This is a genomic window from Bacteroides sp. OF03-11BH, from assembly GCF_003604005.1.
Lineage (GTDB): Bacteria > Bacteroidota > Bacteroidia > Bacteroidales > Bacteroidaceae > Bacteroides > Bacteroides ovatus.
Map to the genome: position 1 here is coordinate 96,995 of NZ_QTMW01000008.1, position 57,671 is coordinate 154,665.

Sequence of the window (57,671 nt, forward strand, 5' to 3'; positions counted from 1 at the left end):
AGGTAACGGACATTCACACGGTAGATAACCTACGTTTGTACGTTAGGTAAATTCTATATTATTTCACGGGCTACCGTTTCAATACTTGTTTGCTAAAGTATCATTTGCTTCAAAACCGTACCGGAAGGAATGAAACGGATTGATAATTGTTTTTAGTAAGATTGTAGGCGTATCATTATTAGATATGGGATTAAAGTTGTAACTTTGTTGCTTCAAATATTAAATGAAGATATGATCGAAGTTTTAGAGTCTGCTTTACAGAAGGCTGCGGGTGAAGGAATGGATGAATTTATCCAAGCGTTTACAGATAAATATAAAGAGATTGTCGGTGGCGAACTAACTGCCGAAACAATGCCTCTGCTGACAGGAGAACAACATTCTTTGCTGGCATATCAGATTTTTCGTGATGAAATAATGGTTGGTGGATTTTGCCAATTAATTCAGAATGGCTATGGTGGCTATATCTTTGATAATCCGTTTGCGAAAGTGATGCGTTTGTGGGGAGCGGAAGAATTCTCTAAATTAGTTTATAAGGCTAAGAAAATCTTTGATTCCAACCGGAAAGACTTGGAAAAGGAACGGACGGATGATGAATTTATGGCTATGTATGAGCAATATGAAGCTTTTGATGAATTGGAAGAGACTTATTTGGAGACAGAAGAGCAAGTAACAGCATTGATTGCGAGTTACGTAGATGAACATTTGGAACTTTTTGCAAAAATAATAAAGTAAAGGATGCAGTATTTTTTAAGTACTTGCATTTATTAATTATGAATTAGAATTTATATCTTTGCAAAATCTAAAAAATATGTTTATGAAACAGATGAAATTTTTCTTGGTGGCTTTGATGGCTGTGGTTATGGGTGTGTCGGTTACTTCTTGTATGAAAGGAGAAAATAATACAGTAGTACCTGTATATGGTGTGATTACTTTAGTAAATACATTCCCATACCAGTTTCAAGTAGAAGGTAGTAACGTAATATTTGAGGCTAGTTCAATGTCAATCCCTGGTTTATCTAGTGATGCATATAGTGGGGATATTGTTCTGCTGAATGCACAATATGATACGGAAACGCAACCTGTTGATCAGAACACAAAAAAGATCATTGTGGAAGCTGCTGGAGCTGAAAAGTTGAATGTTAACTCATACGTTTCTTCAGATGATGTAACGTATAATCGTTCTATAATTTCTCTGAGTAGATATGGCTCTAGTGTTTCACCTTATCTTTACAGTGCAAAATGGATAATATTTCCTATGCCTTTCTGTGTCGAAAAAGAAGAGAATGTGTCTAGTCATACTTTTTATTTAGTGTATGATAAGGAGAATACTGCAAATGATGATAATACTATGGTATTACGTTTACGCCATACTTCTACTGAAGATGCCGATAAAGAAAAGACTGTAGTGACTCGTTATAGGGCTTTTAATATAGCTAATGTTGTAAGTCGTTTTGAAGGTACTAAACTCAAAACTATTAAAATTATAGTACCAGAACAAACGGGTGATTCACCTAAAATTGAAGAAGGTTCAAATAATGGGTATAAGGATGCAACTTATACTATTAATGATTATGATAAATACGTAACTAACAATTGAACTACAAAGAACTATTTAACATAGCAATGAAATTGATTTCCTCTCCGGCCAAGGCTTGGGAGGAAATTTCTATGGAAGAGGATAGGCGAAAAGTATTTATGGCTTTTGTCTATCCTATGATTGGTTTATGCGGTCTGTCCGTATTCATCGGTTCGTTATTGACGAATGGGTGGGGAGGTCCGCAAAGTTTCCAGATAGCTATGACCAATTGTTGCGCCGTAGCTGTAGCCCTGTTCGGTGGCTATTTTCTGGCAGCTTATGCCATCAATGAAATGGGAACAAGGATGTTTGGTCTGCATAGCAATATGCCGTTGACACAACAGTTTGCAGGATATGCATTGGTTGTGTCTTTCCTGCTTCAGATAGTAACCGGACTATTACCTGATTTTAGAATTATTGCTTGGTTGCTGCAGTTCTACATCGTCTATGTGGTATGGGAGGGAGTTCCTATACTGATGGGAGTAGAAGAAAAACAACGATTAAAATACACCCTTTTGTCGTCTGTATTGTTAATACTATGTCCGGCGGTGATACAGATCGTGTTTAATAGACTGACGGCTATACTTAATTAATGAGTAAAGATGAAACAACCTCCTGTAAATATAAAGAATAAACGGGCTACGTTTGATTACGAGCTGATAGATACCTACACAGCAGGTATTGTATTGACCGGTACGGAAATAAAATCCATTCGTTTGGGAAAAGCCAGTCTGGTAGATACGTTTTGCTATTTTACGAAAGGCGAATTGTGGGTGAAGAATATGCACATCGCCGAATATTTCTATGGATCGTACAATAACCATACGGCACGTAGAGAGAGGAAGTTGTTGCTTAACAAAAAAGAATTGGAAAAACTTCAGCGGGAGATGAAAAATCCCGGCTTTACGATTGTTCCTGTACGCTTGTTTATCAATGAAAAAGGTTTGGCGAAACTGGTAGTCGCTTTGGCGAAAGGTAAGAAAGAATATGATAAACGGGAATCTATAAAGGAGAAAGACGACCGTAGAGATATGGCAAGAATGTTCAAGCGGTAACTAAAAACCGCTATAAGATAAACGCCGGACTGCGAAGAGTCTGGCAGATGATGGCAGAGTAGGTAATTAGGAATTAATGTGATAGGGTAATGAAAAAGACAATTTCTCAAGTCGTATCCGAGCGCATCCTTATTCTGGATGGGGCAATGGGTACAATGATTCAACAATATAACCTCAAGGAAGAAGATTTTCGTGGTGAACGATTTGCGCATATCCCCGGACAGTTGAAAGGGAATAACGACTTATTGTGTCTCACACGTCCCGACGTGATTCAAGATATTCATCGTAAATACCTGGAAGCAGGTGCGGATATCATCGAGACCAATACATTCAGTTCAACCACAGTTTCTATGGCTGATTATCACGTAGAAGAATACGTGCGTGAGATGAATCTTGCAGCCGTAAAACTGGCTCGTGACCTTGCTGACGAGTATACAGCCAAGAATCCCGATAAACCACGTTTTGTGGCCGGCTCCGTAGGACCTACCAATAAAACCTGTTCTATGAGCCCGGACGTGAACAACCCGGCTTATCGTGCTTTGAGTTACGACGAACTGGCTGCATCCTATCAGCAACAAATGGAAGCAATGCTCGAAGGTGGGGTAGACGCCATTCTGATTGAGACAATCTTTGATACCCTAAATGCCAAAGCTGCAATTTTTGCTGCCGAACAAGCCATGAAAATGACAGGCATAGAAGTGCCGATCATGTTATCTGTAACAGTGTCTGATATTGGCGGACGAACATTGTCCGGACAAACATTGGATGCATTTCTGGCTTCTGTGCAACATGCCAATATATTTTCAGTCGGTTTGAATTGCTCATTCGGTGCCCGTCAGTTGAAGCCGTTCCTGGAACAGCTGGCATCCCGTGCACCTTATTATATTAGTGCCTATCCGAATGCCGGGTTACCGAATAGTCTGGGTAAGTATGACCAGACACCTGCGGATATGGCTCATGAAGTGAGAGAATATATTGAAGAAGGATTAATCAATATTATTGGTGGCTGTTGTGGTACGACAGATGCTTATATTGCTGAATATCCCGCCCTTGTAGAAGGAGCTAAACCACACGTTCCTGCCTCTGCGCCGGATTGTATGTGGCTCTCCGGACTTGAACTGTTGGAGGTGAAGCCGGAAATAAACTTTGTGAATGTCGGCGAACGTTGCAACGTAGCCGGTTCGCGCAAGTTCCTTCGTCTCATCAATGAAAAGAAATATGATGAAGCCCTTTCTATCGCCCGCCAACAAGTGGAGGACGGTGCTTTAGTGATTGACGTCAATATGGACGATGGATTGTTGGAGGCAAAGACAGAGATGACTATTTTCCTGAATCTTATCATGTCCGAACCGGAAATAGCCCGTGTTCCGATTATGATCGATTCTTCCAAATGGGAAGTTATTGAAGCCGGACTGAAGTGTCTTCAGGGCAAATCAATCGTCAATTCTATTTCTTTGAAAGAGGGAGAGGAAGTTTTCCTTGAACATGCCCGAATCATCCGGCAATATGGAGCCGCTGCTGTGGTCATGGCGTTCGACGAGAAAGGACAGGCAGATACAGCCGCCCGTAAAATCGAAGTTTGCCAACGGGCTTACCTTCTTTTGGTTGACAAAATTGGTTTTAATCCTCACGATATTATTTTTGACCCCAATGTGCTTGCTGTAGCTACGGGGATTGAAGAACATAATAACTATGCTGTAGATTTTATTGAAGCTACCGCTTGGATAAAGAAAAATCTCCCTGGTGCACACATCAGCGGAGGAGTCAGCAACCTCTCTTTCTCTTTCCGTGGCAACAATTATATCCGTGAGGCCATGCATGCAGTGTTCCTTTATCACGCCATCCAACAAGGAATGGACATGGGGATTGTGAATCCGGGAACTTCCGTATTGTACACTGATATTCCGGCTGATGTCTTGGAAAAGATAGAAGATGTTGTCTTAAACCGTCGTCTGGATGCGGCGGAACGGCTTATCGAATTAGCGGAATCTCTGAAAGCAAACATGAGCGAAACTGCCGGACAACCGGCTGTCAAGCAAGATGCCTGGAGAGAAGGAACTGTTCAGGAACGTTTGAAGTATGCCTTGATGAAAGGAATTGGAGATTTTCTGGAACAGGACTTGGCAGAGGCATTGCCTCTTTATGATAAAGCTGTCGATGTAATTGAAGGACCGCTGATGGATGGAATGAACCATGTTGGTGAACTGTTTGGTGCCGGTAAGATGTTTCTTCCCCAGGTTGTGAAGACTGCCCGCACCATGAAGAAAGCCGTAGCTATCTTGCAACCGATCATTGAATCGGAAAAAGTGGAAGGAAGTGCTTCGGCAGGTAAAGTGCTACTGGCAACTGTAAAGGGGGATGTGCACGACATCGGAAAAAACATTGTAGCTGTAGTGATGGCCTGCAATGGTTATGATATTGTAGATTTAGGAGTAATGGTTCCTGCAGAAACCATCGTTCAGCGTGCTATTGAAGAAAAGGTAGATATGATCGGGTTGAGTGGACTGATTACTCCATCTTTGGAAGAAATGGCTCACGTGGCTGTTGAACTTGAAAAAGCAGGTTTGGATATTCCTCTTTTGATTGGTGGAGCCACTACATCGAAGATGCATACGGCATTAAAGATTGCTCCTGTTTATCATGCTCCGGTAGTACACCTGAAAGATGCTTCCCAAAATGCAAGTGTCGCTTCCAAATTGCTCAACCCGCAGGCAAAAGCCGAGCTGGTGAATGAATTGGAAACAGAATATGAAGCACTCCGTGAAAAGAGTGGGCTGATGAAGCGTGAAACTGTTTCGTTGGAAGAAGCACAGAAAAATAAGTTGAACCTGTTTTAAACATTGTCACAATGAAAAAGATTTTCTCTTTCTTATGTCTGATTGTAGCAGTCACTGCTATGACCTCCTGTTCTTCTGCAAAAGAAGAAAAAGGAACATCCGGAACCGGAAATGCTGTGTTGGATAATATTTTCGAGCGCAAAAGTGTGCGTGCTTATCTGAATAAAGGAGTAGAGAAAGAGAAAATCGACTTTATGCTTCGTGCCGGAATGGCTGCTCCTACGGGTAGGGATATCCGTCCATGGGAATTTGTGGTAGTATCTGATCGTGCCAAACTAGATTCAATGGCAGCAGCACTTCCTTATGCCAAAATGCTGACGCAGGCCCGTAACGCCATCATCGTCTGTGGAGATTCAGTACGCTCGTCATATTGGTATTTAGATTGTTCTGCAGCAGCACAGAATATTTTGTTGGCTGCTGAAAGTCTGGGATTGGGTGCTGTATGGACAGCGGCCTATCCTTATGAAGACCGTATGCAAGTAGTGCGTAAATATACTAACCTGCCCGATAATATTCTTCCGCTTTGTGTCATTCCTTTTGGCTATCCGGCTACAAAAGAGAACCCGAAACAGAAATTTGACGAGAAAAAGATACATTATAATCAGTATTAGTAAACAAAAGTTTTGTCTTTTCAATAATTTCCTTACATTTGCGTCCAAATTGATTAAAATCTGATACGCAAATGTTTGGAATAGACGACCCTTTTATTATTCTGCCTTACCTGCTTTCGGTGGTATGTGTGATTTTTGCTGCCTGGTTTGGGCTGAAATATTGGAATAAGGACGACGAAAAAGACGAAACCCGATGAATACATTTACTCTTGGACTAATTGTGGTAGCTTATCTGCTGTCACTGGCCTACCTCGGCTTTTTGGGATATAAGAAAACAACGAATACCAGTGATTATTTAGTAGGCGGACGTCAGATGAATCCTATCGTAATGGCACTTTCTTATGGTGCTACGTTTATTTCTGCATCTGCTATTGTAGGTTTTGGAGGAGTGGCGGCTGCTTTTGGAATGGGTATTCAGTGGCTCTGTTTCCTCAATATGTTTGTTGGGGTGGTTATAGCTTTTATCTTTTTCGGTTTGCGTACCCGGCGTATGGGGGCGAAGTTGAATGTGAGTACTTTCCCTCAATTATTAGGCCGTCATTTCCGTTCCCGTAATATACAGGTATTTATTGCTGCTGTTATTTTCATCGGAATGCCGCTTTATGCAGCGGTTGTAATGAAAGGTGGAGCCGTATTCATCGAACAAATCTTTCAGATTGATTTCAATGTTTCCTTATTGATATTTACCTTGGTTATTGCTGCTTATGTCATAGCAGGGGGAATGAAAGGAGTAATGTATACAGATGCTTTGCAAGGAGTTATCATGTTTGGCTGTATGTTATTTCTGTTGTTTTCTTTGTATCAGGTGCTTGATATGAACTTTATCGAAGCTAATAAAGAATTGACTGCCATTGCTCCGCTAGTTCCGGAAAAGTTTAAAGCGCTAGGACATCAAGGATGGACTGCAATGCCCATCACAGGTTCTCCACAATGGTATTCGCTGGTAACTTCTCTCATTTTAGGAGTAGGAATCGGCTGTCTTGCACAGCCGCAGTTAGTGGTTCGCTTTATGACCGTGGAGAGTAGCAAGCAGTTGAACCGCGGTGTATTTATCGGTTGTTTCTTTCTGATTATAACAGTAGGGGCTATCTATCATGCTGGAGCCTTGAGTAATCTTTTCTTCCTGAAAACAGAAGGAGCGGTTGCTACCGAAGTTGTGCAGGATATTGATAAGATAATTCCATATTTTATTAATAAAGCGATGCCCGACTGGTTTGCCGCACTCTTTATGTTGTGCATCCTTTCAGCCAGTATGTCTACGTTAAGTTCGCAGTTCCATACGATGGGTGCTTCGGTAGGCTCTGATATTTACGGAACTTATAAACCCCGTTCACGGAATAAACTTACCAATGTGATCCGTCTGGGCGTATTATTCTCTATCCTGGTCAGCTATATTATTTGTTATATGTTGCCTCATGATATTATAGCCCGCGGAACTTCTATCTTTATGGGAATTTGTGCAGCCGCTTTTCTTCCGGCCTATTTCTGTGCTTTATATTGGAAGAAAGCTACTAAACAAGGTGTCATGGCAAGTCTTTGGGTGGGAACAATCGGCAGTCTGTTTGCTCTTGTGTTTCTTCATCAGAAAGAATCTGAAGCATTAGGTATCTGTAAAGCGTTATTCGGACGGGATGTGTTGATTACCACTTATCCTTTCCCTGTGATTGACCCGATATTATTTGCCTTACCATTATCTGTATTGGCTATTGTCGTAATCAGTCTGATGACCTATAGGAAATAAGTATTAGGTATTACACCTAATACTTAATACTTTATCTCATGCTTTTATTTTCTTTTTGTAGGATTCGTAGCGCGACATAATATCTCGAACGAAATTGTAAGTCTCGATGCCACGGAAATATCCGTTTTTGCAGACAGGATCGTTGAAGTATTCTTGATTGCTTTTAAGCAAGATGAAGTTTTCTACATTATCTTTCCATACTAATTTGTTTTTCCCGTATTTTTCGGCTAGTGCCATTGCGTCATATATATGTCCCAAACCGGCATTGTAAGATGCCAGGATAAAATTGAGCCGTTCCTGCTTATCGGGAATCATGCTGAAACTCCGGTCGGTGGCAGTAATATATTTGATAGCCGCTTTCACACTTTCCTCCGGATTCTGCTCTTTGCCGGGAGGTACTCCCATTGCACGTGCTGTGGCAGGCATTAACTGCATGAGTCCTTTGGCACCTGCCCAAGATACAGCGGTAGTGTCAAAATTGGATTCTGTATACGCTAATGATGCAAGCATGCGCCAGTCCCAGCCGATGTCTTTGGAATACTTCTTGAATAAATGGTCATAATGAGATATCTTTCCTTCTTTTAAGGAGAGGATAGGAGAGTGCGGCATCATTTTACTATTCTCAAAATAACGTTTCATACTCGCTGTGTAAGCAGGAGAAGTCATGTTTTCCTGATGCCATTGGGTAGCAGCGGCTGCGAGCTCGGGGCTGTCTTTTCGTACCGCCCACGAAGAACGTTGATCGAAACTGATGGACAGGCCGATATTTAAATTGGGATAATAGGTCTTATTAAGTCTGGCTAAATCATTGTCGGCCACCGTATACAGAATTTTTCCTTGCGCTACTTGCGTAATCAAGTCCTCAATAGTGATACTGTCATTGGTGACTTCATGAATCCGGATACCTCCTCCTAATTCACTATTCAGATTGACGAGGCGGTCATAATATTTCCCTGGTTTTACGTATATATCTTTTCCGACCAGTTCGGTTACATCTTTCAACGGCTTCTGTTTTCCTCTTCCTTGCTGAACAATTACCTGGTGAGTAATTACATCTTCGCCACAATAAAGAAGACTGTCTTTCCACTCTTTGGTGATTGGCAGATTATAGGCAATCATGTCTCCTTCACCTGCCAATAATTTTTGGATCATTTCGTCGACGCTGTTGGCTACTTCAATCCTAAGTTTTAGTCCCAGGCTTTTGGCAAACTGTTCACTAAGTTCATATTGGAACCCCATTTCTTGTCCCCGGTAAATGAAATAGGAAGTAGAGCTATATAATGTCAATACAACGAGTTCGCCACTATCTTTTATTTGTGGAAGATCACGCGCTGTCTCATCCATCTTGTTATGATGCTTATTCCGGCATCCGAGCATACAACAAAATAGAATAAGAAATAAAGGAATACTCAGTGTCTTGACATTCATTTCTTAATTTTTAATTTTTAATTCTTAAGGTGCTTCTTGATGTACATAGTCAGTATATCAATAGCTACCCTATTACTGCCTCCTTCCGGTACAATAAGGTCGGCATATCGTTTGCAAGGTTCGATAAATTGCAGGTGCATAGGTTTTAAAACCCGTGTATAGCGTTCCATTACAGCTTCGGCAGTACGTCCGCGCTCAATGACATCTCTCTGAATGACACGAATCAGGCGTTCGTCGGGATCGGCATCAACAAATATTTTGAGGTCCATCATATTGCGCAGCTTTTTATCACATAAGGCAAGGATTCCTTCAATGATAACCACCTCACGAGGTTCGATATGAATGGTTTCGGGCTGGCGCGTGCATGTGAGATAAGAATAGGTGGGCTGTTCGATACTCTTCCCTTCTTTCAGCGTCATGACATGCTTGGATAGCAGACTCCATTCAAAAGCATCCGGATGGTCAAAATTGATATTCTGGCGTTCTTCAACCGGGACATGACTACTGTCTTTGTAGTATGAATCCTGTGGTAAGAGTACTACTTCTCCTGCGGGGAGGCTTTCTATAATTTTCCGTACGACGGTGGTCTTTCCGGAGCCCGTTCCGCCTGCTATTCCTATAATTAACATCTCTTTAAATGTATATTTGAACCAAATAGAGTATTTTTGCATTACTATTAATGTGGTAAACGCATTAACAAGACAAATATAGAAACAATTCATTAAAATAACAACGTAATGGTAAAACACATTGTATTATTTAAGTTAAAAGACGAAGTTCCTGCTGAAGGGAAACTGGAAGTCATGACTAAATTCAAGGAAGCGATAGAAGCTCTTCCTGCTAAAATTTCTGTAATTCGCAAAGTGGAGGTCGGATTGAATATGAATCCTGGTGAAACATGGAATATTGCGCTTTACAGTGAGTTTGATACACTAGAAGATGTTAGATTCTACGCAACACATCCCGATCACGTAGCTGCCGGAAAGATTCTGGCTGAAACGAAGGAGAGCCGTGCGTGCGTAGACTATGAATTATAAACCTCAAAAATAAAGATGAGAAAAATAATTTCTTTCCTGCTTTTAAGCTTTGTTGTATATGCATTGCAAGCGCAGATCAAAGATCCGGTAAAGTTTAAAACAGAGCTGACAGCTCTCTCCGATACGGAGGCAGAGGTGGTGTTTACAGCTACCATGGATAAAGGTTGGCATGTTTATTCTACCGATCTGGGAGATGGCGGCCCTATTTCCGCAACATTCAATGTTGATAATAAATCGGGTGTCGAGCTTGTAGGCAAACTGAAGCCTGTAGGCAAAGAAGTATCTACTTTCGATAAATTGTTCGAAATGAAGGTACGCTATTTCGAGAATACAGCAAAGTTTGTGCAGAAAGTAAAATTCACGGGTGGAGCTTACGCAATCGAAGGTTATCTGGAATATGGAGCTTGTGATGACGAGAGTTGTCTGCCTCCTACTCAGGTGCCGTTTAAGTATTCCGGAGTAGCAAAAGCCGGAAATGCCGCTGCAACAAAAACAGAGCAACCGGAGCAAAAGGTAGCGGATAAGCAAAAAGAAGAACCCGTTCCTGCTGCTACGAAAGATTCTTCTGCGATGATGGAACTGGTGCCTGCAACTACAACCGAAGCTGCTACGGATATTCAGCCTGCTGTTGCATCGGGTGATCTTTGGAAACCGGTAATCAGTGATTTACAAGCCTTAGGAGAAGAACATGGTCAGGAAGACATGTCCTGGATATATATATTCATAACAGGTTTTCTGGGTGGATTATTGGCATTGTTTACCCCTTGTGTATGGCCGATTATTCCGATGACAGTCAGTTTCTTCTTAAAACGTAGTAAAGACAAAAAGAAAGGAATTCGTGATGCGTGGACATACGGTGCATCTATCGTAGTGATTTATGTGGCATTGGGCTTGGCTATTACTTTGATTTTCGGAGCCAGTGCATTAAACGCTTTATCTACCAATGCTATTTTCAACATTCTCTTCTTCCTGATGCTGGTGATTTTTGCTGCTTCATTCTTTGGAGCGTTTGAAATCAGGCTGCCGTCGAAGTGGGGAAATGCAGTAGATAGCAAAGCTGAATCTACGACCGGATTGCTAAGTATTTTCCTGATGGCTTTCACGCTTTCATTGGTATCTTTCTCTTGTACAGGTCCGATTATCGGCTTCTTGCTGGTACAGGTATCTACAACAGGAAGCGTAGTTGCTCCGGCAATCGGTATGTTAGGATTTGCCATCGCTTTGGCATTGCCGTTTACACTCTTCGCCCTGTTCCCGTCTTGGCTGAAATCGATGCCAAAGTCCGGCGGATGGATGAATGTTATCAAGGTTACGCTGGGTTTCCTCGAATTAGCATTTGCACTTAAATTCTTGTCAGTTGCTGATTTGGCTTATGGTTGGAGATTGCTTGACCGCGAAACATTCCTGGCTTTATGGATTGTCATCTTTGCTTTGCTTGGATTCTACCTGTTGGGCAAGATCAAATTCCCGCACGATGACGATGATAATAAGGTGGGAGTAACCCGCTTCTTTATGGCGTTAATCTCTTTAGCATTTGCCGTATATATGGTTCCCGGTTTGTGGGGAGCACCATTGAAAGCCGTATCTGCATTTGCTCCGCCTATGCAGACGCAAGATTTCAATCTGCATAAGAATGATGTACACGCGAAATTCGATGACTATGATTTAGGAATGGAATATGCCCGTCTGAACGGAAAACCGGTTATGCTCGACTTTACCGGATATGGTTGCGTAAACTGCCGTAAGATGGAAGCAGCGGTATGGACTGACCCGAAAGTGAGTGATTTGATTAATAACGACTACGTATTGATTACACTTTATGTAGATAATAAAACTCCGTTGACTGAACCTGTGAAGATTATCGAAAACGGTACAGAACGTACTTTGCGTACTGTCGGCGATAAATGGAGCTATCTGCAACGTGTGAAATTCGGAGCTAATGCCCAGCCTTTCTATGTATTGCTGGACAATCAGGGTAAACCGTTGAATAAGTCGTATGCTTATAACGAAGATATTCCTAAGTATATTGAATTCTTACAGACCGGATTGGAGAATTATAAGAAAGGAAAATAACGATTTCTCCGATAATGACCAATCTTGGACAATGAATAAAAAAGCGGTTTCATCTTTTCGATGAGGCCGCTTTTTGAATAGAATAAATTGAAATTTTAGCGAAAATTACATGGGTACTTCTATTAATAGAAGTTGGGTTCCTTTTAATATATGTATCGGGAATTCTTTTGTATCCCAAACACCGATACCATCACGTTTGGACAGCCGTTCTTCCGCCACTGTGATTTCTCCTTCAAGTACGAAGATATATACCCCGTTACCTTCCTGATGCATCTTATATTCGATTGTTTTTTCCGTATCGAAACTTCCCATAGAGAACCATGCATCTTGTTTGATAGAAGCTGGAGTCTTCCCGTTCGGAGACAGGATTAGCGCCAGTTCATTTGGTTTCAGGAGCGGACGAATATCGAAGTTGTTATACTCCGGTTTGGTGTTTTCAACTCGTGGAAATACCCATATCTGCAGGAATTCCAGTTGTTCTTTATCACTGCCATTGTATTCACTGTGATAAATGCCGCTGCCTGTACTCATAACCTGAATATCACCCGGAGTGATGGTTTTTGTGTTTTGTACACTGTCACCATGTTTCAGGTATCCTTTTAGGGGGATGGAAATCACTTCCATATTTTTATGCGGATGTGTATCGAATCCCATAGACGGGTCTACACTGTCATCGTTCAGCACTCGTAATGCTCCGAAATGAATTCTTTCCGGATTATAATAGTTGGCAAAACTGAATGTGTGATGGGTCTTGAGCCAGCCGTGATTGAAATAGCCTCTTGATGAAGCTCTGTCGATTACTTTTTTCATAATCTTCCTTTCTTTTTTAATAGAACTTTGGTGTGCGTCTTATTTGCACTTTACTATTACTAATAACAATGGAAAGGTAGATAAAGTTCTTAACGGGAGATTTAATAAGAAGGGAGCTTTATTTTTTTATTTCAGAAAAAATACATACGTTTGTAACATCATAACAATACCTTTGTGGCCAAAAATAAAGAAAGTATGTACGCAACAGACACTCTAATGGATGAACGGGAAGTGGTTCTCCGTCTGATAGACGGAGATGAAGAGGCCTTTTGCGAACTTTATGCCGCTTATAAGAATCGTTTGCTCTACTTCGCCCTGAAATTCGTCAAGTCGCATGAATTTGCGGAGGATATATTTCAGGATGCGTTTACGGTAGTTTGGCAAACCCGTCGTTTCATCAATCCCGAAGCCTCTTTTTCTTCCTATCTTTATACTATTGTGCGTAATCGTATTTTGAATCAGTTGCGGGATATGGCTAATGAAGATCAGCTGAAAGAGCAGATTCTTTCTCAAGCGATCGATTCAACGAACGAAACGAATAATCATATTCTGCTCAATGATTTGAAAGAGATTATTGCCCGTGCATTGGAGCAATTAACGCCCCGCCAGCGTGAGGTATTTAAAATGAGCCGTGAACTACAGATGTCTCATAAAGAAATAGCCGAAGCATTGGGCGTTTCAGTTCATACAGTGCAAGAACATATTTCTCTTTCTCTAAAAGTGATTCGTTCCTATTTGACTAAATATTCAAGTACATCAGCCGATGTACTTTTGATTCTATTGTGCTTGAATTTATAATAAATGTTAATCACACCCTAGCTCTTTCTTACTTTTGTGTATTACTTATACAAAGGGAAGGAAATTAATATCCTTATTTTGAATATATGATGAAAGATACTAAAACAGAAAAAGATAAATTGCATCGCTATCTGGATGATCTTTATACCCGGGATGATGCTTCACAGTTGTTGCAAAGTATTAAGGATTCAGAAAACCAAGATATATTGGACGAACTGGCAGCAGAGGTTTGGGAAGAATCCGGGAACCTGCAACCTGGTAATGATTTGGAGCGGGAAAAATATAAGAGAGAGGCACGCCAATTACTGAAACGTATTGAACACAAAAAACGTACATGGTTCCGCCGGGCTTCTGTGGTGGCAGTCAGTACAGCGGCTGTAATAGCCATTATCATAGGGAGTGTCAACTTTTTCCGGTATATGAATGAACGACAGGTCACATTGGCTGAAATTACCACTTCCTTTGGTGAGAAAAGACAAGTGACTTTGCCGGACGGGACTCTTTTGGTTCTGAACTCTTGTTCGCAAGTGCGTTATCCGGATCGTTTTGTTGGAGATCTCCGTGAAGTGGAACTTGAAGGAGAGGGATATTTCCGTGTTGCCCGTAATGAAAAGATGCCATTTGTTGTGAGGACGAAGCGACTGGATGTTCAGGTGTTAGGTACCCGGTTTGATGTAAAATCCTATTCAACAGATGAAATAGTGTCTGTGAGTGTGGAGAGTGGTAAGGTGCAGGTCGATTTGCCGGAAGCGATGATGAGGTTGACTGCTAAAGAACAGGTGCTTATCAATACTGTTTCCGGAGAATATAGTAAGAAAACAGAGGATAGGGGAGTGGCTGTCTGGATGAAAGGTGGGTTACGCTTTTACAGTACACCTATCCGCGATGTGGCAAAAGAACTGGAACGGGTATATAATTGCCGGATTACTTTTGCTCCCGGTCAGGATTTCAACAACTTGATTACCGGCGAACATGATAACAAGAGTCTGGAAGCGGTACTTAAATCCATTGAATTTATCAGCGGTGATATCAAATATAAGAAAGAGGGCATCAATGTACTTCTTTATAAAGAATGAGATGAATAATAGATAATGTTCAACCTTTTAAAAAATAATAGATGAAAACAGCTCCTTCATGAACCTCCCCAAAATGATAGAAGCACTCCAAAGGAATGCCTCTATCCGCAATCCGGACGGATATTCATAAGCTTCGACCCAAATGAATAACGTATCGCGCATTGCTTGTTTTTAATAACTTTAGTCAATTACTAAAACGCACAAATTTATGAATAATCTTCTTATTTGTAAAGGGATAAGTAAAAATAGCTGTTCGTTTTTAGCTTTTTTACTATTCACCTTCATTTTAATAGCTCCGGCTGCTGCTCAGACATTGAAAGAGCATGATATTACGCTTCGTGTGCAAAACGAGCCGGTAGAGAGTGTTTTCAATAAAATCAGCAAACAGACTAATTTTAAGTTTCTCTATGATCAGGAGACGGTGAACAAGGCTCCGAGAGTTTCTTTCGACATTAAAAATGCTTCATTAAAACAGATTCTGGGAGAAATTACTTCCCAGGCCAAGCTTTATTTCAATAGGACCGATCATACAATTGCTGTCAGCAAACAGCCGCTTAAGAAAGAAGAAACTGCTCAACGTGCGCGCACTATCCAGGGAATAGTTGCAGATGATAAAGGAGAACCGGTGATTGGTGCCAGTGTGCAGATTAAGGGAGAAGGCAGTGGTACGATTACCGATATTGACGGACGTTATTCATTAATGAATGTACCGGAGTCTGCAACATTGACTATTTCTTATATTGGATATAAAACGGTAAATATCTCTGCAAAGGATAAAAATACGGCGAAAATCACGTTGGTAGAAGATAGTAAGATGATTGATGAGGTAGTAGTGGTGGGATATGGAGTTCAGAGAAAAAGAGACGTCTCTACTTCTATTTCTTCCGTGAAAGCTGAACAAATTGCGGATGTTTCTGCTTCAGACTTTCGTCAGGCGTTGGCAGGTAAGATGCCGGGGGTACAGGTTACACAGCCAAGTGGTGATCCGGAGGGAAGTGTAAGTATCCGTGTTCGTGGTATCAGTACGGTTAATGCCGGTAGTGATCCTCTTTATATTATTGATGGCATGCCGGTGGAACGTGGATTTGCCAATCTGAATAATAATGATGTCGAATCTGTGGAAGTTTTGAAAGATGCTTCGTCGGCAGCTATTTATGGTAGTCGCGGTTCCAACGGTGTAATTATTATCACGACCAAGCAGGGACAGTCGGAAAAGATGAAAGTGCAGTATGATGGATATTATGGTATCCAGAGTGTTTCGAAGAAACTTTCAATGATGAATGCATATCAGTTTGCCGAATTTGCAAAGGATGGTCATGACAACGCTTATCTGGATGCTAATCCCGGAGGTTCACCGGATGACCCGAATGGAATGCGCCCGAATTCATGGGAACGTATTCCTACCGAACTCTTTCCCTATCTGAATGGTGATAAGGGGTTGACGGATACGGATTGGCAAGATGCTATTTTTCGTACTGCTGCTACTACCAGCCACAATGTTTCTATTTCCGGCAGAGGAAAGACAGTCGGCTATTTCATTTCAGCCAACTATTATGATAAAGAAGGTATTATAATTAATTCCGACTTTAAGAAATATAGTATGCGTATGAATTTGGACGGGAAATATAAAAGACTGAAATTCGGTTTGAATTTTTCTCCTTCCTATTCTACTTCCAATCGGGTAGATGCTTCCGGATCTAATGGTATTGTGCAATCGGCATTGATGATGCCTCCGGTATGGCCGGTGTATAATGCGGATGGCAGCTATAATTATCAGGGAAACGGCTATTGGAGAATTGGAAATGACTATCAGCATAATGCCGTATTGAACCCGGTAGCCATGGCAAACTTACAATCGGATGTTGTAGACCGTATGGCGATTGTCGGAAAAGTTTTTGCTGAATTGGAGTTGTATAAGGGGCTTACTTATAACATTTCTTTTGGTGGCGATTATTATGGTTCGCATAATGACCAATATCGTTCTTCGGAACTTCCTTTATTGGGACAAAAGTATTATGATGTAAAGTCAAATCCGACAGCCTACAGTTCATCAGGTTTTTATTTCAACTGGTTGGTGGAGAATAAAATCAATTATAACACAACGATTAAAGATGCTCATTCCATCAATGTGGTCTTAGTACAGTCGGCTCAAAAAGAGACATATAAAGGAGATAATGTGACGGCGACCGATTTCCCGAACGACTATATACAAACAATTTCCGGAGGTACGGTGACGAAAGGTGCATCCGATAAAACCCAATGGACGATTGCTTCTTATCTGGCGCGTATGCAGTACAGCTATAAAGGTAAATATATGGCTTCGGCGGCTATTCGTGCAGACGGTTCTTCCCGTTTTGGCAAGAATAATCGGTGGGGATATTTTCCTTCAGCTTCTTTGGCGTGGAGAATAAGCGGAGAAGACTTCTTTATGAAGGCTAAGTGTCTGTCGTTTGTTGATGATTTGAAGTTAAGAGCGAGTTATGGAGTGACCGGTAACTTCCAGATTGGTAATTATGATCATTTGTCTCTGATGGCTTTGGATAATTATGTGCTTGGCACAGGTAACGGACAATTGGTGAATGGTTATAAGCCAAGTACCATAAAGAATGAAGATTTGAGTTGGGAAAAGAATGCGATGGTGAATGTGGGTGTTGATTTGCAGATGTTCAAAGGATTGCTGGGACTGACTGTGGATTATTATAATACCAATACCTCTAATATGTTGTTGAATGTACCAGTTCCCCACTTGACCGGATATAGCACTGCATTGATGAATATCGGTAAAGTGAATAATAGGGGATGGGAAGTTGCTTTGACCTCACAGAAGAATATAACTAAAGATTTCGGTTATTCGTTTAATGCTAATTATGCCACTAATACGAACGAAGTGAAGGCACTCGGTCCGGGTAATGCTCCTATCATATCTACCGGTAGCGTAGATCATGCTTATTACATAACGAAAGTCGGTGAACCCATCGGATGTTATTATCTGTTGGTGCAGGATGGAATTTTCTCCAATGAAGAAGAATTAAAAAAGTATCCTCATTTCAGCAATACCCAGCCGGGAGATTTCCGCTTTGTGGATGTAGACGGGGATGGAGTGATGGATTTGGATAAAGATCGTACAATCGTGGGTAACTATATGCCCGATTTTACCTATGGGTTTGGTGGTAAAGTCTGGTTTAAGGGATTTGACCTTGATTTTAATTTTCAAGGAGTATATGGTAATGAGATTCTGAATCTGAATCGTCGTTACATTGATAATCTGGAAGGTAATACCAATGGCACCACTATAGCCTTGAATCGTTGGAAAAGTCCGGAAGATCCGGGAAACGGTCAGGTGAATCGTGCCAACCGTAAGTCAAAGGGGTATAATGGTCGTACTTCAACCTGGCATCTGGAAGATGGTTCTTATCTGCGACTGCAGAATGTGACACTAGGATATACCTTGCCGAAGAACCTGACTCAACGCTTTTTCGTGGAAAAATTAAGAGTTTACGTTTCCGGACAAAATTTATGGACTTCGACTAATTATAGCGGATATAATCCGGAAGTAAATGCACGTCCGAGTAATTCTCTTTCACCGGGTGAGGATTATGGAACTTATCCATTAGCTAAAACATTCTTGTTTGGGCTAAACATAACACTTTAATCATCCTTTAAAATACACGTTATATGAAAAAATATAAACTAATACTATTCCTGTCAACTGCCTTGTTATCAGTTGCTTGTACAGATAGTTTCTTCGATTTGGAACCGAGTAGCAGTGTGCCTACCGACAAGGTATATAAGACAGCGGAAGATTTTAATGTAGCTGTGATAGGATGTTACTCCAAATTGCAGACACAAGTTTCCTATTTTACAGAGTGTTGCGAATATCGGAGTGATAATTTGACATTGAGTGCGCCCACTGCCGGAACACAAGACCGTTATGATATCGATCAGTTTGCAGATAAAGCCTCTAACGGAATTTTGGAAGATGCCTGGGCGAACTTTAATAATGGAGTCTATCGTTGCAATCTTGTATTAGATAGAATTGATGAGGCCAACTTCGACGCAACTCTGAAAAAACAATATAAAGGCGAAGCTCTTTTTATCCGTGCCCTTACTTATTTTAATATGTATCGTTTATGGGGAGGGATACCGATGACTAATAAAGTGGTGACGGTGGCTGAAGCTCTTAAAATCGGGCGCAGTTCCGATCAACAGGTTTATGATTTTCTTGTCGGTGATTTGAATCAGGTTATTAATGAAAATATGTTGCCGTCTTCTTATACAAGTGCCGATATGGGACGAGTGACTTCCGGTGCTGCAATGGCATTGCTCGGCAAGATTTACCTGACTTTCCATAAATGGACGGAGGCTCGCAATGTGCTATCTCAACTAGTGGGTCGGTATTCTTTAATGACTACTCCCGAACAGGTGTTTGACGTGAACAATAAAATGAACGATGAGATTATTTTTGCTGTTCGCTTTAATAAGGATGTTGAAGGAGAAGGACATGGATATTGGTTCTCTATTATTAATCTGACTGATGATACCAATCAGACAAAGTCTCTGAAAGAGTGCTACAAAGATGGGGATAAGCGCAAGAATCTGATTACCTATGTAAAGGTGGAAGATAAAGTATGCGTGATGAATAAATTTAAGGATGTCAAAAGTGCGACCTATAATACAGTCGGTAATGACCAGATTATTCTCCGTTATGCCGATGTGCTGTTAATGTACGCTGAAGCTTTGAATGAAATCAGTTATAGTAATTTGCAGAATTCAGAAGCTATGGTTGCTTTGAATGCTGTGCATACTCGTGCCGGATTGTCTCCGCTTCAGATAACAGAGCTTCCCGATCAGGATAGCTTCCGTAAAGCGATTATGTTGGAACGTCAACAGGAGTTTCCTTATGAAGGACAGCGTTGGTTCGATTTGGTACGTATGGGAGGTGCTAAGGAGGCTATGAAAGCAGAAGGACATATTATTCAGGACTATCAATTCCTGTATCCTATTCCAAAAACGGAGTTGGAAAGAATAAACAACACAGAACTGTTGTGGCAGAATACGGGATATTAATAGGATTAAACTAAAAGAAATCAAACGATGAAAAAAATACTATATAGCTTGTTGTTTATTTTCACGGTAGTCTTTACTGCTTGTGAAGAAGATCTGCCAAAGGCAAGTTTCGATTTATATGAACTGAAGTCACTAACGGCAACAGCCGGAGATATGAATGTGACTCTTTCCTGGGAAGCATACGAGAATGCCCGTCCGAATGAATATTTGATTCTTTGGACTTCCGGATCATCAGAAGCGGAAGGAGGCGAGATGACTGTGGATGCAAAAACAATGACTGCCACTATCAATAATCTGGTGAACGATGTTGCTTACACTTTTTCTGTGCAACCTCGTTATGCGGGAGGATTGGCCAGTAAAACTACTGCTACCTGTACACCGAAGAATGCAAGATATCCGATTTCTGATCTGACGGCAGCAGCCGGCAATGAAAGAGTGCGTTTGAGATGGACGAAACCTGCGAGTGAACGTTTCACTCGCTATCAGGTTACCGTGAATCCCGGTAATCAGATTATCAATCTGGATGATACTTCATTGGAAGAATACATCGTTGATGGTTTGACTAACGATCAGGAATATACATTCAATGTAGTCTGTGTTTATCCTACAGGCAATTCTATTGCGGTGGAAACTTCTGCTACTCCCGGATTGATCTATCCTATTCTCGCTAGTACGGAACTGGTTGTGTGGGAGCCTTCTACCTTTGCTTATAACGATATGTATTTCATGGCTGGTGAAGTGAAATCGGTAAGTTGGGATTTTGGTGATGGTACGACATCGGGAGAAAACAATCCGGTGCATGCTTTTACTACTACCGGTACTTATACAGTGGCTGTAACGGTGACTTATGTTAATAATACCACCGAGTCGGGCAGTCTGACTGTCACGGTCGGCAATTATAAATGGAATTCTGTCGATTTGAACTTCGGTGGACTTACCGGATATGTAAAGACCTCCAATCCAGTGTTCTCTCCGGATGGAAAAACAATGTATATCCCGACATCTACTCCTGCGGGTCATTTATTTGCTATTGACGTAGTGAGCGGTGAATTCAAGTGGGTGTTTGCTATCAGTCAGATAACTTATGGCGGAGGTGCGTTGGTGGCTCCTGATGGTACAATCTATCAGTGTGTAAGAAATGCCACTATTAATAATGTATATGCTATTAATCCGAACGGAACTCAAAAGTGGGCAGTAAAATTGGATGCTGCGATAGGAGCTTTCCCTGCATTGTCGGCCGATGGTGTTCTTTACTGTCTCACCAATAAGAGTACGTTGTATGCGCTGGATGCATCCAGTGGTGCTATTAAATGGCAACAATCGCTTGACGGAGCAACCGGTAGTGCTGTGGCTATTGATAAAGCCGGAAATGTTTATGCAGGTACAAGTGCAGCCATTTATTCTTTTAAACCGAATAAAGAGCAGAATTGGAAATTGGAAGAAGTGAATGTGACAGAACAGGCTACGTTTGCTTTGAAGGATCAGGTACTTTATGCGACTTTGAAAAACGGAGGACTCGTTGCTGTTGATATGACAAACGGAACAAAGAAATGGACGTATCCGACTACAAAAGGAGATGCTTATTTCCCGATTGCTGATAAAAATGGCAATGTCTATTTTACTGAAAAAGGATCGCAGACTGTTCATGCAGTAAATGCCAGCGGATCTAAAATCTGGGAGAAAAATGTGGGTAACAATTTGAACTACAGTGGAGGTGCTTTGAGTACGGATGGTATTCTTTATATAGGTACCCAATCGAATAACAAAGTGCTGGGACTTGACATCACTAATGGAAACATTGTTTTTGAAGAGACTGTGGGACAACAGGTCATGGCAGCTGTTAGCATTGGTCCGGACAGACGGCTTTATTGCGGAACGATCGGATCTAATAATATCGGTTCGATAAAGGCTTTTGCTGTCAATAAGACATTAGCAACAGACTCCTGGAGTATTCGTGGTGGTGATATTCAAGGTACAAACCGTCAAAAGTAAGCGATAATGAGAGTTCCTGTTTTTATCTTATTTATGGCGATGACAATGGGTTTATATGCACAGAAATATAAAGTAGGTACGACTACAGCTTTGTGGAAAGTACCTGCTTCCACAGACTTTTCTCAAGCTCGGTCTGTGGGGGTAGAGTATGTGGAAGTAGCATTTAACCAGTGTTATAGAGGAGTTCCGGCAGATGAAGTTGTTCCTCGTATCCGGGATATGAAAGCAAAAATTGATAGTGCCGGTATCAAGGTCTGGTCTATACATCTTCCTTTCTCACGCACGTTGGACATATCGGTGCTGGATGAAAAGAAAAGGAAAGAAAATGTAGATTTTATGGCGGAGATGATTGGACAGTGTGCTCAATTTCAGCCGAAATGTTTGGTATTGCATCCTAGTTCTGAGCCTATTACTGACAGTATTCGGGCACAAAGAATAACTAACGCTTCCAGGTCTATCGCTTATCTGAAAAAATATGCGGATCAAATAGGAGCACAGTTGTGCATCGAAAATCTGCCGAGAACTTGCCTGGGTAATACTCCTGAAGAGCTTTTGGAGATGATCAAAGATATTCCGGGTGTGAAGGTTTGTTTTGATACCAATCATTATACTAAAGGGACGACAGGGCATTTTGTAGAAACTGTTGGTGAACGTATAGGTACTATACACGCTTCGGACTTTGATTTTGTCAACGAGTGTCATTGGCTTCCTACACAAGGTGACATTCAATGGGGAAAGTTAATGCATGCACTCGAAGGAATCGGCTATGAAGGGGTTTTCATGTATGAAGCTACCAAAGACCATGAAAACGACAATACGCGTCCGACACCGGAACGGGTGGTTGAGACTTTCAATAAAATAATTAATGACTATAAAAATCAGAAATAAGATGGATATAATAAGAAAAATACAATATTTACTGTTTTGTCTTTTGGCAATAGGTTTTGTTGCTTGTGATGATGATGACAACAACAGTACCGAAACTGGTCATGAAGGAATTCTTACGCAATTGGCAGAGGAAGTAGATGCCACTGCACAACAGTTGTGGAGTTCTTCTCCTTTGATTGTCAATACCGGACGTACCACTACTTTGACCAAGATCCAGGGATATGCGGATAAGTGTAAAGATGATTATTTCATCAGTTATCTGAATGGCTTCGATCAGGCAAGTACGAGTATGGAAAAGTGTGATCCGATTATCTATTTTTATCGGAGTGCATTTGATCGTGTAATGGATGGAATTAAAAACTCAAAAGTAGAAAATGGTACGGCAGCGATCTGGTTACTCTATAATATGGGGTATGTGGTAAAAACTCCGTCAGGATGTTTTGCTATTGACATTTCTCATCGTTGGGCGAAAGAGCTGGCACCTTATATTGATTTTCTCTGTGTTACACACAAGCACTCCGATCATTATAGTAATGATCTTATCCAGGCTATGTTTGATTTAGGTAAACCGGTGTTATCCAACTATTTGAAAGACACGACATATCCTTATACTGCAAAGGGGGATAAAGATTATGAAATTGGAAAATTCAAGATTAAAACCTGTATCACTGACCATAACAATGCCGGGTTATCTAATTTTGTGACTGTGTTTTCGATCGATTGTGGGGAAGATACCGGTAATTTCGTTTTTATGCATGTAGGAGACTCTAACTATAAACCGGAACAATATACGAATCTGGCTTCTCATGTGAATGTTTTGATACCGCGTTATGCTCCCAATGCTCTGACCGAAAATAATATTCTGGGTTCAGGTGCGGGACAGGTGGAGCCCGATTATGTCTTGTTATCACATATCTTGGAACTGGCTCATGCAGGTGTTGATGAATCAAGATGGTCATTGGATATGGCACTCGAACGGGCTTCGAAGATTAACTGTGAACAGACTTATGTACCAATGTGGGGAGAAAAACTAGTCTGGAAAAACAATAAACTGAATTAAAATTCTTAATGCTTGAACTTATGAAACGGATATGTAACTTCATACTTCTTCTGTGTTTGGTGCAACTGGCTGTTGCTCAAAATAGAATAGCTGAAATCAGAGAAAATCTGCTGGGAAATCATCCAGATAAAATATTGGTTGTATCCCACCGGGCTGACTGGCGTAATGCCCCGGAAAACTCATTGCAAGGTATACAGAATTGCATTGATATGGGTGTCGATATGGTGGAGATCGATTTGAAACGAACCAAAGACGGACATTTAGTAGTGATGCATGATAAAACGATCAATCGTACCATGTCTGGAAAAGGACTGGTGGAAGATTATACATTGGCCGAATTGAAAGCAATGCGTCTTAAAAATGGAGTAGCTTGTAAGACAAGACATCAGATTCCTACATTGGAAGAAGTGATGTTGCTCTGCAAAGGTAAGATCATGGTAAATATTGATAAGGGGTATGATTATTTTCAGGAAGCTTATATTGTACTCGAAAAGACGGGAACGGTTGACCAGTGTGTTATCAAAGCCGGCCTTCCTTATGAACAAGTGAAAGCCGAAAACGGTGCTGTATTGGATAAAGTGATTTTTATGCCTATTGTACAGTTGCATAAAAAAGGAGCCGAAGCTATTATTGACAGTTACAAGACTCACATGAAGCCTGCTGCTTATGAGTTAGTGTTTGATAATGATAGTCCTGAGGTGCTTAACCTGATAAAAAAAGTGCGTGATACGGGTTCTAAGTTGTTTATAAACTCTCTTTGGCCCGAATTATGTGGTGGTCATGATGACGACCGTGCAGTAGAACTTCATCAACCGGATGAAAGCTGGGGATGGATCATTAATCAGGGAGCCAAATTAATTCAAACTGACCGTCCTGCCCTCTTATTGGAGTATCTGCGCAAAAAGAAACTTCACGACTAAATAGACTTTTTCATGTTGAAACAACTTATAAACTTTTACAAGGTCTCTTCACCGAGACCTTGTAACGGGGAAGCTTTGTCTTCATCCGGCTCACAACATCTTCATTCCGATGCCCGTCGTCTGAAATACCTGAAATGGTCTACTTTCCTTTCAGCCACTTTCGGTTACGGCATGTACTATGTTTGTCGTCTTAGCCTGAATGTCGTGAAGAAGCCCATCGTAGATGAAGGAATTTTCTCCGAAACAGAACTGGGAATTATCGGTTCGGTATTGTTCTTTACTTACGCCCTTGGAAAATTTACGAATGGTTTTCTGGCCGACCGTAGCAATATCAACCGCTTTATGACTACCGGTTTACTGGTAACTGCTTTAGTGAACCTGTGCCTGGGTTTTACCCATTCTTTTATTCTGTTTGCTCTCCTTTGGGGGATTAGTGGCTGGTTTCAGTCTATGGGTGCTGCTTCTTGTGTAGTGGGACTTTCCCGTTGGTTCACGGACAAAGAACGAGGTTCCTATTACGGATTTTGGTCTGCCAGCCACAATATCGGTGAGGCGTTGACCTTCCTAATTGTTGCGTCTATCGTTAGTGTATTGGGGTGGAGATACGGTTTCTTCGGTGCCGGTATTGTTGGTTTGCTTGGTGCTTTAATTGTGTGGAAGTTCTTCCATGACACTCCCGAGAGTCAGGGCTTTCCTCCTGTAAATGCTCCCAAACAGAAAGAGGAGATGAGTGTGGTGGAAACGACAGACTTTAATAAAGCCCAACGCCAGGTATTGATGATGCCTGCCATCTGGATACTGGCTCTTTCGAGTGCTTTTATGTATATCAGTCGCTATGCTATCAATAGCTGGGGTGTTTTTTATCTGGAAGCGCAAAAAGGATATTCCACGTTGGATGCCAGCTTCATTATTTCCATTTGTCCAGTCTGTGGTATCGTAGGTACCATATTTTCGGGTGTTATTTCTGACAAGTTATTTGGCGGTCGTCGAAATGTTCCCGCCCTGATTTTCGGATTGATGAATGTTCTTGCACTTAGCCTGTTCTTGTTGGTTCCCGGTGTACACTTTTGGATAGATGTGTTGGCTATGGTTCTTTTCGGTTTGGGTATCGGAGTTCTCATTTGTTTTCTGGGTGGCCTGATGGCAGTCGATATTGCTCCCCGTAATGCGTCGGGAGCAGCATTGGGGGTAGTCGGCATTGCCAGTTATATTGGGGCCGGATTACAGGATGTAATGAGTGGTGTTCTGATAGAGGGGCAGAAGACGGTTCAGAATGGAGTCGATGTTTATGATTTCACTTATATCAATTGGTTCTGGATAGGAGCGGCTCTGCTGTCGGTATTCTTTGCATTATTGGTTTGGAATGCAAAATCAAAAGAGTCAGATTAGTTTCAGGTATATTAGGTTAGATTGAAAAACACTTGTTTCCAAAAGAGGATAACAAGTGTTTATTTTCAATGGTATCGGTTTTTATTTCGGGAAGTTCGTAGCTACGATTCTTCCCGAAATGTTTTATCATATTTACCTCGTCTCTACCAGCCAACGATTGATATTGCGAGTTTCCGCACTAAATTCCACTCCGATTTTTATTATTTCCCGATGGTCTTTCTGATAAGGAATCAGATATCCTTTCTCGTCAATTTGCTTCATCGCTTCTTCTGCTGTTCCATTTAATTTGAACTCAAACACATAGACATATTTCGGCGTTTTAACCATAGCATCGGCACGTCCACGGGTGCTGCGCACTTCCGCTTCCGTGAATTGTCCCATCAATTTGAATACGAGATAGAAGATAACCTGATAGTGGCGTTCAGTCTGGTCATTCAATTCATACGGAATATCGGCAAAGAAAGCTTCCAGACGGGTGAGGAAAGATTCGTAATCACCTTTCTCCAATTCATCAATGAATTTTCCAATATAAAATCCCTGATCATTGTTCTTCATCGGAGTGTAGAATGGCACAAGAAAGTTAATGAATCCGTAACGTACCTCATCGTTAGGAAAGTCAAGTAAATAATTATTGAACCGTCTGTCGTAATCCTTAATAGTCAAATATCCACTTTGATAAATCAGCGGTACGGGATTATTAGCATCCATTCTGTATTCTGCAAAAGAAGATGCAGGTGCTTCTATGCCATTTAATAAAGTACGGAGATCATACTCACTTTTTTGCAGTAGTTCAACCAAAAATGTCGGTGTGCCAGTCTGGAACCAATAGCTACCCAACTCCAGTTTGCTGAAAGCATTCAACACACTGAACGGATTGAATACTCCTGCACCATCCGGATGAAAATGATAGCCGTCATAGTTGCGTTCCATTGCTGTGACTACCTCTTCTGGAGTCTGATGATTTTTGTGCCCGAAAACTTCAATTTCGGGTTCGAAAGTACTCTTTAGTTCTTCACGGGTGATGCCGCAAAGTGTGGCGTAAGAATAGTCGAGACTAATATCATTCAACTGATTCAAATCGCTGAATACGCTGACTTGTGAGAACTTCGTAACTCCGGTCAGGAAAACAAAACGGAGATATGCGTCGGCGCTTTTTAGTACTCCATAAAAGGCTTTTAATGTCTGACGATAGTCTTCGAATAATTTCGGACGGGTAATAGCCTGCAAAAGCGGTTTGTCGTATTCGTCCACCAATACGACGACACCTTTTCCTGTTTTCAAGGAAGCTTGTTCGATTACATAACTAAAGCGCTCCTCAGGGCTACGGTCTTTTTTCTCATTGCCGTAAATAGCTTCCCATTTTTCTAAATATTGGTTTAGCATTGCAATTAAATCTGCTGCCGTTTCATATTTTTTGGCATTCAGATCAAGATGTAGAACAGGATGTTGTTCCCATTTCGTCTCCAGTTGTTCAATAGCCAAACCATCGAATAGCTCTTTTTTTCCTTGAAAATAAGCATCGAATGTAGAAATTAATAAGCTTTTACCAAAGCGACGCGGTCTGCTTAGAAAATATGGTTTTCCTAGGTTAGCCATACGCCATACAAGTGCAGTTTTATCCACATAAAGATAATTGTCCTTCCGTATCCCTTCGAATGTTTGTATTCCAATAGGAAGTTTACGCATCAAGTTGTCCATATCCGATGATTTTAGAGTTTCTTACGCAAAGATACAATATGCAAATGAGAATTTAGACAGAATACGAATATAATCTTTTCAGAATCTTTTCAGTATCATGCTTTTTCTTTGCGTAGAATAATTTACTATCTTTGCTACTTTAACCCGAAAATCAATGAGTAGAATAATATTAAATACTAAGACTTGGCTATTATTTGTGCTGTTGTTTGGAATATCATTTTCTGCATGGGCACAAAGTGACGATTTTAATACATGGACTAAATTCAAGGTAAACCATAAGATAGATTCCCGGTTTTCAGTTTCAGGTGATTTGGAATTGCGCATGAAAGATGATGTGAGTAAATTGGATCGTTGGGGGCTGACTGTTGGCGGAAGTTACCGACCCTATTCATTTTTGAATCTGGGGGTTGGCTATGAAACCCATCTTCGGAATTTGGGTGACTCGGACTGGAAGTTCAGGCATCGCTATCATATAACTGCTACTGTCAGTTTTCGTTATCAATGGTTGAAAGTAGCTGTAAGGGAAAGATTTCAGCAGACTTTTGATCGTGGCAACTCTGAAACTCGTTTGCGTTCCCGCTTGAAATTATCTTATGCTCCTACAAAAGGAATTGTTTCTCCCTATTTCTCTGTTGAAATCTATCAGAGTTTGGATGACGTTTCTTTTTGGAGAGCCGATCGTATGCGTTATCGTCCCGGAGTAGAAATAGCTTTGGCCAAACGTTGGTCGTTGGATGCATTCTATTGTTATCAATATGCATCTTCGCAAGGCAGACACATTGCCGGAATAGAAGTGGGATATTCTTTCTGAAATTAGCAGGCTCTTAATATAATAATGTGAGAGTTTAATTCTTTGTTCCTGACTAGTCGTTTGTAACTTGTTGATTGTTTGCGTTATAGATGAAAATGTGAAATTTTCCTATAGAAACTATACTCCGACTTAATATAATTATATACTTTTGCTTTCAAGACATCAAAATGATATCTTGAAATTGATGATTCCTCAGTACAACAGACGTGTTGTTCAGTATCCCATAACCGAAAGCGAATACTTCCTCTTATGCTATTCTTTCTGTTCAATCAAAAGTTTCTATTGGAAAATTAAAAAATAAATATGATGAAACTATTTTATAACCTACAAAGGGGCGTGGGTTTACTTGTTTTTTGTACTATCTTGCTTAGTGCTTGTGTGAACCATATTTCGGAGGAAGAGGAGGATAGTGTTAATAATGGAGATATTCCATTGAAATTTATTGCCGATATTCGTGAATCAGTTGGTACCCGTATGGCAAATAATAACTTTGCTGAAGGGGATGAAGTCGGTCTGTTTGCTCTTGCCGGAACCACTACAATGCAAGAAGAACGTTATGTGGATAATCTTCATTTCATACGTTCATCCAATGGTGAGTTTGAATCTAACGAGTCGGTATACTATCCGGATGATGGAGTTACATTGAATTTAATCAGTTATTATCCTTATCAAAAGAGTGGCGTGGGGATAGGGGAGAGCACCATGCAGGTGGCGGTTTCAACGACTCAAAATATTCCTGACGATTATTCACATTCTGATTTCCTAATTGCTTCTAAAGAAGAGGTCTTAGCCAGTAAGGAGGCGGTCGCTCTGACCTATAATCATCAGTTTTTTCGTCTGAAAATTGTTCTTATTCCTGGAGAGGGGGAGAATTTGGAAGATATGTTATCCGTTAAGCCTACGCTTTCGGTGAGTGGCTTTTATACTAAAACAAGTTATGATTTTCAGAAAAAGACTTTCTCTGGTTATTCCGAAGAGAAAGATATTATTCCTGCAGGAGAATGGGAGATAAAAGACGGACGACTGATAGGAAAGGAATTTATTTTGATACCGCAGGAGGCGACTCCGGGATACCAATACATAACGTTGGAAGCTGCAGGAAAGCTATATATAAGCCCATTACCATCTACTTTACAATTAAAAAGTGGAAAGCAGCGCGAATTGGAAATAAAGTTTGTATCAGCCGAAGATGTATTAATGAGCAAAGTGAATGGGGAAATCGGAGATTGGGACGGAACCGAAATAGATCATACAGAATCAGTCACGCTTCATAAATACATAGATGTTTCGAAGTTAACTTTTGAAAAGTCGAATGTGTATAAAGTGTTACATTCGGGAAAGCAAGTAGCTGAAATATGTAAGGAGTATCTTGTTACTCCGGAATTTTCTTCGCAGGCAATCGTTGCCTATCCGATGAAAAAAGATGGTAGTGTGGACTTATCTCAAGGTGTTGTAGCACAGTTGCTAGGGAAATCCGGAAAAGTGAATGGAGGAAGCGTATCATGGAATATGGAAGATTACTCATTGGCCTATGTTGACGGAATTTTGCCGATTCGTAATAATGTATATGTGATGGCAAACGGAACCGTTTCTTTATCTGTTACGACAGCAGATGACGTACTATCTGTTTTGGCTTTGGAAGATATCGTTCGTGATGTACGTGGAGGAATCATTCATAATTATCCGTTAGTGAAGATTGGAACACAATATTGGATGCGGGATAATCTGGAGGCATCTTCGTATGTTGGCGGTGAAGCACTTCCCAGACTGGATGCAGTGACAGCGAATGTTGTCGGATATCTGCAATCTACTACGGAACACTATTTTTATACAGCTAATGTAGTACTTTCTAATAAAATTCTGCCTGCTCATTGGAGTATACCGGATTGGAAAGACTGGAACATTTTAAAAGACTATCTGAATGGAGAGGCTTCTTTGCTGAAATCAGGTACTTGGTTACCTTTGAAAGCGGGAGAACAGGTACAGCCTGCAACTAATTTATCCGGTTTTAATGGAATACCTGTAGGAATGTATGTGGGGGCTTTTCAAACTGATTACGAGAAAAAACATCTGGCATATTGGACACTGGATAATGCAAATGCCGCTATCGATATCAAGGTTTTCTATCTGAAAAGTGATACGGATATCATTGAAGAATCTAATGCAGGTGTTGATACAAAAGCCTTTGCCATTCGTTGCATCAGAAAGTAAATCGACGAAAAAGGCTTCTCTTTTCCATAAATTGCTTATATTTGGGAAGTAAAACTAACTAAAAGAGAGAACTATGAAGAAGATAATAAATCCCTGGAAAGGTTTGGAAGGGTACAACTGCTTTGGTTGTGCTTCCAATAATGAAGCCGGATTAAAAATGGAATTTTACGAAGATGGTGACGAAGTGGTAAGCATTTGGAAACCACGTCCCGAATATCAAGGCTGGATTGATACCTTGCATGGCGGTATTCAAGCTGTCTTGATGGATGAAATCTGTGCCTGGGTTATACTTCGTAAACTACAAACCACGGGGGTGACGTCGAAGATGGAAACTCGTTACCGAAAATCGATTGATACCAAAGATTCTCATATCGTATTACGCGCGTCTATTAAAGAGGTAAAGCGGAACATCGTTATTGTTGAAGCAAAGTTATATAATAAGGATGGAGAGGTCTGTACAGAATCAGTTTGTACTTACTTTACTTTCTCGAAAGAAAAGTCGAAAGATGAAATGCATTTTTCGAAATGTGATGTAGAATCGGAAGAAATATTACCATTAATTTGAAATAAAAACTTAAGTTTTTGTGATAAATGTTTGGTAGTATCAAACAAATACTTTACTTTTGTCGCAGTTAATAAAAGAAATATGAAATATACAGCTACACATCATCATCATCATTTTCCTAACGAATAATCGGTGGGCGTGGATGATATTGTGTATAACTATATAAACGATAACGAAGGCTTACCGAATGCGGTAAGCCTTTTTTGTTTTTCAACGCAGATTGTATTTGTAATTAATAATTAGTAATTAAATAAAGTCATGTTAAGAATCGCAGTACAAGCCAAAGGACGTCTCTTCGAAGAGACAATGGCACTTTTAGAAGAGTCAGATATCAAGTTAAGCACTACTAAACGTACCTTGTTGGTACAGTCTTCTAACTTTCCTATCGAAGTTCTATTTCTTCGTGATGATGATATTCCGCAAACGGTAGCTACCGGGGTAGCTGATTTGGGAATTGTTGGTGAGAACGAGTTTATGGAAAAGGAGGAAGATGCGGAAATTGTCAAACGTCTGGGATTCAGCAAATGTCGTCTGTCACTGGCTATGCCGAAGGATATTGAATATCCCGGTTTGTCATGGTTTGAAGGCAAGAAGATTGCTACCTCTTATCCGGTTATTCTTCGTAACTTCCTGAAAAAAAATAGCGTAAATGCCGAAATACATGTGATAACCGGTTCGGTAGAGGTGTCTCCGGGTATTGGATTGGCTGATGCCATTTTTGATATTGTAAGTTCCGGTTCTACTTTGGTCAGCAACCGCTTGAAAGAAGTGGAAGTTGTAATGAAGTCGGAAGCATTGTTGATTGGCAACAAGAACATGAGCGAAGAGAAAAAAGAAGTGCTCGAAGAATTGCTGTTCCGTATGAACGCAGTAAAAACGGCTGAAGATAAAAAATATGTATTGATGAATGCTCCAAAAGACAAACTGGAAGAAATCATAGCTGTATTGCCCGGTATGAAGAGTCCTACAGTGATGCCATTGGCACAGGAAGGCTGGTGTTCTGTTCATACAGTACTTGATGAAAAACGTTTTTGGGAAATTATCGGAAAATTGAAAGGACTGGGAGCAGAAGGTATTTTGGTACTGCCGATTGAAAAGATGATTGTATAAATAGATAGGAACGAAAATTCGTTCCTGATAAAATATGAACCATGAAATTGATTAAATATCCCTCAAAAGAGCAATGGACAGAACTTTTGAAACGTCCGGCACTAAATACGGAAAGTTTGTTCGATACTGTTCGTTCTATTATAAATAAGGTAAGGACAGAAGGCGATAAAGCAGTATTGGAATATGAGGCTGCTTTTGATAAAGTAACCTTGTCCGCACTTGCTGTGACTCCTGAAGAGGTTCAAGCCGCCGGGACATTAGTAAACGATGAACTGAAAGCTGCCATTTCTTTAGCTAAACAAAACATTGAAACATTCCACTCTTCCCAGCGTTTTGTCGGGAAGAAGGTAGAGACAATGAATGGGGTAACTTGCTGGCAAAAATCAGTGGGAATCGAAAAGGTCGGCTTATATATTCCGGGTGGAACAGCACCGCTTTTCTCGACTGTATTAATGTTGGCTGTTCCGGCTAAAATCGCAGGATGCAAGGAAATCGTACTTTGTACGCCTCCCGATAAAAATGGAAATATTCATCCGGCTATCCTTTTTGCTGCGCAACTGGCAGGTGTCAGCAAAATATTCAAGGCTGGTGGTGTGCAAGCTATTGCCGCTATGGCCTATGGAACGGAGAGTGTACCCAAAGTATATAAGATATTTGGCCCCGGCAATCAATATGTGACAGCTGCCAAACAGTTAGTAAGCCTGCGTGATGTAGCTATTGATATGCCTGCCGGTCCTTCAGAAGTGGAAGTCTTGGCTGATGCATCTGCCAATCCGGTTTTTGTAGCAGCAGATCTTTTGTCACAGGCAGAGCACGGAATAGATAGCCAGGCTATATTGATTACCACTTCCGAGAAACTTCAAACAGAGGTGATGGAAGAAGTGGAGCGTCAATTAGCAGAACTTCCCCGTCGTGAAATTGCGGCGAAATCACTGGAGAATAGTAAATTGATTTTAGTGAAGGATCTGGATGAAGCATTGGAACTGACTAACGCGTATGCTCCGGAACATCTAATCATAGAAACGGAGAACTATATGGAAGTGGCCGAACGTGTGATAAATGCAGGTTCTGTCTTCTTAGGTTCATTAACTCCCGAGAGTGCCGGCGACTATGCTTCCGGAACGAATCACACCTTGCCGACCAACGGTTATGCCAAAGCCTATAGTGGTGTAAGTCTGGATAGTTTTATCCGTAAGATTACATTTCAGGAAATTCTCCCGGAAGGAATAAAAGCTATCGGTCCTGCTATTGAAGAGATGGCGGCTAATGAACAGCTGGATGCACATAAAAATGCCGTCACAGTTCGTCTCAAAGCAATTCAAAATTTATAATTTAAAACTTAAAGAAGTGAAAACGTTACAAGAACTAACCCGACCGAATATCTGGAAATTAAAACCCTACTCTTCGGCACGAGATGAATATAAAGGAGTTACAGCCTCTGTTTTCCTGGATGCAAACGAAAACCCCTACAATACACCTCATAACCGCTATCCGGATCCTATGCAGTGCGAACTGAAGACGTTGTTGTCGAAAATCAAAAAAGTATCCCCCGAGCATATTTTTCTTGGAAACGGTAGCGATGAAGCCATCGACTTGGTTTTTCGTGCATTCTGCGAACCGGGAAAAGATAATGTCGTAGCCATCGACCCTACTTATGGTATGTATCAGGTTTGTGCCGATGTGAACAATGTGGAATATCGGAAAGTATTACTGGATGATGACTTCCAGTTCTCTGCCAATAAACTGCTGGCGGCTACCGACGAACACACCAAATTGATTTTCCTTTGCTCGCCTAATAACCCGACAGGTAATGATTTGCTTCGTTCTGAAATTGTAAAGGTACTTTGTCAGTTCGAAGGATTGGTGATGTTGGATGAGGCTTACAATGATTTTTCCCAGGCTCCGTCTTTCCTCGAAGAGCTGGATAAATATCCCAACCTTGTCGTATTCCAAACATTCTCCAAGGCTTGGGGATGTGCTGCAATTCGCTTGGGAATGGCTTTTGCTTCCAAAGAAATTATAGACATTCTTAGTAAAATCAAATATCCCTATAATGTCAATCAGTTGACTCAACAACAAGCTATTTCTATGTTGCATAAGCACTATGAGATAGAACGTTGGGTGAAAACGTTGAAGGAAGAGCGTGATTATCTGGAAGCGGAATTTGAAAAACTTCCATGTACCATTAAACTGTTCCCGTCCGATGCGAATTTCTTTTTGGCAAAAGTGACGGATGCCGTGAAAATCTATAATTATTTGGTAGGGGAAGGAATAATAGTGCGTAATCGCCATAACATTTCACTTTGCTGCAACTGTTTGCGTGTGACTGTCGGTACTCGTGTCGAAAATAATACCCTATTGGCAGCTCTTAAAAACTATCAAGGATAATTTATGAAGAAGAAAGTATTATTTATCGATAGAGATGGCACGTTGGTGATCGAACCTCCTGTAGATTACCAACTCGACTCATTGGAAAAACTGGAATTCTATCCGAAAGTATTCCGTAATTTGGGCTTTATCCGCAGTAAGCTCGATTTTGAATTTGTGATGGTCACTAACCAGGATGGATTGGGTACACCTTCTTTTCCGGAAGAAACATTCTGGCCTGCCCATAACTTGATGCTTAAAACATTGGAAGGGGAGGGGATTACTTTTGATGAGATTCTGATAGACCGTAGTTTTCCTGAAGATAATGCGCCCACCCGCAAACCGCGTACCGGAATGTTGACGAAGTATCTGGATAATCCGGAATACGATCTTGCCGGAAGTTTTGTAATAGGCGATCGTCCCACAGATGTGGAACTTGCCAAAAATATCGGTTGCCGGGCAATTTATTTGCAAGACTCGACCGAAGCTCTGAAAGAAAAAGGATTAGAAGAAGTCTGTGTTCTTGCAACTACTGATTGGGATCGGATAGCCGAATTCCTTTTTGCCGGAGAACGGAAAGCGGAAGTACGTCGTACTACAAAAGAAACAGATATTTATGTTGCTTTGAATCTTGATGGAAATGGAACTTGTGACATTTTTACCGGTCTTGGCTTTTTCGATCACATGCTTGAGCAGATTGGAAAACATTCTGGCATGGACTTAACCATCCGTGTTAAAGGAGATTTGGAAGTAGATGAACATCATACGATCGAAGACACTGCTATCGCACTGGGCGAATGTATCTATCAGGCTTTAGGTAGCAAACGAGGGATTGAACGTTATGGCTATGCCTTACCGATGGATGATTGTCTTTGTCAGGTTTGTCTGGACTTCGGTGGTCGTCCCTGGTTAGTTTGGGATGCTGAATTCAAGCGTGAGAAGATAGGAGAGATGCCGACGGAAATGTTCCTTCATTTCTTTAAGTCACTAAGTGACGCGGCAAAGATGAATTTGAACATCAAAGCGGAAGGACAGAATGAACATCATAAGATAGAAGGAATTTTTAAAGCCCTTGCCCGTGCTTTGAAAATGGCAATTAAAAGAGATATCTATCATTTTGAACTTCCATCTAGTAAGGGTGTGCTTTAATGTTTTTTAGAATCATATCCATATTGCTTATGCAAAAGCAAATCCCACTATGCTTATTGGCGATAGTCTTATCCGTCTCTCTTTTCGGTCAAAATCTGAAAGCGGATAAGATTATTCTGTTTGATAGTGATTTGACAAATTTGTATCAAATAGATTCGGGCGTATATCGTTCGGAGCAACCTTCAAAAGAGGGCTTTAAAGCTTTAGAAAAGTATGGTATTGGAGAAGTACTTAATCTACGAAACAGACATAGTGATGATGACGAAGCAAAAGGAACAAGTATAAAACTTCACCGGGTAAAAACTAAAGCACATTCGATTAGTGAAAAGCAATTGATACAGGCATTACGCATTATTAAAAATCGTAAAGCGCCTATTGTTTTCCATTGTCACCACGGCTCTGACCGTACAGGGGTTGTTTGTGCGTTTTATCGTATCATTTTTCAGAATGTTTCAAAAGAAGATGCAATCCATGAAATGACTGAAGGAGGCTATGGCTTTCATCGAATTTATAAGAATATTATTAGAAGAATCAAGGAAGCAAATGTGGAGCAAATAAGAAAAGAAGTAATGGAAGGTGGAGAGTTATAATATGCCATATCTTTACCATCGCTCTGTCACAGCTGTGCCACCGTATTGGCACAACCATGCCATCATGCTGGCACAGTTGTGCCAATGCGGTGGCACAAGCCTATTGATAGGACGTCCTTACAAAGCCTCTATTTCTTTAAGCCACATGGCTGAACTGGCATCGCTCGGCATTCTCCAATCTCCTCTCGGGCTGATAGAAATACTTCCTACTTTAGGACCGTCCGGCAAGCAAGAACGCTTGAACTGTTGATTAAAGAAACGACGGAAGAAGGTAGAAAGCCATTTCTTGATGGTTTTTTCATCATACATATCTTTGAATGCAATATTTGCCAGATAGAATATCTTGGAAGGCCGGAAACCGAAACGTAAGAAATAATATAGGAAGAAGTCATGTAGTTCATAAGGACCCACCAAATCTTCTGTTTTCTGTTTAATTTCTCCGTTTTCATCTGCCGGAATCAGTTCCGGACTGATGGGAGTATCTACAATATCGAGTAAAGTCGCTTTCGAATTTTCATCCATGCCATTTACTGCCACCCATTGTACCAAGTATTTTACGAGAGTTTTAGGGACACTCGCATTCACTCCATACATGGACATATGATCGCCATTATATGTTGCCCATCCTAGTGCAAGTTCTGATAAATCTCCTGTACCAATAACCATTCCCCAAGTCTGGTTCGCCACATCCATCAATATTTGTGTACGTTCGCGTGCTTGAGAATTTTCGTATGTGACATCGTGTACATTAATATTATGGTCTATATCCTTAAAATGTTGAATGCAAGCATCTTTGATACTGATTTCACGAATAGAGATACCCAGCGATTTCATTAGATCGATGGCATTATGATAAGTACGGTCGGTCGTTCCGAATCCTGGCATCGTAATGCCGAGAATATCCTTTCTGGACAATCCCAACTTATCAAAAGTCTTCACACATACAAGTAATGCCAATGTTGAATCCAACCCGCCAGAGATACCGATTACAGCAGTTTTAGCTCCTGTATGGACAAGCCTTTGTGCCAATCCCGCTACCTGTATGGAGAACACTTCTTCACAATGTTCATTTAGCTCTATTCCTTGCGGTACAAAAGGATGAGAATTAAACTTCCGGGTTAAGGTTAGCTCTTTGCTGTTGACAAATTCAGTCGCAATAGAAACCGCCTTTTTATCCCCTAAGTTTGCTTGATTAGCTGCAAAGGTTGTATTTATCCTGCGTTCTGCCCGGATACGTTCCACATCAATTTCGCTGATAATCAGCTGTTCTTTCATGCTGAAACGTTCGCTGTGTGCAAGCAGTGAACCGTTTTCATAAATGAACCCGTTACCGGCAAAAACTACATCGGTAGTAGATTCTCCAAAGCCACAAGACGAGAATACATATCCGGCAATACAACGTGCAGATTGTTGGCTGATGAGAGAACAAAGATAATTATTCTTTCCAATACCTTCATTATCAGCAGACATATTGAAAAGAATTTCTGCACCTTGCAGTGCTAATGAAGAACTCGGAGGTATAGTAGACCAAAGGTCCTCGCATATCTCGATGCCAAAAGTCGTATCTGAAGTCTCAAAAAGCAGATTAGAACCTATCGGAACGATTTGTCCACAGAGACGTACACTATTTGTTGTCAACTGAAGCGCTGAAGTAAACCAGCGCTGTTCGTAGAATTCTTTATAATTCGGCAGATAGGTCTTGGCGGCAACTCCCAACACTTTCCCTTTCTGAATCACTACGGCTGCATTGATTACTGTCGAATTGACACCGACAGGCATACCAACAATAGAAATGATGTCTAATTGGCGAGTGTTATTCAGAATTTGAATCAGCCCCATTTCTGCTTCTTCCAGCAAAAGTTGTTGTCCGAACAGGTCGCCACACGTATATCCTGTGATACTCATTTCCGGGAAAATAATGATCTGCACTCCTTTTCCTTCAGCCACTGCAATCAGACTTTCTATCTTCTCTACATTGAATTTGCAGTCGGCCACTTTTACGTGTGGCACAGCTGCGGCTACTTTTACAAATCCGTAGTTCATCTTATACCTTATTTATATATAATGGGTGCAAAAATAGGAAATAGTTTTGAATAATTATCTTTTCTGTGTTGAATCCTCTCAATAAGCTATTTGGTATGAGTTACGATATTGTTGTTTAAACAATTAAAACAGCTATTAAAATGAACGTTAATATTTAATTATCCTTGAAATATACTATGGATTTACTTCTTTAATGGACTATATGTACTTAAATATGTAGCAAAAAGACATTAGTGGAAATATGGTATAAAATATGCGACATATAGTTTCATTTATTTAAATATAATATATATCTTTGTAGGCAAAATAAAACGATATTGAAGTACACCTAAACAGAACAAGTGATATTAGTGTTTAATTTATAACTTAAGAGAGCAGATGGTCAAACCTTTAATTCACACAGCAACAACACGAAAAGTCTATTTGGATATTTGGCGCAATATTAAGAATTTGCCAAGTTAGTCTATTCCTATTCTATATTTATAGATAATAATAGCCTATCCCGGGTCGGTGCAGAATATGCTTAAAACCGATTTTGGGGGAAGGGGTGTATTGTTATTTCCTACGCAAAGATAAGCGTATTCCTCATTGTAGATAAATCTATAAAAATAAATCAATTTCATTAATTTTAATTCAAGTATCAAAGATGAGAAAATCAATTCTCTTGTTTGTACTCTTTACTCTGACAAGTATCCCCCTGTTGCTTTTTGCGCAGGGTGGATATCAGGTAACCGGACATATTATCTCGGCGGAAGATAATCAGCCGATGATTGGTGTGTCTGTTCTGGAGAAGGGTACAACAAACGGAGTAATTACCGATATCAATGGTAATTACAGTATCACAGTGACGAAGTCTCCTGCTACTTTGCAGTTCTCTTATGTCGGTATGAAAACGATAGATAAGCAGGTGACTGCTTCTACTCGTATAAATTTGACAATGGAAAACGATGCACAGATGGTGGAAGAAGTGGTAGTTGTCGCGTATGGTGTACGTAAGAAAGGAACAATCGCAGGTTCTGTATCTACGGTAAAAGCTGAAAAGATGGAAGATGTTCCTGCTCCGAGTTTCGACCAGGCACTGCAAGGACAGGCGCCAGGATTAATGGTGCTTTCTGATTCTGGTGAACCCAGTAAGGCAGCCACTTTTCGTATTCGCGGAACAAATTCAATTAATTCGGGAAAAGATCCTCTTTTTATATTGGATGGAGTAGCTATTTCAAGTTCGGATTTCAATACAATTAGTCCTAATGATATTGAAAGTATTTCAGTATTAAAAGATGCTTCTTCTACTTCTATTTATGGGGCACGTGCTTCCAATGGTGTGGTCGTTATTACATCCAAGCGCGGGCGTATGGGGGAAGCGGCTAAGGTTACTTTCCGTACACAGCTCGGATTTTCTCAACTAGCCTCAAAAGATTGGGATCAGATGAATACGGATGAACGCATTCAATTTGAGAAAGAAGTTGGACTGGATAAAGGACAAGATTATGAAAAGTTGAGTAAGACAAATATCAACTGGCTGGATAAAGTGTACAATGATACTGCCCCTTTGCAGAATTACGAGTTATCTGTAAACGGAGGCACGGAGAAATTGAATTATTATGTTTCAGGAAGTTATTACGATCAAGATGGCATTGCAGTAGGGTCTACATTCGAACGTGTCGGTTTTCGCGCCAATGTAGAGGCAAAAGCTAATAAATGGTTGAAGATAGGAACAAATTCAATGTTTGCCTATCAGGAAGTTGAACAGAGTGATGATGGAGAGTATGCGTTATGGGCTCCTATTTCCGCGTCTTTTTTTATGTTGCCTTACTGGAACCCTTATAAGGAAGATGGAAGTCTGGCACTTCAGGATGACGGGAGTTGGAAGGGAACGACAGAAAATCCGTTGGCATGGATGGCAAATAATCCGTTGTCGAATAAGAAATACAAACTTTTATCCACTTTTTATGCCGAGGTTACTCCGGTAAAGAATCTGACAATCCGTTCACAGCTAAGTGCTGATTATGGTCATACTACCTCTTTTTATCAAAGTTTCCCCAGTTACAAGCCAAATAATAATTATGGAGGTGCGCAGCGTAGCTCGTTTGATATGCTTAACCTGATGATTACAAATACGGCAAACTACCGTTTTATGTTGAATGATGTTCATTCATTCAATTTTATGGTTGGTCAGGAAGGTGAAAACTATCATTATGAAGGTTTCCAGTTAACTACTCGGGGACAGACAAATGATATTTTGACAAACTTAGCTTCAGGCTCAACTGCTTCATCATGGTCAGATCCTGTCACAGAATATTCTTTTCTCTCTTTCTTTGCCCGGGGCGAATACAATTATGATGACCGTTACTATGCTGATTTCTCGATTCGTGGGGATGGATCTTCACGTTTTGGTACCGATAACCATTGGGGAGCTTTCTGGTCAGTCGGTTTTATGTGGAACCTTCGTAAGGAGAAGTTCATGCAAAAATATGATTGGCTTACTAATGCGCAAATTGCGGTTAATACAGGTACATCCGGTAATTCTTCTATTAATAACTATGAGCATCTGGCTTTAGTTTCCGGTGGATATAAGTATGATAACGAATCAGGTATTGCAATTTCCCAGTTAGGAAATGAAGAATTGAGTTGGGAGTCTACATGGGCTACTAATGTGGCGTTGCATTTAGGTTTTATTGATCGTATCAATTTGGATGTGGAGTTTTATAATAAGAAAACGACCAATATGTTGATGGCGGTTCCTATTTCTTATACATCTACCGGTTTTGGGACTCGTTGGGATAATGTGGGAGCCATGCGGAATCGTGGTGTAGAAATTAATGTCGGCGCAGATGTACTCCGCATCAAAGACTTTAAATGGAATGTGAATGCCAATGTATCCTATAATAAAAATGAAATAACCGAGCTCTATAATGGGGTGACAGAATATGTAGCTTCCGATACCGGTAGAATGGTTGCGGTAGGTCATCCGTTAGGAGAATTTTATCTGAACCGTTATGCGGGAGTTAATCCGATTAATGGAGATGCTTTATGGTATACCAAAGACGGTGAAATTACTACGGAATATAATGAAAGCGACAAGGTGATGCTGGGCAAAACACATGAAGCTCCCTGGCAAGGTGGTTTTGGTACTACACTTTCCTGGAAGGGATTTTCACTTTCCGCACAGTTCACATGGGTGGCTGATCGCTGGATGCTTAACAACGACAGAGTCTTTCAGGAGAGTAACGGACTGTTCAGTGCCTATAACCAGTCAAAACGTATGCTTTACGACCGATGGAAAAAACCGGGAGATGTGACTGATATTCCCCGTTATGGAGTAACTCCCCAACTGGATTCACGATTCCTTGAAGATGCATCTTTCCTGCGTCTAAAGAATTTGATGCTCAGCTATACGTTCCCACAGAAATGGTTGAAGCGGACTAGCTTTTTGAATAGTGCCCGTATTTATGCGCAGGGACAGAATTTGTTGACATTTACAAATTTCACGGGTATGGATCCGGAGTCTACGTCCAATGTGTATAAGGCCCAATATCCGATGTCACGTCAGTTCACATTCGGACTGGAAGTTTCATTCTAAAATAAATCAGTGATGATAAGAAAAATAAAATTATATATAGCTTTGGTTGCGGTATTGCTTTCGGCATCTTCCTGTCTTGACAAATATCCGCAAGATGCTATTCCGCAAGATGATGCTATTAAAACAGTGAGCGATGTGCGTCAAGCTTTGATCGGTATTTATGCGCAGTTTAAAAACAGCAGCCTATATAGCGGTTACTTGACCTTGTTGCCTGATATTCAGGCAGATCAGGTGTACGCTGTTAAAGGATATACAAATGTCTATGGTGATGTATGGCGTAATGAGATATTAGCTATCAATAAACAGGTGGAATATGTGTATGGTGGTTTGTATGCCGTTATCGGACGTTGTAATTTCGTTCTTGATAACATGGCTGCCGTAGAAGCGGCTACTTCCGATGACGAACAACTGGATAAGTTGGATAACTACAAGGGACATATTTATTTTGCCCGTGCGCTGGCTTATTCGGAACTGCTGAAGTGTTTCTGTAAAGCTTATGACAGTGATGAAGAGGCTGCCAATGAACTGGGAGTTGTATTACAGTCCAGTTACGTTAATCCGGGACCTGTAAAACGTGCTTCTTTAAAAGATTCCTATCAGTTTGTTTTGGATGATTTGGCTAAAGCTGCCGAATATCTGGCTGCGGATGATGATGATACTGCGGTTATCTATAATTCTGCATATTTCACGGTTGGTACAGTCAATGCTTTGTATGCTCGTATGTACCTGTATATGCAGAAGTGGGAGAAGGCCGTTGAGTATGCCACTAAAGTGATAGATAGTAAGAAGTATGCATTAGCTGATGCTACAAAGAACAGTTATTCGGTTACTTACAATGATTTTGCGTATATGTGGCAGTATGATAATTCTACTGAAATCATCTGGAAAGTAATGTTTGAGGTAAATTCCTATGGAGGCGCATTGGGTACCGTATTCCTCAATTATGATTATACATCTTATAAACCGGATTATGTACCGGCTAAATGGGTATTGGATGCCTATGCTAATGCTGATTTACGCTACAATGCCTATTTTGGTTCGGTAACAACCGGCTTCTCCCATGCGTTAACCTGGCCGCTTTTGATCAAATATATGGGTAATCAGGATTTTATAAGCCAAAGAGTATTATGTGTTTCCATGCCGAAGCCGTTTCGGTTGGCAGAGCAATATTTAATTCGTGCAGAGGCTTATTGCCGGATGGGAACAGCTTATTATGGAAAAGCCGGAATTGATATTTCTACTTTACGTATGGCTCGTTATTCTTCCTACGGTGGTTCTACCACACTAACAGAAGAGAACTGGTTTAAGACTGTCAGTGAAGAACGTATGAAAGAACTCTTTATGGAAGGTTTCCGCCTTAATGACTTGAAACGTTGGCATGAGGGATTTGAACGTAAAGAACAAACCTCGACTGTCTCTCCGGGCAATACGCTGAAGTTGGAGAAAGACGATCCGCGTTTTGTATGGCCTATCCCGCAACATGAGTTGGATGCTCCAGGTGTGGATTTAATGCCTAATGAAAGCAATAAATAATGTATAAAGATAATATAGAGAAACAATGAAACTATTAATAACAGGAATAGTAGCACTGATAACGCTGGCTGTCGGATTCTGGGGATGTAATGATCTCTCCCGAACGACTTACAGCGGTTCCGACTACGTGATGTTCTCCGATACATTATCTATGTATCCGGTGCAGGACAGCGAGAAATGGTTTGAAATTCCGGTAGTAGCTACAAATATATGCGATTATGACCGTTCTTTTGGCGTAGAAGTAGACGATAAGGCTAGTAATGCAATTGAAAAAAAGCAATATGTGGTTGAATCAAATACGGTAACCATTAAAGCAGGGGAACGGGTAGCAAAGTTCCGGATGAAAGGTGTTTATGAGAATATAGGTAAAACCGACTCTTTATCGGTTACGTTCAATTTGCTTGCGAAAGATGAAAATATATGGGATTTGTACGGTACACGTACTCGTGTTCAAATGCAAAAAGCATGTCCTTTCGAACTTAGTACATTTGAAGGCTATTGTCTATTGACTTCTTCTTTCTTTAGTGCATATATGACGAATACAGAACATCGATTATTACAAGCGGAAAGAGACAAGGCTGAAGATAATACTATCATATTACATGATTTCTTCTATAAGAATTATGATCTTAAAATTAAGTATGATCCTTCCGATCCGTTAAAACCATTTGTAGAGTTTGATGAACAAATTATAGGTAGTACAGCAGAAGCTTTCGGAACTATTTATGGCAATGGAAAACTAATGTGTGATCAGCCTGTAGCATACGATTCTTATTACAATGTATGCCAGAAATTTGTAATCCTATATACAACTATTTATGTGGTGGGTAAAGGTACGGTAGGTACTTATGTGAATATTTTGGAGTGGATTAGTGATGAAGAAGCGGAGCAGTATAAAAAAGAGGAAGGACTCTAAACTATAATCGGAAATAAATATGAAAGATATAATAAAATATTATTTGCAATTGATTGTGTTGGCGTTCTGTCTCTTCACGTCTGCTTGTAGTGATGATGATGAGACTGCAACACCTGTGTTCCCGGATTTACAGAAAATAGAATGTGAAGTCGGGGATGTCAAGACGCTGACTTTTAAAGCTATTGATAACTGGATATTGACTTCTTCGTCGTTGTGGTGCTATTTTGAACAGGAGGGTGAACAGACCTTCACTTGTTCAGGTGGTGCTGGCGAACAGACTGTCACCATTCATATTAGTGATGATGCTACGGAACTGATGAAATCCTATAAGGCGGAACTGACAATGACGATGGCGGGAAGTCGGCAGGTAATAGCAGAAGTAACGCGTCTGTCTATTGGTTATGAAGTTCGGGCTTTCAATGCGGATAAATCTGTAATGTATACAGAGGAAAATCCCTTTGTGATCAATTTCGATGGAACTGACATATTAGTGTTGGATGCCAATGAAGATTGGGTGTTGAAAGATAAACCTGAATGGATGGAGTTCAATCGCAGTAGCGAAGTTATATCCGGTAGGGCAGGAGATAATGTCAAGATGACCCCGCAGATGATAACGCAATATAAAAAGAATGAAATTACCGGCTTTTTGACAACTGAAAGTAGAAGTGGAGCCATTGCAAAAGTTCCTGTGAAGTATGAAGGCATCCCTGCTGATAGGATTATTGGTACTCTGACAGGTAATATAGAGGCTTCGGCTGATGGAGAAAGTTATACTGTAGGGAATGATAGCTATGATTCGGAAGGAGTTCCTGTGACGGTAATGGCTAAGAATGATGAATATACTTTGGTTTGTGTAGAATATCTGGAAGAACGGAATATGATGTGGGAGTATGAATACACCTATAAAATAATAGAAGGTGGTTCTGATCGTTGGCTTTGGGTAGATAATGATAAAAAAGGGAGTCTCAAAATAGCCGTAAGCCGGAATTCTTCGGAAAAAAGAAATGCCTATGTCTTAGCATTTCCTAATAGTGTATATGCTGAAATTAAGGACCAATTGTCCGATCTTGTTTTGCTTAAAACGGGTATTCCGCAAGCCTATGATGAAAATATTATAGCTAATGTGCTGCAAGCGGAAGATGCGAGTGCTTCTATGGGATTTGTGTTGAAGAATGGTGATGGTGGAGCATTGACCAATGTGACATTAACTTCTTATGCAGATAATGTTGGAGAAGAGCAAGCGATGGAGAAATATGGTACGAAGAATGTATGGATTGCATCATTGCCGTTGGGAATTAGTTTTGATCCTTTAATAATTGCTCCAAAAGGAATCACAATGACACATTATTTAATGGCTGTCAATTTCATAGATGGCTATAAATGGAATGGCATAGAAAAAGAAGAACCTTTTGTGGATGTGACTATTCATGGAATTGGTCCCGATGTAAATGGTGAAAAGGATATGGAATTGTCATTTATGGATTCTAGTGGAGAAGTTTATGCTGTATTAATAATATCCAAACGATATGAAGATTAATAGAATGATTTTATGAAAACAAAGATATTATTTATAAGAATGTTTGTCCTTTCCTGTATACTGTTTATTCTAGGGTTTACAGTAGGAAGTTGCTCTGACGACGATGATGCTGTGCTTCAGGCAGGATATGGATATGCTCAGTTCAAACTCTATAAGAGTGGGTTGGCAGAAACGAAAAAAACGCGTGCCAGTACGAATGAACTGAACTATTTGCGCGATGCGCAAAAAATGAAGATTGTACTCATCAATCAGGACGATGGTACTGAAGTTGTGCAGACTGTGGGTCTGGAGGCGATGGGAGATGATAGTGAATTTGGCCTGCGAAGTGAAAAACTTCAGTTGATGGCCGGAACCTACCAGATTGTTGGTTTCTACCTATTTAAAGCAGATGGAACAGCACAGGAATTGAAACAAATTCTTTCCGGAGAACCGTATGAAAAGACGATTATCACGGTGATCAATGGTGGATTGGCTGTACAAGATATACATGTGAAAGTCGTGAATCGAGGTATAGTGAAATTTACCGTGACTAAGAATTTTCTACCATCTACTCGTGCGACATTGGGAGAGGATTATCTGTTCTCTGATATTAAATATATTAATGTAACAGTACAGGAGCAATTTACAAAAAAGGATACGACTTTTAGTAATGTTAGTGTAGAATATACGGAGAAACTGGACGGCAATGGAACAAAAATATCCGTGGCCGTCAGTGATTCACTTTTCCGACTTCCTGCAGGTAAGTATAAAGTCAAGAATTATACGACCATTAAGAAAAACAAAAGTTCTTTGGAGTATGGAGAGGTGAATGGGGCTGATTTTGAAGTTTCGGATAATGTGACTACTGAAGTTAAAATTCCAGTTAATTTCAGTAAAACTACTGGCAGTATTAAAGATTATCTGATTCTGAAAGAAATTTGGGAAGCCCTGAAAGGTCCGGCTATTCCTGAAAAGAATCAAAAGGGATGGAGTTATTCCGGTGTTACATATCCTTTAGGAACTAACTGGGATTTTAATAAAGATATTGATTTATGGGGAGAGCAACCTGGCGTAGGATTGGATGAGAAAGGACGTGTCATAGGTCTTACTATTGGTGCGTTCGGTCCTGAAGGCGATATTCCAGCATCCTTAGGAGAATTGACGGAACTTAGAACATTGTCATTAGGTAATCACTCCGAACAAGTGGGTGATAATATTATTGAGAAAACAATAGGAACTGAACTGACTGAAGTACAGAAGAACTCTGTACGAAATGATTTTTATAATAAGTTCGTAAAAAAGGATATGGCATCATATTTCTCTGAACCTATACAAGCTGCGCTGAAATGGCAGAAAGAGGGGATACCTAGTCGTTTTTCACAGGCTGATGTAAAGAGCGAAGCCAGTCGTCCTTCTTTGAAGGATGTGCCGGTTAATCGGTTGACAAATGGAATACATAGAATTCCTGCTTCTATAGGAAATCTGGTAAATTTGCAATACTTATACATTGCCAATGGCAAATTTGAGGGATTTGAACCGGGTACTAATCTTAGCAAATTAGAAAATCTGACAGACCTCGAAATTTACAATTGTCCGTCAATGAAAAAACTTCCAGAGGAATTGCAACAATTACCTAACCTTCAATCATTCAATTTGGCGAGCAATCCGAATTTGGGAGATTTTCATGAGGATTTGGGCGAGTTTGTAGCTAGTGAAAATATAAGTAAGACATTACAAATATTTTATTTGACCTACAATAATCTGACTGTCTTACCGGATATGTCGATGGTGAAAAAACTGGGTAAACTGGATTGTGCATACAATAAGATTAAAAAGATTGAGAAAGCTTTCGGTAGCGATGTGGTCTTAGTGCAATTGTCAATGGATTATAATCAAATAGAAGAATTGCCGCGTGATGGAAGTGGAAGCTTCTGCGGATATGCAGATGTGGAGTCTTTCTCTTTTGCACATAATAAATTGAAAAAATTCCCGAATATATTTAGTTCACAATCTATATATGTAATGTCTTCGGTTAATTTCTCATTCAATGAGATAGATGGATTTGAAGGTGAGGAAGACGGTACATTTAAGGGCGTGAATGCTAATACGATTGCCTTAGGTGGTAATAAACTGAAAAAATTCCCGGATATACTATTCAAAACAAATTCTCAAGTGTCTGTTTTAGGATTGAACGGTAACGGTATAGAGGAGATTCCGAAAGGTACGTTTAGTGCTTCAAAATATTCTTATATGATGAAAACGCTGGACCTGACTTATAATAAGTTGTCGAAGTTGCCGGATGATTTCAACGGAAAGAACATGCCTTTCCTTTATGGAGTAGATATAAGTAACAACCGTTTTACGGAAGTTCCTACAGGTCCGATGGATGCAGCTACATTGACTGTTTACGCTGTCCGTAGCCAGCGCGATGAGAACGGTAATCGTTTGTTGAGAAAATGGCCGTCTAATATATCTTTATGTCCGAGTTTGCGGCAGTTCTGCATTGGTGGAAATGATTTGCGAAAGATTACTGATACGATTTCCCCGTATGTTATCGTTTTTGAGATAAAGGATAATCCAAATATCTCTCTTAATCTTTCCAATGTCTGCAATATGATTAAGGCAGGAGCGTATCTCCTTATCTATGATCCGGAACAGGATATTCGCGGATGTGATTATTTGAAAAATTAAATGGATAAATAATAAAAAAGAATCTATATGAAACCATTGTTTAATATATATTTATGCCTCTTTGCAAGTTTGCTTTTTATTGCAGCTTGTAATGATTCGGATGAAGAGGGGATTACTGGTTTCACCATTGACACTCAAGAAGTTACATTAGGTGCTACTGGAGGAATGGAGCCGGTAAAAGTGGCTTCAGGTACCAAATGGGTGGCAAAGGTAGACAAACCTTGGGTGAAGGTGATGCCCGCTAATGGTGTAGGAAGTACTAATTGTGAAATTGTAGTAGACTCTACGCTTTCTAATGACGTGCGACATGCTGTCGTGACATTTGTACCGGAAGGACAACCGAAACAGGAATTGAAAATACATCAGACCGGATATGGAAAGATGATTGGACTGGATAAATATGAAGTGGAAGTGCCCAATATGGGGAATGCAGATAAAAGATATTTTGATATATCAGTGACTACAAATGTCGAGTTTAAGGTTGATTATCCTTTGATAGGCTCTTGGGTAACTACTACTAAAAGAAATCCTGATATTTCATTGGATTATGGAGCTCGTCCCCGTACTATCAAGATGCGATTCAAGTGGGAGATGAATACAGACCCCCAAGAAAGAATTGCTTCTATAAAATTTCTTCCAGTGAACGAAGCTGATGAATTGGAGAAAGAAGTGACCTTGACGGTAAAGCAGGAAGCCGCACCGGAAATAACGGATGATAGAAGAGGAGATTCTATTGCTATTGTTATTGCAAGTACAAAATTGCGCTCAATGACTAACTGGGATGCTAGTGAACGTCTTGACTATTGGTTGGGGGTAACCGTTTGGGAAAAGACAGATAAAGGTGTAACACCCGAGCAGCTGGGACGTGTACGTTCCGTTGAATTCAGGATGCTGAATACAAAAGAAGAGTTACCTGCTGAAATCGGTAAAATTAAATATCTGGAAACGTTGGTTGTTTATGGTAACACGAACACTATGTTGCTCCCTTCTCCTTATCGGATTGGAAATGCATTGGCAGGATTAAAATATCTAAGGAATCTGACAATAAGTGCACTAGGTATTACAACAATCTCGAAAACAGAATTGGAAAGCTCGCGTAAAGACTTGATCACCTTGGATTTGAGTGGAAATAATTTCACGACTATTCCGTATGATTTGACTCCTGCTAATTTCCCGGGACTGCTCAATTTAAGTTTAACAGGTAATCGCCGTTATAGTACAATTACAGATTTAAGTACTGAAACGCGTGACAATCCAGGGTTATGTATAGATGCTTCTTCTTCTACATTAAAAAATTTATTGAAGTGGAAAAATCTGAAATCTTTATCATTATCTTATAATTTGATTTATGGTAAACTCCCAACATTTATTAATAGCTATAATGGTAGTCCTGAATATGGTGTATCTACTTACACAGATGAGGATATCCAGCAAAACGATACATTAATGAGTGCCAGCGAGGAGGTGAAAGCAAAACTAAAAACAATTCCGAATATTCTGCCTAATGCCGAACATTTCTCTATTAACTTGAATTTCTTGACTGGTGATGATTTGCCGGATTGGTTACTCTATCATCCACGTTTTGCGCGTTTTGATCCGTTTACCTTGATTTATACGCAAGATTCAGGTAAAGATAAGAGTGGCAATATTCCTGGTTTTAAGAATGAACCGTCAAATTTGGAATGGTTCTATGAACGTTATCCGAAAGCCAGACCTACATTAACAGATAATTGATTTTTTGATTATGAAAAGAATATATTTAATTCTAATAGCCGCTGTAGCGATCACTTTTGCATCTTGTTCCGATCAGGATATGGATGCTGTGAAACCTGATACAGGACAGGGAGCTCCTATCATAGATTTACCCGAAGGAGCTACTCAGGGTAAAATTTTGGTAAAATTTAAACCGGAAGCGGCATCCTTTTTGGATGCTGCTACTACCCGCTCTATCGGAGGTGCTTTGACCCGTTCGGGAATTTCGGATATGGATGCAGTTCTGCAGCGAATCGGTATTTCTGAACTGGAACGTATTTTTCCGGTGGACAGTCGTACGGAAGAACGTACTCGCAAAGCGGGATTGAATCTTTGGTATATTATCCATTTTGCTGAAGATACGGATTTGGAGCAGGTAGCCAAGGACTTGTCACAAGTGGCGGATGTAGCAAAAGTCCAGTTCACTCGTGCTATTCAGCGTTCTTATGATCCGAATGTACGGGCAACTGTGCTCACCAAGCAGGCAATGACCCGTGTGGTGCATACAACTCGTGCTGTGAATACCGATGCGAACGATCCTTTTTTTAATCTACAATGGGGATGTAAGAATGATGGTTCTATTCTTCAGAATGGAGAAAAAAATGATAAAGGAGATAATGTAGTACCTGCTGTAATGGGTGTTGATGTAAATTGTGGGGAAGCCTGGAAGCTTTGTACGGGTAATCCTTCCATTGTTGTTGCTGTGCTTGATGAAGGTGTGATGTACGACCATCCTGACTTGGAAGGAAATATATGGGTGAATGAGGATGAAACATTTGCTTCAAAGGAAGATGCTGATGGAAATGGTTATGCCGGTGACCGCTATGGCTACAACTTCACAGATGATAAAGGCTATATCTCTTATGACGATCCGAATGATACCGGACATGGGACTCATGTGGCCGGGATTATCAGTGCAGTGAGGAATAATGGTGAAGGTATTAGTGGCATTGCAGGAGGGGATAAAGCCAATAATAGAGGTGGTGTAAAAATCATGAGTTGTCAGGTCTTTTCCGGTTCTAAAGGATGTGACTTGTATCAGGAAGCGAAAGCTGTGAAATATGCGGCAGATAACGGTGCCGTTATTTTGCAGTGTAGTTGGGGATATAATTCGGGGCTTTCCAATCCTATTAGTGGGTATACCCCGGGGTTTACTTCTGATAAAGATTGGGTCGATGCTGCTCCGTTGGAAAAAGAAGCCTTCGATTATTTTCTTCATAATGCCGGTTCGCCAAACGATGTCATAGACGGAGGTATCATTGTATTTGCCGCAGGTAATGAATATGCAGCTATGGCCGGATATCCGGGAGCTTATCCTGATTATATATCTGTAGCCGCTTTGGCTGCCGACGGGACTCCTTCCTGTTACTCCAACTATGCGATGGGCGTTTCTATTGCAGCTCCGGGTGGTGACAGTGATTATCATCAGAGCTCGAAAGGAAAAATATATTCCACATTACCTCCTTCTGCCAATGAAGATGGTGGGGAAAATTCTCATTACGGATATATGGAAGGAACATCGCAGGCTTGTCCACATATTTCGGGAGTAGCGGCATTGGGACTTTCTTATGCAGCTGAATTACATCGTCATTTCCGTGCAGATGAATTCCGTAAAATGATATTGGAGTCTGTCAATCCGGTGGAACCCTATTTTAAAGAAACGAAAGTTTATTGGTACACAAATGCTTCGTTCGGACAAATAGCTGCCGGACAAATGGAGCCTGCCGCTTATGCGGGCAATATGGGAACAGGGTTGATTGATGCCTATAAGCTGTTGAAAGCAGTTGAAGGAGGTGGTGTGGAGATGACTGTACCTAATATGTATGTGGCCGTCGAAGCTACAAGTAAAATCAATTATTCCCGTTATTTCAAAAATGGAGAGAATATGACCTTTACCTGTACAGTTGATGATAACTCAATTGCTACCCTTACGACAGAGAACAACATTACTTTCACTTTGAAAGGCTTGAAAGTTGGTTCTACAAAAGCTACAGTCAAGGCGAGTGACGGCACCAAGCAAGATTTTTTCATCACTGTTCGTAAGAACGATAGTTGGATGTAAACTCTATTATGAAACGATATCTTGCCGAAACCATCGAACTTGGGCTGTTCCTTCTTATTTACCTGTTTCCTGTGCATAGCTTTGCGCAGGAAACAGTCGAACAAGTCTTGCAGTTTGAACATACAGTAATGAATATAGGAACTTTATCAGAAGACGATGATCCGGCAATGTATCATTTTAAATATCATAATGTAAGCAAGAAGCCTATATACCTTTCCAAGTTAACTACTTCCTGTGGTTGTACGGTAGCCAAATATGATAAAAAGGTAGTGCAACCGGGAGAGCAGGGAGAAATCATATTGGTCTTTCATCCAATGGATCAGGCTGGTGATTTGTATAGGGAAGCGTTTGTTTATACCGATCTTTCGAAGGAGCATCCTACAGCTAAGTTGGCACTCGTCGGTAAGGTATTGCCTACCGCTGACCGATGGAGGGACTATCCTGTATATATAGGGAACACATTACGGCTGAAAAGAAAGGATTGGCAAGTCAGGATACTTTCCCGAGAAGGGAGGCAAGTGGAAAGATTTGTATGCGTTAATACAGGGAAACAGCCTTTGAGGTTATCAGCCTTGTTGTTACCGGAATACATTCACTTCCATACAGAACCGGAAATTATTTCTCCGGGAATAGAAGCTGATATGGTTCTTTCTATTGATAAGGGCTTACTACCTCAAAAGAATGAAATTACATTTCATTTTATGTTGGATGGTATTCCTGTCCGGCCTTGCGAAAGGAGAATACAGGTGAAACTATTGTTACAATAATAATTATTATAAAATATGTATATGAAAAATATATTCAAAATGATGTTACTGGTCACTATGGCATTATTTATGTCATGTGGAGACGACGATGAAGTGAAGCTTCCTGATACGAAGGATGTAAATTATGCGAATATTGCAGGGACTTGGCGATTGAGTGAATGGAATGGAGAAAAGATAGACGGTGATACACGATACTATTATATCAAGTTTGACCGGAAAGAGAAAGACGGAAAACGTTCTTATACCATTTATACAAACCTCAACAGTGCTACGTCCCAGCAAATTCCCGGCTCCTTTACTCTGAATAAAGAGGAGGATTACGGAGATGTTATTAGCGGTACTTATTATTACCAGCTTGATACGGACGATGAATGGGAATATTCATATATCGTTTCGGGGTTAACTGATATTTCAATGGTATGGACTGCTAAAGAGGATATGGGGGAAATAAAAGTTTATACTCGATGTGAGGATATACCATCAGATATCTTAACCGGAACACGAACTTCATTCTAATCTTGATACTTTTAGTATCTTTTATAATAAAACCGTTTAAGTCAGTTTCTTGCACTTAAACGGTTTTGTTTTTGTATTAATCTTCAGTAGTATAGATTATATATAAAAAAACGAAGATTTATTTGGAAATAATATTGAAACTCTTTATCTTTGCATTGAATTTATAATTGTAATGAATACAACTTTGAAAGAAAGGGAAGATAATGAAGCCATACGATCGATTATTAGAACATAATATCAAGCCGTCCATGCAGCGTATCGCTATCATGGAATATCTGATGGATAATCCGATTCATCCATCAGCTGATGATATATATACTGCACTATCTCCCTCGATGCCGACACTTTCAAAAACTACGGTTTATAATACATTGAAATTGTTTTCGGAGCAAGGAGCAGCCTTGATGCTTACAATTGATGAGAAGAATACGAACTTTGACGCAGATACTTCCGTACATTCTCATTTTTTGTGCAAGCGTTGTGGACACATTTATGATCTGAAATGCCCGGAAGCCATAAAGAAAGTGGAGAATATAGACATGGATGGTCACCAGGTATCAGAAGTTCATTATTATTATAAAGGTATTTGCAAGAATTGCTTAAGTAAAGATAAAGAAACACGTATTGACTAATTAATTTAAAATTGAGAAGAAAATGAAAAAATTTAGATGTACTGTATGCGGTTACGTTCATGAAGGTGACGCAGCTCCTGAAAAATGCCCATTGTGTAAAGCTCCTGCCAGCAAATTCGTAGAAGTTGTTGAGGTAGAAGGTGGCGCATTGTCTTTTGCTGACGAACACGTTATTGGTGTGGCAAAAGGTTGTGACGAAGAAATGATTAAGGACCTGAACAATCACTTCATGGGAGAATGTACTGAAGTTGGTATGTATTTGGCAATGAGCCGTCAGGCAGACCGTGAAGGTTATCCTGAAGTAGCTGAAGCTTTCAAACGTTACGCTTGGGAAGAAGCTGAACATGCTGCTAAGTTTGCAGAATTGTTGGGCGACTGCGTATGGGATACTAAAACGAACCTGCAGAAACGTAAAGATGCTGAACAAGGTGCATGCGAGGACAAAAAACGTATCGCAACTCGTGCTAAAGCTCTGAATCTGGATGCTATCCATGACACTGTACACGAAATGTGCAAAGACGAAGCTCGTCACGGCAAAGGTTTTGAAGGATTGTACAACCGTTATTTCGGCGATAAGAAATAATTAAGCCTAATAAACTCTTAAAAGGTCTGTATTCTGCAACGAATACAGACCTTTTTTATTTATATTTGTCTATCAATTTTTAAATACCACAGTTATGAGGAAAATACAACTATTGTTAGTTTGTTTAATGCTTTCGGTGGCTGCTTTTGCTGCTGATAAAGTGATTAAATTGCCGAAGCCTAATTTAAACCGTACCAGTGCGGTGATGAAGGCATTGTCTGAACGACATTCAACTCGCGAGTATGCTTCTAAATCATTGAGTCTGTCGGATCTGTCTGATTTGTTATGGGCTGCTAATGGGATAAACCGTAAGGAATCCGGAATGAGAACAGCTCCGTCAGCGTTGAATAAGCAGGATGTGGATGTATATGTAGTATTACCTGAAGGAAGTTATCTGTATGATGCTAAAAATCATCAGTTGACTCTGGTTGCTGAAGGAGATCATCGTGGAGCAGTAGCCGGTGGACAGGCATTTGTGAAAACAGCTCCGGTGTCTTTGGTGTTAATCAGTGATCTTTCCAGATTTGGAGATGCGAAGAGTGCACGCAGCCAGTTGATGGGGGCTATGGATTCCGGCATCGTTTCTCAAAATATTTCAATATTCTGTTCCGCTGCTAACATAGCAACAGTGCCACGCGCTTCGATGGACAATGAACAATTGAAGAAAGTTTTGAAATTGAAAGATAGCCAAATGCCAATGATGAATCATCCTGTGGGATACTTCAAATAAGGATTGGCAAGATATACAAAAGAGTGACGGTATCCCGCAAGGATACCGTCACTCTTTTCCTATTATAGCGTTACTATCCCGACCGGATAGCGTCACTATATTTTCTTCTTTACTTCAAGAGAAATTCATCAATCGCTTTTTTGTAAGTTGCCTTGTCAGCAGCTCCACGGAAAAGCTGTGGATCTCCTTTCATGGGAATGAATACAAACAATGGAATACTTGTTGCATTAAATAAAGCTGCCAGTTCTTTTTGTTTATCTACATTGACTTTGTAGATGACAATTTTTCCGGCATATTCCTTTGCCAATTCTTTCATGATAGGAGCTGTTTGGCGACATGGTCCGCACCAATCTGCATATAAGTCGATGATGGCGGGCTTATTACCTTTATAATTCCACTCCTTTGATTTCTCATAATCGAAGACGTCTTTCAGAAACATATCTTTGTCCATTACGACGACTTCACCGTTACCTGTTACCTCTTTTTTACCTTGATTAGTTTCCCTACTGTCATTGAATGCGTATACAATTACACTTGCCATGACGAGGGCTACCATTACTAATACTTTCTTCATTCGTTATTATTATCTTTTTATGTATAATGCTTCTCGATAACCCCTTGTAGTTCGCTACTATGGATTACGCCGGAATGTCTCCAGACAGCCTCTCCATTCTTGAACAGTATAAAGGTTGGTACAGCTTGTATGCGATATTTAGTAGCCAGGTCTTCATGCTGGTCAACGTCTATCTTTGCAATACGTGCTTTATCTCCCACAATAAGTTTTAGTTCTTCTAAAACCGGTTTCATTGCTTTGCAAGGTCCACACCATTCTGCAAAGAAATCAACTAAAACGGGCACTGGTGACTGTATTAAATCTTCAAATTTTTCCATAATCTTTTCTTTCTTAGAGTTAAAAAGCAGTCTTTGAAGACCGCAAATATAATTTCTATTTTATTATATAACGAGAAAAAGCTGATTTTGTTCATGAAATAGTAATCATAGAGTCATCATCTTGTAATGTGAAAGAGGGAACTTTGCGTATCTAAAAATAATGGAACTATGAAATTTTTATTTATTGTTCAAGGTGAGGGGAGAGGGCATTTTACACAGGCAATCACTCTCGAAGAAATGTTATTGCGCAATGGGCATGAAGTAGTGGAAGTCTTAGTCGGGAAAAGCTCGACACGTACTTTGCCGGGATTTTTCAATCGGAGTATTCATGCACCGGTGAAGCGATTCATTAGTCCGAACTTTCTGCCTACGGCAGATAATAAACGGGCGAACCTGACGAAAAGCTTTGCATACAATTTATTAAGATTACCGGAGTATCTTCGTAGCATGTATTATATAAATCAGCGGATCAGGGAGACAGGGGCGGAAGTTGTCATCAACTTCTACGAGCTTTTAACCGGACTTACCTATGCACTCTTCCGTCCCTCCGTTCCGTATATTTGTGTTGGGCATCAGTATCTGTTTTTACATCGTGATTTC

Annotated in this window: 47 protein-coding genes (1 of these 47 cut by a window edge); 40 read left to right on the forward strand and 7 right to left on the reverse strand. The window is 40.4% G+C overall.

Going from position 1 to position 57,671, the window contains the following annotated elements; all coding sequences use genetic code 11:
• Positions 1-231 precede the first annotated feature (231 nt).
• The 8 genes from DXA54_RS08195 (at position 232) to DXA54_RS08225 (ending at position 7,820) form a co-directional block, all read left to right on the forward strand.
• Positions 232-732 (forward strand): DMP19 family protein, encoded by a 501-nt coding sequence (locus tag DXA54_RS08195; protein WP_120079195.1) that lies wholly within the window; start codon positions 232-234, stop codon positions 730-732.
• Positions 733-814: 82 nt separating this feature from the next.
• Entirely contained in the window at positions 815-1,597 is a 783-nt protein-coding gene (locus DXA54_RS08200; RefSeq protein WP_133304688.1) for a hypothetical protein, read from the forward strand.
• A gap of 26 nt (positions 1,598-1,623) precedes the next feature.
• Positions 1,624-2,169 carry a Yip1 family protein gene (locus DXA54_RS08205; RefSeq protein WP_008021718.1) on the forward strand — a complete coding sequence of 182 codons (546 nt, stop codon included), beginning with the start codon at positions 1,624-1,626 and terminating at the stop codon, positions 2,167-2,169.
• 9 nt (positions 2,170-2,178) lie between these two features.
• Positions 2,179-2,631, forward strand: a complete 453-nt coding sequence (gene smpB, locus DXA54_RS08210; protein ID WP_008643258.1) for an SsrA-binding protein — start codon at positions 2,179-2,181, stop codon at positions 2,629-2,631.
• Between the two features lie 89 nt (positions 2,632-2,720).
• A complete protein-coding gene (gene metH, locus DXA54_RS08215) occupies positions 2,721-5,468 on the forward strand; it encodes a methionine synthase (protein ID WP_074706082.1) in 2,748 nt (915 codons plus the stop codon).
• Between the two features lie 11 nt (positions 5,469-5,479).
• Positions 5,480-6,079 (forward strand): nitroreductase family protein, encoded by a 600-nt coding sequence (locus DXA54_RS08220; protein ID WP_004310800.1) that lies wholly within the window; start codon positions 5,480-5,482, stop codon positions 6,077-6,079.
• A 71-nt stretch (positions 6,080-6,150) separates the two neighbouring features.
• A complete protein-coding gene (locus tag DXA54_RS28505; RefSeq protein WP_004296931.1) occupies positions 6,151-6,276 on the forward strand; it encodes a symporter small accessory protein in 126 nt (41 codons plus the stop codon).
• The gene (locus DXA54_RS08225) at positions 6,273-7,820 is read left to right on the forward strand and encodes a sodium:solute symporter family protein (RefSeq protein ID WP_004296930.1); all 1,548 of its coding nucleotides are present in this window, start codon (positions 6,273-6,275) and stop codon (positions 7,818-7,820) included. Before DXA54_RS28505 ends, DXA54_RS08225 begins: the two co-directional genes overlap by 4 nt.
• Before the next feature lie 36 nt (positions 7,821-7,856).
• Here the strand turns inward: DXA54_RS08225 and DXA54_RS08230 are convergent, their stop codons facing one another.
• Both DXA54_RS08230 and udk read right to left on the reverse strand, forming a co-directional pair.
• Positions 7,857-9,248, reverse strand: a complete 1,392-nt coding sequence (locus DXA54_RS08230) for a transglycosylase SLT domain-containing protein (protein ID WP_004305959.1) — start codon at positions 9,246-9,248, stop codon at positions 7,857-7,859.
• Between the two features lie 17 nt (positions 9,249-9,265).
• A complete protein-coding gene (gene udk / locus DXA54_RS08235; RefSeq protein WP_008648370.1) occupies positions 9,266-9,877 on the reverse strand; it encodes a uridine kinase in 612 nt (203 codons plus the stop codon).
• Between the two features lie 108 nt (positions 9,878-9,985).
• Here udk and DXA54_RS08240 point away from each other — a divergent pair, with 108 nt between their 5' ends.
• Both DXA54_RS08240 and DXA54_RS08245 read left to right on the forward strand, forming a co-directional pair.
• Positions 9,986-10,285 (forward strand): Dabb family protein, encoded by a 300-nt coding sequence (locus tag DXA54_RS08240; protein WP_008774925.1) that lies wholly within the window; start codon positions 9,986-9,988, stop codon positions 10,283-10,285.
• Between the two features lie 15 nt (positions 10,286-10,300).
• The gene (locus tag DXA54_RS08245; RefSeq protein ID WP_009000895.1) at positions 10,301-12,358 is read left to right on the forward strand and encodes a protein-disulfide reductase DsbD family protein; all 2,058 of its coding nucleotides are present in this window, start codon (positions 10,301-10,303) and stop codon (positions 12,356-12,358) included.
• Between the two features lie 105 nt (positions 12,359-12,463).
• On the opposite strand, the gene DXA54_RS08250 is transcribed toward DXA54_RS08245, so the two are convergent.
• Positions 12,464-13,168, reverse strand: coding sequence for a pirin family protein (locus DXA54_RS08250; protein ID WP_004296925.1), 705 nt, complete (start codon positions 13,166-13,168; stop codon positions 12,464-12,466).
• A gap of 195 nt (positions 13,169-13,363) precedes the next feature.
• On the opposite strand from DXA54_RS08250, the gene DXA54_RS08255 reads away from it, so the two are divergent.
• The 9 genes from DXA54_RS08255 (at position 13,364) to DXA54_RS08295 (ending at position 26,358) form a co-directional block, all read left to right on the forward strand.
• Entirely contained in the window at positions 13,364-13,966 is a 603-nt protein-coding gene (locus tag DXA54_RS08255) for an RNA polymerase sigma-70 factor (RefSeq protein ID WP_004305965.1), read from the forward strand.
• A gap of 86 nt (positions 13,967-14,052) precedes the next feature.
• On the forward strand, positions 14,053-15,042 hold the full coding sequence (locus DXA54_RS08260) for a FecR family protein (RefSeq protein ID WP_008648361.1): 990 nt from the start codon (positions 14,053-14,055) through the stop codon (positions 15,040-15,042).
• Between the two features lie 208 nt (positions 15,043-15,250).
• Entirely contained in the window at positions 15,251-18,694 is a 3,444-nt protein-coding gene (locus DXA54_RS08265; RefSeq protein WP_120079200.1) for a TonB-dependent receptor, read from the forward strand.
• Positions 18,695-18,717: 23 nt separating this feature from the next.
• Positions 18,718-20,109, forward strand: coding sequence for a RagB/SusD family nutrient uptake outer membrane protein (locus DXA54_RS08270; protein WP_004305970.1), 1,392 nt, complete (start codon positions 18,718-18,720; stop codon positions 20,107-20,109).
• 27 nt (positions 20,110-20,136) lie between these two features.
• Entirely contained in the window at positions 20,137-22,101 is a 1,965-nt protein-coding gene (locus DXA54_RS08275; protein ID WP_120079202.1) for a PQQ-binding-like beta-propeller repeat protein, read from the forward strand.
• A gap of 6 nt (positions 22,102-22,107) precedes the next feature.
• Complete coding sequence (locus tag DXA54_RS08280) at positions 22,108-22,989, forward strand: sugar phosphate isomerase/epimerase family protein (RefSeq protein ID WP_120079204.1); 882 nt, start codon at positions 22,108-22,110, stop codon at positions 22,987-22,989.
• A gap of 1 nt (position 22,990) precedes the next feature.
• Positions 22,991-24,049: an MBL fold metallo-hydrolase gene (locus DXA54_RS08285; RefSeq protein WP_004319543.1), complete on the forward strand. Its 1,059-nt coding sequence runs from the start codon at positions 22,991-22,993 to the stop codon at positions 24,047-24,049.
• A gap of 20 nt (positions 24,050-24,069) precedes the next feature.
• A complete protein-coding gene (locus DXA54_RS08290; RefSeq protein WP_004305975.1) occupies positions 24,070-24,969 on the forward strand; it encodes a glycerophosphodiester phosphodiesterase family protein in 900 nt (299 codons plus the stop codon).
• Positions 24,970-24,981: 12 nt separating this feature from the next.
• Positions 24,982-26,358: an MFS transporter gene (locus tag DXA54_RS08295; protein ID WP_004325543.1), complete on the forward strand. Its 1,377-nt coding sequence runs from the start codon at positions 24,982-24,984 to the stop codon at positions 26,356-26,358.
• A 132-nt stretch (positions 26,359-26,490) separates the two neighbouring features.
• Here the strand turns inward: DXA54_RS08295 and DXA54_RS08300 are convergent, their stop codons facing one another.
• Complete coding sequence (locus DXA54_RS08300; protein ID WP_004325544.1) at positions 26,491-28,056, reverse strand: ATP-binding protein; 1,566 nt, start codon at positions 28,054-28,056, stop codon at positions 26,491-26,493.
• Between the two features lie 154 nt (positions 28,057-28,210).
• Between DXA54_RS08300 and DXA54_RS08305 the strand changes: the two genes are divergently transcribed.
• From DXA54_RS08305 to DXA54_RS08340, 8 genes are all read left to right on the forward strand, one after another.
• A complete protein-coding gene (locus DXA54_RS08305; protein ID WP_022199201.1) occupies positions 28,211-28,867 on the forward strand; it encodes a DUF2490 domain-containing protein in 657 nt (218 codons plus the stop codon).
• 306 nt (positions 28,868-29,173) lie between these two features.
• Positions 29,174-31,078 (forward strand): fimbrillin family protein, encoded by a 1,905-nt coding sequence (locus DXA54_RS08310; RefSeq protein WP_032843764.1) that lies wholly within the window; start codon positions 29,174-29,176, stop codon positions 31,076-31,078.
• Between the two features lie 73 nt (positions 31,079-31,151).
• The gene (locus DXA54_RS08315; RefSeq protein WP_004296910.1) at positions 31,152-31,643 is read left to right on the forward strand and encodes a PaaI family thioesterase; all 492 of its coding nucleotides are present in this window, start codon (positions 31,152-31,154) and stop codon (positions 31,641-31,643) included.
• Between the two features lie 258 nt (positions 31,644-31,901).
• Positions 31,902-32,753 carry an ATP phosphoribosyltransferase gene (gene hisG, locus DXA54_RS08320; protein ID WP_004296908.1) on the forward strand — a complete coding sequence of 284 codons (852 nt, stop codon included), beginning with the start codon at positions 31,902-31,904 and terminating at the stop codon, positions 32,751-32,753.
• 41 nt (positions 32,754-32,794) lie between these two features.
• Positions 32,795-34,084, forward strand: a complete 1,290-nt coding sequence (hisD, locus tag DXA54_RS08325; RefSeq protein ID WP_008648347.1) for a histidinol dehydrogenase — start codon at positions 32,795-32,797, stop codon at positions 34,082-34,084.
• The gene (gene hisC, locus DXA54_RS08330) at positions 34,044-35,141 is read left to right on the forward strand and encodes a histidinol-phosphate transaminase (RefSeq protein ID WP_008648343.1); all 1,098 of its coding nucleotides are present in this window, start codon (positions 34,044-34,046) and stop codon (positions 35,139-35,141) included. The genes hisD and hisC overlap by 41 nt, the downstream gene beginning before the upstream one ends.
• Positions 35,142-35,144: 3 nt before the next feature.
• Positions 35,145-36,269: a bifunctional histidinol-phosphatase/imidazoleglycerol-phosphate dehydratase HisB gene (gene hisB, locus DXA54_RS08335; protein ID WP_004296905.1), complete on the forward strand. Its 1,125-nt coding sequence runs from the start codon at positions 35,145-35,147 to the stop codon at positions 36,267-36,269.
• Positions 36,270-36,298: 29 nt separating this feature from the next.
• Positions 36,299-36,859, forward strand: a complete 561-nt coding sequence (locus DXA54_RS08340; RefSeq protein ID WP_032852633.1) for a dual specificity protein phosphatase family protein — start codon at positions 36,299-36,301, stop codon at positions 36,857-36,859.
• Between the two features lie 117 nt (positions 36,860-36,976).
• Here the strand turns inward: DXA54_RS08340 and DXA54_RS08345 are convergent, their stop codons facing one another.
• Positions 36,977-38,902, reverse strand: coding sequence for an NAD(+) synthase (locus DXA54_RS08345; RefSeq protein WP_008648332.1), 1,926 nt, complete (start codon positions 38,900-38,902; stop codon positions 36,977-36,979).
• A 646-nt stretch (positions 38,903-39,548) separates the two neighbouring features.
• Between DXA54_RS08345 and DXA54_RS08350 the strand changes: the two genes are divergently transcribed.
• The 12 genes from DXA54_RS08350 to DXA54_RS08405 all read left to right on the forward strand — a co-directional run bounded on the left by DXA54_RS08350 (position 39,549) and on the right by DXA54_RS08405 (position 56,180).
• The gene (locus DXA54_RS08350; RefSeq protein ID WP_004305989.1) at positions 39,549-42,482 is read left to right on the forward strand and encodes a SusC/RagA family TonB-linked outer membrane protein; all 2,934 of its coding nucleotides are present in this window, start codon (positions 39,549-39,551) and stop codon (positions 42,480-42,482) included.
• A 12-nt stretch (positions 42,483-42,494) separates the two neighbouring features.
• Positions 42,495-44,015, forward strand: coding sequence for a RagB/SusD family nutrient uptake outer membrane protein (locus DXA54_RS08355; RefSeq protein ID WP_004305990.1), 1,521 nt, complete (start codon positions 42,495-42,497; stop codon positions 44,013-44,015).
• Between the two features lie 25 nt (positions 44,016-44,040).
• A complete protein-coding gene (locus DXA54_RS08360; RefSeq protein WP_004305993.1) occupies positions 44,041-44,931 on the forward strand; it encodes a DUF4984 domain-containing protein in 891 nt (296 codons plus the stop codon).
• Positions 44,932-44,950: 19 nt separating this feature from the next.
• Positions 44,951-46,468 (forward strand): DUF5003 domain-containing protein, encoded by a 1,518-nt coding sequence (locus tag DXA54_RS08365; RefSeq protein WP_008648330.1) that lies wholly within the window; start codon positions 44,951-44,953, stop codon positions 46,466-46,468.
• A gap of 12 nt (positions 46,469-46,480) precedes the next feature.
• The gene (locus tag DXA54_RS08370; protein ID WP_008648329.1) at positions 46,481-49,138 is read left to right on the forward strand and encodes a DUF4458 domain-containing protein; all 2,658 of its coding nucleotides are present in this window, start codon (positions 46,481-46,483) and stop codon (positions 49,136-49,138) included.
• A gap of 27 nt (positions 49,139-49,165) precedes the next feature.
• On the forward strand, positions 49,166-50,872 hold the full coding sequence (locus DXA54_RS08375) for a BACON domain-containing protein (RefSeq protein WP_008648328.1): 1,707 nt from the start codon (positions 49,166-49,168) through the stop codon (positions 50,870-50,872).
• Between the two features lie 10 nt (positions 50,873-50,882).
• Entirely contained in the window at positions 50,883-52,952 is a 2,070-nt protein-coding gene (locus DXA54_RS08380) for a S8 family peptidase (RefSeq protein WP_008648327.1), read from the forward strand.
• An 8-nt stretch (positions 52,953-52,960) separates the two neighbouring features.
• Positions 52,961-53,719, forward strand: coding sequence for a DUF1573 domain-containing protein (locus tag DXA54_RS08385; RefSeq protein WP_004297329.1), 759 nt, complete (start codon positions 52,961-52,963; stop codon positions 53,717-53,719).
• A 21-nt stretch (positions 53,720-53,740) separates the two neighbouring features.
• A complete protein-coding gene (locus tag DXA54_RS08390) occupies positions 53,741-54,235 on the forward strand; it encodes a lipocalin family protein (RefSeq protein WP_232284331.1) in 495 nt (164 codons plus the stop codon).
• Positions 54,236-54,438: 203 nt separating this feature from the next.
• A complete protein-coding gene (locus DXA54_RS08395; RefSeq protein ID WP_004297332.1) occupies positions 54,439-54,867 on the forward strand; it encodes a Fur family transcriptional regulator in 429 nt (142 codons plus the stop codon).
• Between the two features lie 22 nt (positions 54,868-54,889).
• Entirely contained in the window at positions 54,890-55,450 is a 561-nt protein-coding gene (locus tag DXA54_RS08400) for an NADH peroxidase (RefSeq protein ID WP_004297333.1), read from the forward strand.
• A gap of 94 nt (positions 55,451-55,544) precedes the next feature.
• A complete protein-coding gene (locus DXA54_RS08405) occupies positions 55,545-56,180 on the forward strand; it encodes a SagB/ThcOx family dehydrogenase (RefSeq protein ID WP_032852526.1) in 636 nt (211 codons plus the stop codon).
• Positions 56,181-56,289: 109 nt separating this feature from the next.
• On the opposite strand, the gene DXA54_RS08410 is transcribed toward DXA54_RS08405, so the two are convergent.
• Positions 56,290-56,754, reverse strand: coding sequence for a thioredoxin domain-containing protein (locus DXA54_RS08410; RefSeq protein WP_004297335.1), 465 nt, complete (start codon positions 56,752-56,754; stop codon positions 56,290-56,292).
• Positions 56,755-56,771: 17 nt separating this feature from the next.
• The gene (gene trxA / locus DXA54_RS08415; RefSeq protein ID WP_004306008.1) at positions 56,772-57,071 is read right to left on the reverse strand and encodes a thioredoxin; all 300 of its coding nucleotides are present in this window, start codon (positions 57,069-57,071) and stop codon (positions 56,772-56,774) included.
• A gap of 168 nt (positions 57,072-57,239) precedes the next feature.
• Between trxA and DXA54_RS08420 the strand changes: the two genes are divergently transcribed.
• A protein-coding gene (locus DXA54_RS08420; RefSeq protein WP_120079206.1) for a glycosyltransferase family protein crosses the window boundary here: on the forward strand, positions 57,240-57,671 show its beginning. It continues 696 nt past the right edge of the window; only the first 432 of its 1,128 coding nucleotides appear in the window; it begins with the start codon at positions 57,240-57,242; its stop codon lies beyond the right edge, outside the window.

Coding starts and splice junctions, on each gene's coding strand:
- DXA54_RS08205 (WP_008021718.1), top strand. CDS start 1,624: ATGAAATTGATTTCCTCTCCGGCCAAGGCTTGGGAGGAAATTTCTATG.
- DXA54_RS08380 (WP_008648327.1), top strand. CDS start 50,883: ATGAAAAGAATATATTTAATTCTAATAGCCGCTGTAGCGATCACTTTT.
- DXA54_RS08390 (WP_232284331.1), top strand. CDS start 53,741: ATGAAAAATATATTCAAAATGATGTTACTGGTCACTATGGCATTATTT.
- DXA54_RS08255 (WP_004305965.1), top strand. CDS start 13,364: ATGTACGCAACAGACACTCTAATGGATGAACGGGAAGTGGTTCTCCGT.
- DXA54_RS08360 (WP_004305993.1), top strand. CDS start 44,041: ATGAAACTATTAATAACAGGAATAGTAGCACTGATAACGCTGGCTGTC.
- DXA54_RS08290 (WP_004305975.1), top strand. CDS start 24,070: ATGAAACGGATATGTAACTTCATACTTCTTCTGTGTTTGGTGCAACTG.
- DXA54_RS08195 (WP_120079195.1), top strand. CDS start 232: ATGATCGAAGTTTTAGAGTCTGCTTTACAGAAGGCTGCGGGTGAAGGA.
- DXA54_RS08245 (WP_009000895.1), top strand. CDS start 10,301: ATGAGAAAAATAATTTCTTTCCTGCTTTTAAGCTTTGTTGTATATGCA.
- DXA54_RS08395 (WP_004297332.1), top strand. CDS start 54,439: ATGAAGCCATACGATCGATTATTAGAACATAATATCAAGCCGTCCATG.
- DXA54_RS08400 (WP_004297333.1), top strand. CDS start 54,890: ATGAAAAAATTTAGATGTACTGTATGCGGTTACGTTCATGAAGGTGAC.
- DXA54_RS08285 (WP_004319543.1), top strand. CDS start 22,991: ATGGATATAATAAGAAAAATACAATATTTACTGTTTTGTCTTTTGGCA.
- hisC (WP_008648343.1), top strand. CDS start 34,044: ATGCCGTCACAGTTCGTCTCAAAGCAATTCAAAATTTATAATTTAAAA.
- DXA54_RS08220 (WP_004310800.1), top strand. CDS start 5,480: ATGAAAAAGATTTTCTCTTTCTTATGTCTGATTGTAGCAGTCACTGCT.
- DXA54_RS08225 (WP_004296930.1), top strand. CDS start 6,273: ATGAATACATTTACTCTTGGACTAATTGTGGTAGCTTATCTGCTGTCA.
- DXA54_RS08265 (WP_120079200.1), top strand. CDS start 15,251: ATGAATAATCTTCTTATTTGTAAAGGGATAAGTAAAAATAGCTGTTCG.
- smpB (WP_008643258.1), top strand. CDS start 2,179: ATGAAACAACCTCCTGTAAATATAAAGAATAAACGGGCTACGTTTGAT.
- DXA54_RS08315 (WP_004296910.1), top strand. CDS start 31,152: ATGAAGAAGATAATAAATCCCTGGAAAGGTTTGGAAGGGTACAACTGC.
- DXA54_RS08280 (WP_120079204.1), top strand. CDS start 22,108: ATGAGAGTTCCTGTTTTTATCTTATTTATGGCGATGACAATGGGTTTA.
- hisB (WP_004296905.1), top strand. CDS start 35,145: ATGAAGAAGAAAGTATTATTTATCGATAGAGATGGCACGTTGGTGATC.
- DXA54_RS08300 (WP_004325544.1), bottom strand. CDS start 28,056: ATGGACAACTTGATGCGTAAACTTCCTATTGGAATACAAACATTCGAA.
- DXA54_RS08305 (WP_022199201.1), top strand. CDS start 28,211: ATGAGTAGAATAATATTAAATACTAAGACTTGGCTATTATTTGTGCTG.
- metH (WP_074706082.1), top strand. CDS start 2,721: ATGAAAAAGACAATTTCTCAAGTCGTATCCGAGCGCATCCTTATTCTG.
- DXA54_RS08345 (WP_008648332.1), bottom strand. CDS start 38,902: ATGAACTACGGATTTGTAAAAGTAGCCGCAGCTGTGCCACACGTAAAA.
- DXA54_RS08410 (WP_004297335.1), bottom strand. CDS start 56,754: ATGAAGAAAGTATTAGTAATGGTAGCCCTCGTCATGGCAAGTGTAATT.
- DXA54_RS08230 (WP_004305959.1), bottom strand. CDS start 9,248: ATGAATGTCAAGACACTGAGTATTCCTTTATTTCTTATTCTATTTTGT.
- DXA54_RS08385 (WP_004297329.1), top strand. CDS start 52,961: ATGAAACGATATCTTGCCGAAACCATCGAACTTGGGCTGTTCCTTCTT.
- DXA54_RS08340 (WP_032852633.1), top strand. CDS start 36,299: ATGCAAAAGCAAATCCCACTATGCTTATTGGCGATAGTCTTATCCGTC.
- udk (WP_008648370.1), bottom strand. CDS start 9,877: ATGTTAATTATAGGAATAGCAGGCGGAACGGGCTCCGGAAAGACCACC.
- DXA54_RS08365 (WP_008648330.1), top strand. CDS start 44,951: ATGAAAGATATAATAAAATATTATTTGCAATTGATTGTGTTGGCGTTC.
- trxA (WP_004306008.1), bottom strand. CDS start 57,071: ATGGAAAAATTTGAAGATTTAATACAGTCACCAGTGCCCGTTTTAGTT.
- DXA54_RS08310 (WP_032843764.1), top strand. CDS start 29,174: ATGAAACTATTTTATAACCTACAAAGGGGCGTGGGTTTACTTGTTTTT.
- DXA54_RS08375 (WP_008648328.1), top strand. CDS start 49,166: ATGAAACCATTGTTTAATATATATTTATGCCTCTTTGCAAGTTTGCTT.
- hisD (WP_008648347.1), top strand. CDS start 32,795: ATGAAATTGATTAAATATCCCTCAAAAGAGCAATGGACAGAACTTTTG.
- hisG (WP_004296908.1), top strand. CDS start 31,902: ATGTTAAGAATCGCAGTACAAGCCAAAGGACGTCTCTTCGAAGAGACA.
- DXA54_RS08355 (WP_004305990.1), top strand. CDS start 42,495: ATGATAAGAAAAATAAAATTATATATAGCTTTGGTTGCGGTATTGCTT.
- DXA54_RS08295 (WP_004325543.1), top strand. CDS start 24,982: ATGTTGAAACAACTTATAAACTTTTACAAGGTCTCTTCACCGAGACCT.
- DXA54_RS08240 (WP_008774925.1), top strand. CDS start 9,986: ATGGTAAAACACATTGTATTATTTAAGTTAAAAGACGAAGTTCCTGCT.
- DXA54_RS08260 (WP_008648361.1), top strand. CDS start 14,053: ATGATGAAAGATACTAAAACAGAAAAAGATAAATTGCATCGCTATCTG.
- DXA54_RS08405 (WP_032852526.1), top strand. CDS start 55,545: ATGAGGAAAATACAACTATTGTTAGTTTGTTTAATGCTTTCGGTGGCT.
- DXA54_RS28505 (WP_004296931.1), top strand. CDS start 6,151: ATGTTTGGAATAGACGACCCTTTTATTATTCTGCCTTACCTGCTTTCG.
- DXA54_RS08275 (WP_120079202.1), top strand. CDS start 20,137: ATGAAAAAAATACTATATAGCTTGTTGTTTATTTTCACGGTAGTCTTT.
- DXA54_RS08350 (WP_004305989.1), top strand. CDS start 39,549: ATGAGAAAATCAATTCTCTTGTTTGTACTCTTTACTCTGACAAGTATC.
- DXA54_RS08270 (WP_004305970.1), top strand. CDS start 18,718: ATGAAAAAATATAAACTAATACTATTCCTGTCAACTGCCTTGTTATCA.
- DXA54_RS08250 (WP_004296925.1), bottom strand. CDS start 13,168: ATGAAAAAAGTAATCGACAGAGCTTCATCAAGAGGCTATTTCAATCAC.
- DXA54_RS08370 (WP_008648329.1), top strand. CDS start 46,481: ATGAAAACAAAGATATTATTTATAAGAATGTTTGTCCTTTCCTGTATA.
- DXA54_RS08200 (WP_133304688.1), top strand. CDS start 815: ATGAAACAGATGAAATTTTTCTTGGTGGCTTTGATGGCTGTGGTTATG.